Source organism: Pseudomonas sp. PB120 (assembly GCF_009761815.1).
Classification (GTDB): Bacteria; Pseudomonadota; Gammaproteobacteria; order Pseudomonadales; family Pseudomonadaceae; genus Aquipseudomonas.
Window position 1 is genome coordinate 57672 of record NZ_RWIN01000142.1, and the last position, 53528, is coordinate 111199.

Consider the following 53528-nt stretch of genomic DNA (forward strand, 5'->3'; position numbering starts at 1 on the left):
CTCGGCATCTGCCTGGGCATGCAAGTGGCCGTGATCGAGTTCGCTCGTAACGTCATGGGCTGGAAAGACGCCAACTCCACCGAGTTCGATCGTGCAAGCGGTCACCCGGTCGTGGGCCTGATCACCGAGTGGGAAGATGCCACCGGCGCCGTTGAAACCCGTACTGAAACCTCCGATCTGGGTGGCACCATGCGCCTTGGCGCTCAGGATTGCCTGCTTGAGCCGGGCTCCCTGGTGCACGATTGCTACGGCAAGGACGTGATCGTCGAGCGTCACCGTCACCGCTACGAAGTGAACAACAACCTGCTGCCGAAAATCATGGAAGCCGGCCTGAAAATCTCCGGTCGTTCCGGTGATGGCGCTCTGGTTGAAGTGGTCGAAGCACCGGATCATCCATGGTTCGTCGCTTGCCAGTTCCACCCTGAGTTCACCTCGACACCTCGCGACGGTCACCCGTTGTTCAGCGGTTTCGTCAAGGCAGCTTTGGCTCAACACCAGAAGAAGGCGTGAACCTGATGGCGCAGAAGATCATCCGCGTAGGCGATATCGAGATTGCCAACGACAAGCCAATGGTGCTGTTCGGTGGCATGAACGTACTGGAAAGCCGCGACATGGCGATGCAGGTCTGCGAAGAGTACGTGAAGGTTACCCAGAAACTGGGTATCCCTTACGTGTTCAAAGCCAGCTTCGACAAGGCCAACCGTTCCTCCGTGACCTCTTACCGTGGCCCCGGCCTGGAAGAGGGCATGCGGATCTTCCAGGACATCAAGCAAGCCTTCGGCGTGCCGATCATCACCGACGTCCACGAGCCTGAGCAGGCCGCGGTCGTCGCTGAAGTCTGCGACATCATCCAGCTGCCGGCCTTCCTGTCGCGCCAGACCGACCTCGTGGTCGCGATGGCCAAGACCGGCGCGGTGATCAACATCAAAAAGGCCCAGTTCCTCGCGCCTCAGGAAATGAAACACATCCTGAACAAGTGCGTGGAAGCGGGTAACGATCAGTTGATCCTCTGCGAGCGCGGTTCGAGCTTCGGCTACAACAACCTGGTCGTCGACATGCTGGGCTTCGGCATCATGAAGCAGTTCGAATACCCGGTATTCTTCGACGTGACCCACGCGCTGCAAATGCCCGGTGGTCGCGCAGATTCCGCCGGCGGTCGTCGTGCCCAGGTCCTCGATCTGGCGAAAGCCGGGATCAGCCAGTCGCTGGCGGGTCTGTTCCTTGAGGCGCACCCGGACCCGGACAACGCCAAATGTGATGGCCCTTGCGCCTTGCGCCTGGACAAACTGGAGCCATTCCTGGCCCAGCTCAAAGCACTGGACGAACTGGTGAAGAGTTTTCCGACGGTAGAAACCGCGTAATCCTCATTTCTCCGGTAAAGTACCGCACGAATTAATGCTCAGGCCCTCGGGTCTGAGCCTTATCGTCCGCAAGACTGCCCGCTGTACATCACTTGCCGACGGTAAAAGATTTCCTCTAGCTGCGTCGTTTTCGTCAACTTTGGAGTGTTTACAACAATGGCAAAAATCGTCGACATCAAAGGTCGTGAAGTTCTCGACTCCCGTGGCAACCCCACCGTGGAAGCGGACGTGCTTCTCGATAACGGCATCATCGGTAGCGCTTGCGCGCCGTCCGGTGCTTCCACTGGCTCGCGTGAAGCGCTCGAGCTGCGTGATGGCGACAAGAGCCGTTACCTGGGCAAAGGCGTTCTCAAAGCCGTCGCCAACATCAACGGTCCGATCCGCGACCTGTTGAAAGGTACAGACCCAAGCGACCAGAAGGCGCTGGATCACGCGATGATCAAGCTCGACGGCACTGAAAACAAAGGTTCCCTGGGCGCCAACGCGATCCTCGCCGTTTCCCTGGCCGCGGCCAAGGCTGCAGCACAGGACCAGGACCTGCCGCTGTACGCTCACATCGCCAACCTGAACGGCACTCCGGGTGTTTACTCGATGCCGGTTCCGATGATGAACATCATCAACGGTGGCGAGCACGCCGATAACAACGTCGACATCCAGGAATTCATGGTTCAGCCGGTTGGCGCCAAGTCTTTCTCGGAAGGTCTGCGCATGGGCACCGAGATTTTCCATCACCTCAAAGCTGTGCTGAAGGCCCGTGGCCTGAGCACTGCGGTCGGTGACGAAGGTGGTTTCGCACCTAACCTGGCTTCCAACGAAGACGCTTTGAAAGTGATCTCCGAAGCCGTGGCCAACGCCGGTTACAAGCTGGGCACCGACGTGACCCTGGCCCTGGACTGCGCGGCGAGCGAGTTCTACGAAGACGGTAAATACAACCTGTCCGGCGAAGGCCAGGTGTTCACCGCTGAAGGTTTCGCCGATTACCTGAAAGGCCTGACCGAGCGCTACCCGATCATCTCCATTGAAGATGGCCTGGACGAGTCTGACTGGGCTGGCTGGAAAATCCTCACCGACAAAATCGGCGAGAAGACTCAGCTGGTAGGCGACGACCTGTTTGTGACCAACACCAAGATCCTGAAAGAAGGCATCGATAAAAAGATCGCCAACTCGATCCTGATCAAGTTCAACCAGATCGGCACCCTGACCGAAACCCTGGAAGCCATCCAGATGGCCAAGGCTGCGGGCTACACCGCCGTGATCTCGCACCGCTCCGGCGAAACCGAAGATTCGACCATTGCCGACCTGGCTGTGGGCACTTCGGCTGGCCAGATCAAGACCGGCTCCCTGTGCCGTTCCGACCGCGTTTCCAAGTACAACCAACTGCTGCGTATCGAAGAGCAGTTGAATGGCAAAGCCAAGTACAACGGTCGCAGCGAATTCCGCGGTTGATCGTAAACTGAAAAAAAGTCAGCGGATTGTGTCGGAAAAATCGCAAAAGCGATGAATTTGCCACTAATCTGATGCCTTATAAGCACAAGCCTGGGTCTTCCAGGCTTCGTGCTATCAGAAGCTTCAAAGTTTTTGCATGGCTGTCTTTTTTCACTGGATACCCGATATTCGATGCGCAGTCCCAATTGGTTGTTCCTCGTCTTGCTCTTGTTGCTGGCTGGCCTGCAGTACCGCCTGTGGGTGGGTAATGGCAGTCTGGCGCAGGTGGCAGAGCTGACTCAGCAGATCGCAGATCAACATGCCGAGAACGAAGGACTGCTGGAACGCAATCGGGTCATGGACGCCGAAGTCAGTGAATTGAAAAAAGGTATGGAGACCGTTGAAGAAAGGGCTCGCCATGAGTTGGGCATGGTCAAGGACGGTGAAACCCTTTACCAGTTGGCCCAATGAATCCCTCGTTACCGGCCTTCTGGGCCGTGATTCCTGCCGCGGGCGTCGGTGCCCGTATGGCCGCGGACCGTCCCAAGCAATACTTGCAACTGGGCGGGCGCACTATTCTTGAACACAGCCTCGGCTGTTTCCTTGATCATCCTTCCCTGAAGGGGTTGGTGGTCAGTCTTGCGATTGATGATCCTTATTGGCCGAGCCTTGCGTGTGCTGGCGATTCGCGTATTCAACGCGTTGAAGGCGGTGCCGAGCGTTCCGGGTCGGTGCTCAACGCGTTGCTTCATCTGCATGCGTTGGGTGCGGATGATGAGGAATGGGTGCTGGTACACGATGCCGCACGACCTAACCTGAGCCGTGATGACCTGGACAAGTTGCTGGGTGAACTGGCTGACGATCCGGTCGGTGGCCTGCTGGCGGTGCCGGCACGCGATACCCTCAAACGCGTCGATAAACAGGGTCGTGTGCTTGAAACCGTGGATCGCAGCGTGATCTGGCAAGCCTATACGCCGCAGATGTTTCGCCTTGGCGCGTTGCATCGGGCGTTGGCGGACAGCCTGGTGGCGGATGCGTTGGTGACGGATGAGGCGTCGGCCATGGAGTGGGCAGGTTTGGCGCCGCGGCTGATTGAAGGTCGATCCGACAACCTCAAGGTCACTCGCCCCGAAGACCTTGAGTGGCTGCGTCAGCGTTGGGCTAATCGCCGCTGAGTTGTTCGTTGTCTCTACTACCGCTATCGCGAGCAGGCTCACTCCTACAGTGTTTTGCATTGCTCACGTTTTCAGCGTTCGCCACAGATCAAGTGTGGGAGTGAGCCTGCTCGCGATAGCGGCCGGGCAGACTACGCATCACTCAACTTCGGTACTCCGGCCGTTCAGCCAACCCTTCCTTCAAGTAATCCACCAATTTGCGCACCTTCGGCGACAGATGCCGCTGCTGTGGATACAGCGCCCACACCGCCGTGTTGGGGGGCTGATGCGCCTCCAGCAATGAAATCAACGCGCCGCTTTTCAGGTGCTCCAGCACGTAATAATCCGGCAGCTGACACAAACCCACGCCCTGCAGCGCCGCATCCAGCACCGCTTGCCCGCTGTTGCAGCGCCAGTTTCCCTGTACCCGCTGGGAAAACTCCCGCCCGTTCTGTTCCAGTTGCCAGAGGTCGGTGCTGCCAATGAGGCAGTTGTGACGGCTCAATTCCGACAAGCTGTGTGGGCGACCATACCGTTCGAGGTAGGAGGGCGACGCGCACAGGTACATGCGCCGTGGTGCCAGGCGTGTCGCTACCAGCCGCGAGTCTTGCAGGCGTCCGAGGCGGATGGCCAGATCCAGGCCTTCGTGGACCAGATCGAGTTGGCGGTTGCTCAGTTCGATGTCGATCCGCAGTTGCGGATAAATCCCCATGAAGCGCGTCACCAGCGGCACGATGAATCGTTCGCCGTAGGCCACGGCGCAAGTCATGCGCAGCATGCCTTTGGGTTCACTGGTCAGGTCGCCCACCGCTCGCAACGCTTCTTCGCGGCCATCCTGCAAACGTTGGCAATGTTGCAGAAACGTCTGACCCGCCTCGGTCAGCGTGACTCGACGGGTACTGCGATAAAGCAGACGGGTTTGCAGGCGCTCTTCGAGGCGTACGATTTGTCGACTGACGTGAGAGGACGACACCCCAAGTCGCTCGGCGGCGGCGGTGAATTGACTGCACTCGGCCACAGCAACGAATTCGTCGATACCTTCCCAGCGGTTATCGGACATGAAGGATTATCCCTGTACAGCAATAATATTTTGCGTTTGGCCCGATTATTCACTGTGACGCGGTGGATTACACTCGTTGTCTCGTTTTTATTCACTGGAGAACACCCATGATCAAGTCGCGCGCCGCCGTTGCCTTCGAGGCCAAGAAACCTCTCGAGATCGTTGAAGTCGATGTCGCCATGCCCAAGGCCGGTGAAGTTTTGCTGCGTGTGGTGGCTTCCGGTGTTTGCCATACCGATGCGTACACCCTGTCGGGCGCTGACCCGGAAGGCATCTTCCCGTCGATCCTCGGTCACGAAGGTGGCGCAGTGGTTGAGGCCATCGGCGAGGGCGTGACCTCCGTCGCTGTCGGCGACCATGTCATCCCGCTGTACACGCCGGAATGCGGCAAGTGCAAATTCTGCCTGTCGGGCAAAACTAACCTGTGTCAGGCGATTCGCGCGACCCAGGGTAAAGGCCTGATGCCGGATGGTACTTCGCGTTTTTCCTACAAGGGCCAGGCGATTTTCCACTACATGGGCACCTCGACGTTTTCCGAGTACACCGTGCTGCCGGAAATCTCCGTCGCCAAGATTCCTAAAGAAGCGCCGCTGGAAAAAGTCTGTCTGCTGGGTTGCGGTGTGACCACCGGCATCGGCGCGGTCATCAACACGGCCAAGGTGAAACCAGGTGACACCGTTGCCATTTTCGGCCTGGGCGGTATTGGTCTGTCCGCCATCATCGGCGCCGTAAAAGCCAAGGCTGGGCGAATCATCGCCATCGACATCAACCCGGCCAAATTCGAGATTGCCAAACAGCTGGGTGCAACCGATTGCGTGAATCCGAAAGATTTCGATCGCCCGATCCAGGAAGTCATCGTCGACATGACCGATGGCGGCGTCGACTTTTCCTTCGAGTGCATCGGCAATGTCCAGCTGATGCGAGCGGCACTGGAGTGCTGCCACAAGGGTTGGGGTGAGTCCGTCATCATCGGTGTGGCCGGTGCGGGGCAGGAAATCTCGACCCGCCCATTCCAGTTGGTGACCGGGCGCGTCTGGCGCGGTTCGGCGTTCGGCGGGGTGCGCGGTCGTACCGAATTGCCAAGCTATGTCGAAATGGCCCAGACCGGCGAAATCCCGCTGGATACGTTCATCACCCACACCATGGGCCTGGAAGATATCAACAAGGCGTTTGACCTGATGCACGAAGGCAAAAGCATCCGCAGCGTCATCCATTTCTGAGGTCGGCCATGAGCCTGGAAAATATCTCCTGCCAGAAAAGCTTCGGCGGCTGGCACAAACGTTACAGGCACCGCTCCGACGTGCTCGGCTGTGACATGGTGTTCGCCGTGTACTTGCCGCCGCAAGCGGAGCAGGGTGGCACGTTGCCGGTGCTGTATTGGTTGTCCGGCCTGACCTGCACCGATGAGAACTTCATGCAAAAGGCGGGCGCCATGCGCCTGGCCGCCGAGCTGGGGCTGATCATCGTGGCGCCGGACACCAGCCCGCGTGGTCCTGACGTGCCGGGCGATCCGGATGGCGCCTGGGACTTCGGTCTCGGTGCCGGGTTTTATCTGAATGCCACGCAGGAACCCTGGTCGCGGCACTATCGGATGCATGACTATGTCGTGCAGGAATTGCCGGCATTGGTCGAGGCGCATTTCCCTGCGTCGGACCAGCGCGGCATCAGCGGCCACTCCATGGGCGGCCATGGCGCACTGGTCTGCGCGTTGCGCAATCCGGGGCGATATCAGTCGGTGTCGGCGTTCTCGCCGATCAACAATCCGATGGATTGCCCGTGGGGTCAGAAAGCCTTTTCCCGTTACTTGGGTGAAGACCGCTCGAAATGGCGCGAATGGGATGCCTGTGCGTTGATTGCCGAGGCCGACGAGAAGCTGCCGTTGTTGGTCGATCAGGGTGATCGAGACGATTTCCTCGCTACGCAACTCAAGCCTGAAGCCTTGCAACAGGCGGCCAAACTGGCCGGTCACCCGCTGACGTTGCGCCTGCAACCGGGCTACGACCACAGCTATTTCTTCATCGCCAGCTTCATTGGCGACCACTTGCAACATCATGCGCGCGCTCTAGGCGCCTAATGTCCGCCAAAGCAGGTAGAATCACGCCCTGACAAAAATCGGGGCGTTTTTTTATGCGTATTGGCCACGGCTATGATGTGCATCGTTTCGCTGAAGGCGATTTCATTACTCTGGGCGGTGTGCGTATTGCACACGGCTTCGGGCTGCTCGCTCACTCCGACGGTGACGTCCTGCTGCACGCCTTGAGCGATGCCTTGCTCGGCGCCGCTGCGCTGGGTGATATCGGCAAGCATTTCCCGGACACCGACCCGACCTACAAGGGCGCTGACAGCCGTGTGCTGTTGCGTCACGTCGTCGCACTGATCCACGCCAAAGGCTGGAAAGTCGGCAACGTCGATAACACCATCGTCGCCCAGGCGCCAAAAATGGCCCCGCATATCGAATCGATGCGCGCGCTGATTGCCGCGGATCTTCAAGTTGAGTTGGATCAAGTGAACGTGAAAGCTACCACCACCGAAAAGCTCGGCTTTGTCGGTCGCGAAGAAGGCATCGCCGTGCATTCCGTTGCCTTGTTGCTGCGCGCATGAACGAAGCACAATTGCTAGGCCCACGTGCCTATGGTGAAGCCCTGGGCAGCGCCGTATTGAAAGCCACGGCGGAAGATTTCCAGGTTGATGAAGTCCTGAACATCCCGCTCAGCGGCGACGGCGAACACCTGTGGATCTGGGTCGAAAAACGCGGCCTGAATACTGAAGAGGCAGCACGCCGCATCGCCAAGGCGGCTGGCGTGCCGTTGCGTACGGTCAGTTATGCGGGCCTCAAGGACCGCCAGGCGCTGACGCGTCAGTGGTTCAGCGTGCAACTGCCAGGCAAGGCCGATCCGGATTTGTCGGCGGCGGAAAACGACACGCTGAAAATCCTCAAGACCGGTCGGCACAAACGCAAATTGCAACGCGGTGCCCACTCGGCAAACGGCTTTACCTTGCGGCTGACGCAATTCGCCGGTGACAAAGCCGCGATCGAAGAGCGCCTGCAACTGATCATCAAGCAGGGCATTCCCAACTACTTCGGCGCCCAGCGCTTCGGGTTCGACGGCGGGAATGTGATCGATGCGCGAGCCTGGGCGGCGCGGAAAGCGTTGCCGGAGCAGCGCAATGTGCGTTCGCGGTTGCTGTCCACCGCTCGCAGTTTTCTGTTTAACCAGGTGCTGGCCGCGCGTGTTGCCGATGGCACCTGGCAGCGTGCCCAGGTCGGAGACTTGCTGGCGTTCACCGACAGCCGCAGTTTTTTCCCGGCCGGTGAAGCCGAGTGCAGCGACCCGCGCCTGGCGATTCTTGACCTGCACCCGACCGGCCCGCAGTGGGGCGAAGGTGACTCGCCGGCGACGGGGGTTGTCCATGAACTGGAGCAGGCAATCGCCGCCCGCGAAGCCGACCTTCGCGATTGGTTGATTAACGCCGGAATGAGCCACGAACGCCGCATCCTGCGGCTGCCCATTGGTGGGTTGACGTGGCATTATCCCGAGCCTGACATTCTGCAACTGGAATTCGTCCTGCCGGCCGGATGCTTCGCCACTGTATTGGTGCGTGAACTTGTCGATCTGGTGCCGGTGGGGCAGACGGACAGCCCATGCGTATTCTGATTTCTAACGACGATGGGGTAACCGCACCCGGTCTCGCCGCGCTTTATGCTGCGCTGGCGGATTACACCGAATGCGTGGTTATCGCCCCGGACCAGGACAAAAGTGGCGCCAGCAGTTCGCTGACGCTCGACCGTCCGTTGCACCCGCAAACCCTGGCCAACGGCTTTATCAGCGTCAATGGCACACCTACCGATTGCGTGCACCTGGGCCTTAACGGCTTGTTGGAGCGCGAAGCGGACATGGTGGTTTCCGGTATCAACCTGGGCGCCAACCTGGGGGATGACGTGCTGTATTCCGGCACCGTCGCGGCAGCGCTTGAAGGCCGGTTCCTCGAGCGTCCTTCGTTCGCCTTTTCGTTGGTCTCACGGCAAGTGGAGAACCTTCCTACGGCCGCCTACTTTGCGCGCAAACTGGTTGAAGCTCACGCCGAGCTGAAGCTGCCCCCGCGCACGGTGCTGAACGTGAACATTCCCAACTTACCGCTGGACCACATCCGCGGCATCCAGCTGACCCGGCTCGGCCATCGCGCTCGTGCGGCGGCACCGATGAAAGTAGTCGACCCACGCGGGAAATCCGGTTACTGGATTGCGGCGGCGGGAGATGCCGAAGACGGCGGCCCGGGCACTGATTTCCATGCCGTGATGCAGGGCTATGTTTCCATCACCCCGCTGCAACTCGATCGCACCTTCAACGACGCGTTCAGTAGCCTCGATGGCTGGCTGGAGGGGCTGCGCTGATGGCTCGTGAACAAGACCCGATGCACCGCGGTATCGGGATGACCTCGCAACGGACCCGCGAGCGCCTTATCCAGCGGCTGTATGAAGAAGGCATTTCCAACGCCAAGGTGCTGGAAGTGATTCGCCGTACCCCGCGCCACCTGTTCGTCGATGAGGCGCTGGCACACCGCGCCTACGAAGACACGGCGTTGCCGATCGGCAACAACCAGACCATCTCCCAGCCTTACATGGTGGCTCGCATGAGCGAGCTGCTGCTGGAAGCAGGTCCTTTGGACAAGGTGATGGAAATCGGCACCGGGTCCGGCTATCAGACGGCGATTCTGTCGCAACTGGTCGAGCGGGTATTTTCTGTCGAGCGTATCAAGGTTCTTCAGGATCGGGCCAAGGAACGCCTGGTCGATCTCAACCTGCGCAACGTGGTATTCCGTTGGGGCGATGGCTGGGAAGGCTGGCCTGCATTGGCACCTTACAACGGCATCATCGTGACGGCCGTGGCGACCGATGTCCCTCAGGCGCTGCTTGATCAATTGGCGCCAGGCGGAAGGCTGGTCATCCCGGTCGGAGCGGGCGAAGTGCAACAATTGATGTTGATCGTCCGTGAAGAACACGGTTTTTCCAGGCATGTTCTGGGGGCTGTACGCTTTGTGCCATTGCTCAACGGGCCACTGGCCTGAGCATTTGTTTCAACGGGCTGAATTCTCTTCGATGGCCTGTGTCTTACAGCGGCATCGAGCCGTTAAACGGAATTCAACGTCAGGTAGCAAACGTGTGCCTCGCATCATTAAAGGTAAAGCCTGCACGGCCCGTTATACTGGCGACAACGCGTGCCAATCTTCGGCATTCCACATTTTTCAGCCACCACAAAGGGAGCGGCGGGTGAGTCTCACAGTCATTGCGCAGCGTATGGGTATAACCGGCTTTCAGCGCCTGGTGACTGGCCTTGTCTTGAGTACCTTGCTGGTGGGTTGCTCCAGCAACAAATCGAGTGACGTGCGCGTCGTCGATCGCAACAACGCGGTCGCCCAGCGTCCGGCAGTGACCACGGGGCAGTATGTCGTGCGGCCTAAAGACACGCTGTTTTCCATCGCGTTTCGCTACGGTTGGGACTACAAGGCGCTCGCTGCGCGAAACAACATCGCCGAGCCATACACCATCCACCCGGGTCAGACGATTCGCTTTGACGGCCGTAACGGTTCAACGCCGGTAGCACCGGTAGCGACGGCCAGTTCCTCTGATTCAACGCCTTCCTCGTCAATTAAGACAACGGTAATCCGGCGCCAGCCAAACGGCGCAACGACCAGTACAACCGTGGTTGCACCGTCCGTCGCCAACAAGCCGGCACCCGCTCCACTGCCTCCTGCGGGCCCGGCCCCGACCGGCTGGGGATGGCCATCTAATGGCATTCTGATTGGTAAATTCTCTTCAAACGGGAGTTTGAATAAAGGAATTGATATCGCCGGTGATTTGGGACAGCCTGTTTTAGCTGCGTCTGATGGGACGGTGGTATACGCCGGGAGTGGCTTAAGGGGCTACGGCGAATTAGTCATCATCAAACACAGCGAAACCTACGTCAGTGCCTACGGACATAACCGCAGGTTGTTGGTTCGGGAGGGGCAGCAGGTCAAGGTCGGACAGACAATTGCCGAAATGGGGTCAACGGGAACAGACCGGGTGAAACTGCATTTTGAGATTCGCCGCCAGGGGAAACCTGTAGATCCGCTGCAATTCCTGCCACGTCGTTGATTGCTTACCAGCCTGTTCCGTCACGTAGAGGGAACAGGCTCCAGCGTTGCCAAGGATAAAGGCGTCGCTTGAGCTTGAGGTCGAACTCACCAAAGGACTATAACAATGGCTCTCAGTAAAGAAGTGCCGGAGTTTGACATCGACGATGAGGTTCTCCTGATGGAGACCGGCATCGGTACGGATTCGATGTCGAATGATGAAGGGGCTGCTCCACCTTCCGTTCGTGCCAAATCCAAACACTCCGCTTCGTTAAAGCAACACAAGTACATTGATTACACGCGTGCACTCGATGCTACGCAGCTGTACCTCAATGAGATCGGTTTCTCCCCACTGCTGTCCCCCGAAGAAGAAGTTCATTTTGCGCGCCTGTCGCAAAGTGGTGATCCGGCCGGGCGCAAACGCATGATTGAAAGCAACCTGCGGCTGGTGGTGAAAATCGCCCGGCGCTACGTCAATCGTGGACTGTCGCTACTGGACCTGATCGAAGAGGGCAACCTTGGACTGATCCGGGCAGTAGAGAAATTCGACCCTGAGCGCGGCTTCCGCTTTTCGACCTACGCAACCTGGTGGATCCGTCAGACCATCGAGCGCGCGATCATGAATCAGACCCGGACCATCCGGCTGCCGATCCATGTGGTCAAAGAGCTGAACGTGTACTTGCGGGCCGCAAGGGAGCTGACACAAAAGCTCGATCACGAACCCTCACCCGAAGAAATCGCCAACCTGCTGGAAAAACCGGTGGGAGAGGTCAAGCGCATGCTGGGCTTGAACGAGCGCGTTTCTTCGGTCGACGTCTCGCTGGGTCCGGATTCGGATAAAACCCTGCTGGACACCCTTACCGATGACCGTCCAACCGATCCATGCGAACTGCTGCAGGATGACGACCTGTCCCAGAGCATCGATCAATGGCTCTCTGAGTTGACCGACAAGCAACGCGAAGTGGTGATACGTCGCTTCGGGCTGCGAGGTCATGAGAGCAGCACGCTGGAAGACGTAGGCCTGGAAATTGGCCTGACCCGGGAGCGGGTCAGACAGATCCAGGTGGAAGGACTGAAACGTCTTCGGGAAATCCTTGAGAAAAACGGCCTGTCGAGCGAGTCGCTGTTTCAATAAGCCATTCGCTGCATCGCTTTGAAAAAGCCCCGACTGGTTCGGGGTTTTTTTATGTTCAGGTCACTTCGGTAATCACCTCAGATTTGCAGACTCGCGTTGTAAGCCTTTGCTTACTCTTTTCGTAAGTGTTCGTTATTTTTACAGTATGGCAGTCGTCCCTTTGCCATGGTCGATCGACTCATCTTTTTGATTTATAAGCTTATTTTTAAAGATTAAGCAGGTATGACAGTCGATTTCGTTGATCTGGATCGATTGTCATGGCTCGGGAATTCTTTAGTATCTGAACTGTGTCGACGGACAGACACGCCCTTCAAGGAAGAGGGGAATGGACATCGCAGGAAGCGTTTCATCAGGACGATGAAAAGGAACACAGGGAATAGGGAAAAAATGTGGGCGGGTCAAACCGCCCCTTTTTTTTGCCTGCAGAAAAGCAAAAAGGCCCTTGTGGGGCCTTTTTCAGAAACGCGGGGGTGATCAGCGTTCGAGTTGCTCGATCTTGTTTGGCTTGCCATCCCAGTCAGCCGAATCGGGCAAAGGATCTTTGCGTTCGGTGATGTTCGGCCAGATTTCGGACAGCTCAAGATTCAGTGCGATGAAATTCTCCATGCCAGCAGGTACTTCATCTTCGGAGAAGATGGCTACGGCAGGGCATTCTGGTTCGCACAGTGCGCAGTCGATGCACTCATCCGGGTGAATCACCAGGAAGTTCGGGCCTTCGTAAAAGCAGTCCACCGGACAGACTTCTACGCAGTCGGTGTACTTGCACTTGATGCAGTTGTCGGTGACGACGAAGGTCATTTCTAATTTTCTCCTCAGGCGGCGGCAGCGGAGCCCCTTCACGTTGGGGTCGCCAGGTTTGGGAGCGATAGTCTGCAGGCCAGGCTATTAGCCTGCAGCATCCCAAACCGCGCGAGATTCTAACAGCTTGCAGGCAAGTGCGTTAGATCCGTGTCTTAAGTGTATAGAGCATTTCGAGCGCACGACGCGGCGTCATGTCATCCAGGTCCAGTTTGGCCAGGTCATCCAGCACCGGATGCGGCAGGCTGGCGAACATATCGCTTTGCTGCGGCGCGACCGGTTTGCCTTTGGCGGCCTTCGGTACTTCATGCGGCAGGGCAGTGGCTTCCAGTCGACCCAGATGCTCACGTGCACGAACAATCACCTCGCTCGGCACACCGGCCAGTTGCGCAACGGCCAGGCCATAGCTCTGGCTGGCAGGCCCGGGCAGTACGTGGTGCAGGAACACGATGCGCTCGTTGTGCTCGGTGGCGTTGAGGTGCACGTTGGCCACTAGCGGTTGCGCTTCCGGCAGCACGGTCAGCTCAAAGTAGTGGGTGGCGAACAATGTGTAGGCCCGCAGATGTGCCAGGCGTTCGGCGGCAGCCCAGGCCAGGGACAGACCGTCGAAGGTGCTGGTGCCGCGCCCGACTTCGTCCATCAACACCAGGCTGCGTTCGGTGGCGTTGTGCAGGATGTTGGCGGTTTCGCTCATTTCGACCATGAAGGTCGAGCGCCCACCGGCCAGGTCGTCGCTGGAACCGATCCGGGTGAAAATCCGGTCCACCAGGGACAGTTCACAACTGGCTGCCGGCACGAAGCTGCCGATGTGCGCAAGCAGCACGATCAACGCGGTTTGGCGCATGTAGGTGGATTTACCGCCCATGTTCGGACCGGTGATCACCAGCATCCGGGTGTTGTCATCGAGGCTCAGGTCGTTGGCCACGAACGGCGTGGTCAGCACTTGCTCGACCACCGGGTGGCGGCCCTGGCTGATGCGCATGCACGGTTCATCGACGAAGCGCGGGCAATTCAGGTCGAGGTTCAGCGCACGTTCAGCGAGGTTGCTCAGCACGTCCAGTTCGGCGAGTGCGGCGGCAGTGTCTTGCAGCGGTGGCAACTGGGCGATCAGGTCTTCAAGCAGCGCTTCATAGAGCATCTTCTCGCGAGCCAGGGCGCGGCTCTTGGCCGACAGCGCCTTGTCTTCGAACGCTTTCAGTTCCGGCGTGATGAAGCGCTCGGCACCTTTGAGCGTCTGGCGCCGGATGTAGTCGGCGGGTGCCGATTCGGCCTGCTTGCTCGGCAGCTCGATGAAGTAACCGTGAATCCGGTTGTACCCGACCTTCAGGTGCGACAGGCCGGTGCGCGCCTTCTCCCGTGCTTCGAGGTCGATCAGGAATTGCCCGGCGTTTTCGCTGAGCGATTGCAGGTCGTCCAGCTCGGCGTCGTAGCCGGTTTTCAACACACCACCGTCACGGATCACCGCCGGCGGGTTGTCGATGATGGCTTTTTCCAGCAGCGCCGCGAGTTCCGGGTAAGTGCTGGTGGTTTTGGCCAACTGAATGATGTGCGGCGCTTCGAGCTCGGTCATCGCAACTTGCAGCTCTGGCAGCGCGCCGAGTGCATCACGCAGGCGAGCCAGGTCGCGAGGACGGGCGTTACGCAGGCCGATCCGCGCCAGAATCCGCTCGATGTCACCGATTTCCTTGAGCTGCGGTTGCAGCTTTTCGAAACGGTATGCGTCGAGCAGGCAAGTGATCGAGGTCTGGCGCGCCAGCAATACGGTCAGATCACGTAACGGGCGATTCAGCCAACGGGTCAGCAGACGGCTGCCCATAGCGGTCTGGCAACGATCAACCACCGACTGCAGCGTGTTGTCGCGACCGCCCGCCAGGTTGGTGTCCAGTTCCAGGTTGCGCCGGCTCGCACCATCCAGCACCACGGTGTCGTCCAGGCGTTCATGGCGCAGGCTGCGTAAATGGGGCAGGGCGGTGCGCTGGGTTTCCTTGGCGTAGCTGAGCAGGCAACCGGCGGCGCCGATGGCCAGGGTCAGGTTTTCGCAGCCAAAACCTTTCAGGTCCTGGGTCGAGAATTGTTGGCAGAGACTTTTCAGCGCCGAGTCGCGTTCGAAATCCCACGGCGCACGGCGACGAACCCCACGACGTTTTTCCGCGGGCAGATCCTTGGGCCAGTCATCCGGGATCATCAGCTCCACCGGATTGACCCGCTCCAGTTCCGCCAGCAGGTTTTCCCAACCCTTGATTTCCAGCACGCTGAAGTTGCCGCTGGTGATGTCGAGCACCGCCAGACCGAACAAACGCTCGTCACCCAGCACCGCCGCGATCAGATTGTCCCGACGCTCATCCAGCAGCGCTTCATCACTCACCGTACCCGGGGTGATGATCCGCACCACTTGGCGATCGACTGGCCCTTTGCTGGTTGCCGGATCGCCAACCTGCTCACAGATCACCACCGACTCGCCGAGCTTCACCAGCTTCGCCAGGTAACCTTCGGCGGCGTGGTAAGGAATCCCGCACATAGGAATGGCCTGGCCGGCCGATTGACCACGGGCGGTCAGGGTGATGTCCAGCAACTTGGCGGCTTTCTTCGCATCTTCGTAGAAGATTTCGTAGAAATCGCCCATGCGATAGAACATCAGCTGGTCTGGGTGCTGGTTCTTCAGGCGCCAGTATTGCTGCATCATCGGCGTGTGGGAGGACAGATCGGACAGTGCTTTATTCATCGGATAATCAGGCAAATTCGTTGAAAGGTGTAGGGCAAAGGAGGGGCATCGACCCGGCTTTTCCGCGATGGGCGCAAGGTTAACATGGGCAGTCCGCCCGACGCAGGGATGAAAGCTGCGCGGTGCGCTTCTACTTGTCGGCGCGCCCGCGACCGCTAACATTTTGACCGACTCCGCGCCTTGCAAGCGCGATACGCTCGTGTACGGTAGTTCCCATTCCGCTCGATCAGGAGATGACCGTGAAAGAAATCACTCAACTGGCCGCTGAACTTGGCAGGCGCCTGCAGGTTCTCAATGCTCACGTCACTGCCGCCGAGTCCTGTACCGGCGGCGGGATCAGTGAAGCGATCACCCGGATCCCGGGCAGTTCGGCGTGGTTCGAGGCCGGTTATGTGACGTACTCCAACCGACAGAAAACCCAGCAACTGAATGTCCCGGAAGCGTTGTTTTCCACGGTAGGGGCGGTCAGCCGCGAAGTGGTCGAGGCCATGGTCCGCGGCGCGCAGGAAAAAAGCCGGGCGCATTTTGCGGTGGCGGTCAGTGGTGTGGCCGGGCCGGACGGTGGTTCGCCGAACAAGCCAGTGGGCACCGTATGGCTGGCCTGGGGTGTGGGCGAACAGGTGTTCAGCGAGGTCCAGCACTTCCCCGGCAACCGGGACGAGGTCCGCCGACAAACGGTGAAGGCCGCGCTAGAGGGGCTGCTACGTCATGCCATGGGAGAAATCTCAAATCAGGGGTAGGCGATCCTGAATCGCTGTGGAATAATACTGGCTACTTATACAGGTGTTGGCCGTCAGGCCTTATTGATTACGTGAGGACTTTAATGGACGACAACAAGAAGAAAGCCTTGGCTGCGGCCCTGGGTCAGATCGAACGTCAATTCGGCAAGGGTGCCGTAATGCGTATGGGCGATCAGGACCGTCAGGCGATCCCGGCTATCTCCACTGGCTCTCTGGGTCTGGACATCGCGCTCGGCATTGGCGGTCTGCCAAAAGGCCGTATCGTTGAAATCTACGGTCCTGAATCCTCCGGTAAAACCACGCTGACACTGTCCGTGATTGCCCAGGCTCAAAAAGCCGGCGCAACTTGCGCGTTCGTCGATGCTGAACACGCCCTCGACCCTGAGTACGCTGGCAAACTGGGCGTCAACGTCGACGACCTGCTGGTTTCCCAGCCGGACACCGGCGAGCAGGCCCTGGAAATCACCGACATGCTGGTGCGTTCCAACGCTGTTGACGTGATCATCGTCGACTCCGTGGCTGCCCTGGTTCCAAAGGCTGAAATCGAAGGCGAAATGGGTGACATGCACGTGGGCTTGCAAGCCCGTCTGATGTCCCAGGCGCTGCGTAAAATTACCGGTAACATCAAGAACGCCAACTGCCTGGTGATCTTCATCAACCAGATCCGTATGAAAATCGGCGTGATGTTCGGCAGCCCGGAAACCACCACCGGTGGTAACGCGCTGAAGTTCTACGCATCGGTTCGTCTGGACATCCGCCGTACTGGCGCGGTGAAAGAAGGTGATGAAGTCGTCGGTAGCGAAACCCGCGTCAAGGTTGTGAAGAACAAGGTTGCTTCTCCGTTCCGTCAGGCCGAGTTCCAGATTCTTTACGGCAAGGGCATCTACCTCAACGGCGAGATGATCGACCTGGGGGTTCTGCACGGTTTCGTCGAGAAATCCGGTGCCTGGTATGCCTACGAAGGCACCAAGATCGGTCAGGGCAAGGCCAACTCGGCCAAGTTCCTGGCAGACAACCCGGAAATCGCGGCGAAGCTTGAGAAGCAGTTGCGCGACAAGCTGCTGACCCCATCGCCGGACGTCAAAGCATCGCCAGTCAAAGAGACTGCTGATGATCTGGCTGATGCTGATATCTGATTGATCCGATGACCGCCGTACTCGATACACTCGTCGCGGTGCGGCGAACCGCAATGGACCTGCTCGCGCGACGCGAGCACGGTCGAGTCGAGCTGACGCGTAAACTGCGTCAGCGCGGCGCCCTCCCAGAAATGATCGACACCGCACTCGACCGCTTGACGGAAGAGGGCCTGCTGTCCGAATCCCGTTACATCGAAAGCTTCGTTTCCTACCGCGCCCGATCCGGCTATGGCCCTATGCGTATTCGCGAAGAGTTGAGTCAGCGTGGATTGCAACGCGCCGATATCGAACTCGCATTGCGCGAGAGCGGTATCAACTGGCAGGAACAGCTGGAAGACACCTGGCGGCGCAAGTTCTCCGGGCATTTACCGATAGACGCCAGGGAGCGCGCCAAGCAAGGGCGGTTCCTGGCCTATCGGGGGTATTCCATGGAGATGATCAGCCGCTTGTTCAGCGGCCGAGGGATGGACGATTGAATGAAACGGCCCGCTATTTTGATAGCGGGCCGTTTTTTTTTGCCTCACGTAACCTTTGACGGCTCCCGCGTGCGTTGTTGTGCCTGGGGTTTGGACTGAGCCCAGTTTTCCGGCAGGTTAATGTAGTCCACCAACTCCCGCAGTCGCCCATGATCACGAGCATTGAAGTTGAAGGCCAATCGCGCCAGATGGCTGAATTGCGCTTCGTCATGCTCTGCTTCGCTGTAGGCATGTTGATGGAAATGATCGCTCAGGCACAGGTCGGCAAATGCTTCCTGCATGTGCTCGAGTGCTCGGTCGCTGAGTTTGTGATTCATGCGAATGATGAACTGATGTTTGAGCCAGCGACTGGAGTGGAAGTTGCTGTAGAACTGGTTGATCTGCTCCACCGCTTCTTCAGCGCTGTACACCAGGCTGACGAGTTTCATGTCCGTTGGCAGGATGTAGCGATTTTCCTCCAGTTGGGTGCGGATGAAATCCAGGGCGCCTTGCCAGAACTTGCCGCCCGGAGCATCCAGAAGCACTACAGGCACCAGCGGGCTCTTGCCGGTCTGGATCAACGTCAGCACTTCGAGTGCTTCATCCAGCGTGCCGAAACCGCCCGGGCACAGGACCAGCGCATCGGCTTCCTTGACGAAGAACAACTTGCGGGTAAAGAAGAAGTGGAAGGGCAACAGGTTGGCTGTGCCGTTCACGGTGGGATTGGCATGTTGCTCGAAGGGCAGGGTGATATTGAATCCCAGGCTGTGGTCCCGGCCGGCCCCTTCGTGCGCCGCCGCCATGATGCCGCCACCGGCACCCGTGATCACCATCAGGTCCGAGCGCGCCAGGGCGGCGCCCAGTTCCCGGGCCAGACCGTAAAGCGGGTGTTCGATAGGCGTTCGCGCCGAACCAAACACGGTGACTTTACGCCGCCCCCTGAACTGTTCGAGCACACGGAAGGCATGCTCCAGTTCGCGAAGGGCTTGCAGGGTGATCTTGGCATTCCAGCGGTTGTGATCTTCCTGGGCCATGCGTAGCACGGTCAGGATCATGTCGCGATAAATCGGAATATTCGGGCTGTTGGGTGAAACAAGGTTGAGTTGCTCTTCGACCTTGCTGATGAGGTCGTGGCCGCTTTCTTCAAAATGACGGCTCAGGAGGTCATTCGGTTGGTAAGGCATCAACTTCTCCTTCCATACAGGCTCTGTTTTTCCCTTGGATGAAGGAAACATTCGCACAATAGAACGCGTAACGGGCAGCCCCTTTCCTGCCCTGAAAAGTGAACGGGAACACTATGAATCTAGACCCTCGAAGAGGATTGCGCTGACTTGATCATTGCGCCGTAAAGTCTTTCCTGGCAACCGCTTATTGACGATTTGCAAGGTGGTTTCACCGCTCGTCTGAACGTGAGCCAAGTGTCTGTCAGTCTGATTTACTAAGTTACAGGCGTAACGCGACAACTTTGCGTCAAAGGCAAGACGCACGGTACATGCAGTTCCAAGGATTTATCGCGCCATCAAGGGCGAAGGGCAGGGAGGCGGTAGCCATGACCAGAGTCATTCTGGAGATCGATACGCGACTGTATCGATTGTTGAAGTCTTCGGCCGAGACCAATCATTTGAGTCTCGAAGAGGAGTGCTGTCGGCGTCTGGAGGGGGCCGACCGGCGCTCGCGATACTTGCAGGCGCTGGTGGCAGAATTGCGCGCCGAAGATGAACAACGGCGCGCCAATCCTCGGTAATTACTTTTTCTTCGCGGGTGTGGCTTTCGGGCAATCTGATTCCTGGAAGCTCGCGGAACCGACTGCGCGATTGGTCTTCACCTCGGTAAAGTCGTAACGCATGACGGCGCCCTTTGCCATCAGCTTGCGGAAGCCCGGGTTGTTGCACACGGACGCGCCCAGCTGGAAATACACGGCCTTGGGGTCGGCGCGCATCTTTTGCGCGTGGCTGCTTTGCACGCTCAAGTGGTTGATCAGCGTGTTTCCTTCGACGGTGTAGCCCTGATCAAGAATGTCTTCGTTGATCGCCCGTGGCGTGCCGGCGCTGCTTTGTGCGGCGACGTTGCGCAGCTCTCTGTTGAGATTCTGCTCACTCAAGGATGCAGCCTGAGCGTTGAAGGACGACGCCAGCAGAATGGCAGCGGTGGGAACGATAAGGCGCAGCATGAAACTCTCCTGGTTCAGTGACTGGTGGTTCGACCAGCCACATGACTGTGCGTTCAGTGGCGGCGAATTATAGGGGAGCCCGTCTGGACGGTACAGGCTTGTGCCAACCGCTCTGGTAAACTGCCGGTCTTTATTGATTGCCTTGAGTGCTGTTCGTGTCGAGTTTTCCTGTCTGCCGGCGTTGCCCACGATGAACCACGCTCCCAACGCGGTAGCCCGTTTGCGCGATGAGCGCGAAGAAGAAGGCATCAAGCCGATTCAGGCCCGTGGCTGGAGGGCAACCCGTTGCCGCGCCTGCCGTGTGATCGAGAGTCATTGTCTGTGCGTCTGGCGTCCACAGGTCGAGACCCGCAGCGGCGTGTGCCTGATCATGACCAACAAGGAAGTGTTCAAACCGAGTAACACCGGTTGGCTGATCGCTGATGTCGTACGCGATAACCATGCCTTTATCTGGTCACGCACGGAAACGGACCCGAAATTGCTGGCATTGCTCAGCGACCCGCAATGGCAACCGTATCTGGTCTTTCCGGGTGAGTATGTCGAGCCTGAGCGGGTGACGAACACGGTCGACGTCGACAGCACCAAACGGCCGCTGTTTATTCTGCTGGACGCAACCTGGACCGAAGCCCGGAAGATTTTCCGTAAGAGTCCGTATTTTGATGCGCTCCCGATCCTGAGCCTGTTGCCTGAAAAGCTGTCGCGCTATCGGTTGCGCCGGTCTACCCGCAGCGAGCACCTGTGCACCGCTGAAGTGGCGGCGTTGTGTCTTGATCTGGCGGGCGATGTCGAGACGGCATCGGCACTGGACGCCTATTTTGACGTGTTCAGCCAGCATTACCTGGATGCCAAGCATCAGCTGGATATGAACGTTTCAACACCGGCACATGCGGAGCTGATGCCCTTTGTGCAGAACGGCGCCCCTGTCATCGGCTGATTGTCGCCCATACTGCAAAGAACTGTAGCCGCCCTGCATCTTGACCACCCCGGCTTCGCTGGGCATGCTTGGCGCCGATTGGGGCGCGGCCAATGTTTGATACGCCGTTTTTTTGCGTGAATAGCCACGCGATTGGCGTTGAACGTGCCCCGTTGGTGCAGCTCCGTGGCTGTACCTCGAGTTGTTTGAAAAAACAGGATCATTTGAAAAATGGCCACATACGAAATCCTGATTGCCGATGACCACCCTCTATTTCGTAGCGCCTTGCATCAAGCGTTGACACTGGGCCTTGGCCCGGATGTCCGTCTGGTGGAAGTGGCAAGCATTGCCGAACTGGAAATCCGTCTCGACGAGAAGGCCGACTGGGACCTGGTGCTGCTCGACCTGAACATGCCGGGGGCGTACGGTTTTTCCGGGCTGGTGCTGTTGCGTGGCCAGTACCCGCAGATTCCGGTGGTCATGGTCTCGGCCCAGGAAGAAGCTTCGATCATGGTGAAGTCCCGTGAATTCGGTGCCAGCGGCTTCATTCCTAAATCGAGCGATTTGAGCGTTATCCAGAAAGCCGTAAGAGCCGTATTGGACGGTGACGTTTTCTGGCCGCCCCAGGCCTTCGAGGCGGTGAGTGTTTCCGACGAAGCCAAAGCCGCCAGCGAAGGCCTCGCAAGCCTGACGCCGCAGCAGTTCCGCGTGTTGACCATGGTCTGCGAAGGGTTGTTGAACAAGCAGATTGCCTACGAATTGAGCGTCTCCGAGGCGACGATCAAGGCGCATGTTACGGCGATTTTTCGTAAGCTGAATGTGCGGACCCGAACTCAGGCAGCGTTGCTGCTGCAACAACTTGAGTCAATTTCTAGCCACTAAACAGTGGCACCTTCACGCTTTTTTGACTTTGGTTGATCTAGCTTTCCCACTCTTTCTGATCAGTTGCCTACTCTTATGTCACCTTTCAAAGGCCAGACCGGCCTAAAACGCATCCTCAATGCTTCCGGTTACTCGCTGGATGGCTTGCGCGCCGCCTTCACCGGTGAAGCGGCTTTTCGGCAACTGGTGTTGCTCAACGTTATCCTGATTCCGCTTTCATTCTTCTTGAATGTCAGCCGCGTCGAGCAGGCGCTGCTGATTGCTGTCTGCCTGCTGGCGTTGATCGTCGAGTTGCTGAATTCCGCTGTTGAAGCGGCGATCGACCGCATTTCCCTGGAACTGCACCCGCTGTCCAAAAACGCCAAGGACATGGGCAGCGCCGCACAGTTTGTGGCGTTGAGCATGATCGCGCTGGTCTGGGCGGTCATCCTGCTTTAAGCGATGGTAGGCAGCACGATCTCGTCGCTGCGCTGAACCCCGGCGGTGAAGGCGCGGCACAGGTCAAGGAACTCGCGCATCGCCGACGTCTGATATTTCTGTTTGTGCCAGATGAAATAGAACTGCCGCGCCAGGTCCAGGTCCGGGGTTTCCACCGCGACCAGGCTGCCGCGCCGGAAGGCGTCGCGCAGCGCCAGGCGCGAAATGCAGCCAATCCCCAGTCCTGATTCCACCGCCCGCTTGATCGCTTCGGTGTGTTCCAGCTCCAGGCGAATGTTCAGCGAGCTTCGATGGTGGCGCATGGCCTGATCGAACGTCAGCCGCGTGCCCGAGCCCTGCTCGCGCAGAATCCACGCCTCGTGGCTCAATTCTTCCATCGTCGCCATGCCACGTTTGGCCAGCGGATGCTGCGGTGCACAGAACACCACCAACTCATCCTCGACCCAACTTTGCACTTCGATGTCCGGATGGCTGCAATCGCCTTCAATCAGACCCAGATCAATTTCGTAATGGGCAACCTGTTGCACAATATTGGCAGTGTTCTGCACATGCAGCTTCACCTGACTTTCAGGGTGGCGCTGCATGAAGCTGCCGATCAGCAGCGTCGCCAGATAATTGCCGATGGTCAGCGTCGCGCCGACGGCGAGGGAGCCGAAACCGGACTTGCCGTTTAGCAGGTCTTCGATTTCCTTGGCCTGGTCGAGCAGCGCCACCGCTTGTGGCAGCAGTTGTTTGCCCAAGGCGTTGAGGCTTAACCGTTTGCCCGCGCGGTCGAACAGCTGGCAGCTGGACTGGCGCTCCAGTTCGGTGATCGAGGTGCTCGCCGCCGATTGCGAAAGGTTGAGCAGGCCCGCAGCACGGGATACGCTTTCCTGCTGGGCGACGGCGACGAATACTTGAAGTTGACGGAGAGTAAATCGCATATCTATATAACCGATAACCCTTATCTTAATAATCCATTTAACAGATATTGTCGCTGCCATTAGAATGCGATGCAATTGCGCACATCATCGGCGCAGGCAAAATCTCCAGGAGTCCCACGTACATGAGCAACATGAACCACGAGCGTGTCCTCAGTGTTCACCACTGGAATGACACTCTGTTCAGCTTCAAGTGCACCCGCGATCCGGGCCTGCGCTTCGAGAACGGTCAGTTCGTGATGATCGGCCTGCAACAGCCCAACGGCCGGCCGCTCATGCGCGCTTACTCGATTGCCAGCCCGAACTGGGAAGAGCATCTCGAGTTCTTCAGCATCAAGGTGCCTGATGGCCCGCTGACTTCACAGTTGCAGCATCTGAAGGAAGGCGACGAGATCATCATCAGCAAGAAGCCTACGGGCACGCTGGTACTGGACGACTTGAAGCCTGGCAAACATTTGTACCTGCTCAGCACCGGTACCGGTCTGGCGCCGTTCATGAGCGTCATCCAGGACCCGGAAACCTACGAGCGTTTCGAAAAAGTGATCCTGTGCCACGGCGTACGTTACGTCAACGAAGTCGCTTACCGGGAGTTCATCACCGAGCACCTGCCACAGAACGAGTTCTTTGGCGATGCATTGCGTGACAAGTTGATCTACTACCCGACCGTGACCCGCGAGCCGTTCGAGAACGAAGGCCGCCTGACCGACCTGATGCGCAGCGGCAAGCTGTTCAGCGACATCGGCCTGCCTCCGATCAACCCGCAGGACGACCGTGCCATGCTGTGCGGCAGCCCAAGCATGCTCGACGAGACCAGCGAAGTGTTGAACAGCTTCGGCCTGAAAGTTTCGCCGCGGATGCGCGAGCCGGGTGATTACCTGATTGAGCGCGCGTTCGTCGAGAAATAAGAACACCGCTTAACCGCTCTGCTTTACCTGTGGGAGCGAGCCGGCTCGCGATGGGGGAGTGTCAGTCGACATCAATGTTGACTGTCACACCGCAATCGTCGGAACGCCGCCCGGAGCCGGCTCGCTCCCACAGTTGTTTTTGGTGTTCAGACCTTCGCCGAGATGACTTCGAGGACTCGAATCACACCGGGCTCGGGATAATGCCAGCGCACATCCACATCCCAGAACTGCGCGCCATATTCCCGCTCTGGTGTCGGCGTCTGGTACGCCGGGCGCGGATCTTGCGCCAGGCATTGCTCGACCAGTTCCACCAAAGGTTCTTCAAGGCGCTGAGCGTGGTCGTGGGCCTGTTGCAGTGATGAGTCCGTCCACTGCACGGGAATCAGCAGCGGCGCGGCGCTGGCGATGCTGTTGGAGGCGGTGTCGATGATGTCGGCGTACGGCACGTAGGGCTTGATGTCGAGAATGGGCGTGCCATCGAGCAGGTCGATGCCGGATATCCACAGGCGATTGGCCTCAACCTTGTCCAGCTTCACCACGGATTGGCCAATGCCATTGGGTCGATGCGTCGCACGGGTGGCAAACACACCCATGGATTTATTGCCGCCCAGGCGTGGCGGGCGGACTTTGAGGCGTGGTTTTTCTTCCAGGGCCTGATGAAACAGAAACAGCAGCCAGACGTGGCTGACCTGTTCCAGCCCTTGTACCGCATCGCCCTGATCGAATGGCGCGACCAATTCCAGAACACCGCGGGCGGCCGGGGCCAGTTGCGGTTGGCGCGGGATGGCGAACTTCTCCTTGAAGCAGGAGCGCACGAAGCCGATGGGGGAAACGCTGTAGGTCATGTTTAGCGGTCGAGGCGGGGGTGGGGGCCGGCATGATAACCCATGCACACTCTGTGGCGAGGGAGCTTGCTCCCGCTGGGGTGCGAAGCGCCCCCAAAGGCACGCGGCTGCTTCGCAACCGAGCGGGAGCAAGCTCCCTCGCCACAAAAGCAGGTGTCAGAGGCTAAACCCCCCATCCAACGGAATAATATTCCCTGTCATGTACGCCCCTGCCGTACTCGCCAGGCTGATCGCCAACGCCGCCATCTCTTCCTCCCGCCCCCAGCGCTTCATCGGAATCAACGCCGTATCTTCTGCCAGCGCCTGCTCATCATTGCCGATGTGCTGCGTCATCTTGCTCGGGAAGCGCCCCGGCGCGATCACGTTGACGTTGATGTGCTGGCTCACCAGTTCGCGCGCCAGAATCCGCGACAGTTGGTGCAGGGCGGCCTTGCTCGGGCCGTAGGCATAAGCCTGTTCGCCAAAGGAAGAAATCCCCGCCACCGAGCCGATGTTGATGATGCGTGCCGGGTTCTTCTCTGAACCGGCCTTTCGCAGCAGCGGCAGGAATTGCTGGATGCAGTTGAACACCGACGTCACGTTGAGCTGCATGACCTTTTCCCAGCCCTTCACCGGGTAACTTTCCAACGGTGCACCCCAGGTGGTTCCGGCGTTGTTCACCAGGATATCGAGATGGCTGATCTGTTCGCCGAGTCGCGTGGCGAGCTGGAGCACGCCTTCTTCGGTGGCCAGGTTGGCAGCTAACGCGTGGCAACGGCCAAAAGCGCTCAACTCGTCAGCCGTTTGCTGACACGCCTCGGCATCCCGGGCGCAGACGTACACGGTAGCGCCGGCCTCGACATAAGCCTTGGCGATCATTTTGCCGATACCACGGGTGCCGCCGGTCACCAGAGCGGTGCGGCCTTGCAGGGAAAAGTACGGGTGCATGGCGAATCCTGAGAACTGAAGGTCAGTACACCCTAGTCGTCAGCCGCCGGAAGCGGAGCCACTATTTTTGCGAGGAATGAAGGGGCATTCGGACTTGTAGGAGCGAGCTGGCTCGCGATGGTCGATAACGATAACGCGTGCTTTCTGGATAAACGCGGTGTTTTCGAATCCATCGCGAGCAAGCTCGCTCCTACAGGGGCAGGCTACTGCGGGCGAACGCGTAGGGTCAGACCCTTGAGGAAGTTACGCAGCAGCTGGTCGCCGCAGGTGCGGTAGTTGGTGTGGCCGAACTTGCGGAACAGCGCGCTCAGCTCAGGCTTGGACACCGGGAACTCGGCGGCCTTGAGGATCGCGTGCATGTCGTCTTCTTTCAGCTCGAAGGCCACGCGCAGTTTTTTCAGGATGATGTTGTTGGTCACCGGCACTTCGATCGGCTGCGGCGGACGGCTTTCGTCCTTGCCGCGCTTGAAGATCACCAGGCCGTCGAGGAAGTGCGCCATGACTTCGTCCGGGCAGCGTACGAAGCCTTCCTCGTCCTCTTCTTTCTTGTCGAGGTAGGTCAGCAGGTCTTCCAGGCTCACGTCCATGCCGCCGAGCTTGATGATCTCGATGACTTTCTTGTCGCTGATGTCGAGCATGTAGCGCACGCTGCGCAGTACGTCGTTATGAATCATGGTGTGCAATCCTGATATTCGGCAGTGGGCGCCGCATAAGCCGCGGCGCCAAAAAGTAGGGCGGCGTGAAAAGTCTTAGAACTTCTCTTTGCCGGACAGGTAGCGCCATTGCCCCAACGGCACCTTGCCGATGGACACGCCGCCGATGCGAATGCGGCGGATGGCGACGACCTTCAGGCCAACGGCCTGGCAGAACAGGGCGATCACGCCCGGTTGTGGGTTCTTCATCGCGAAACGCAGGCGGTTTTCGTTCTGCCAGCTGGCTTTGACCGCAGGCAATTCCTTGCCCTTGTAAGTCAGGCCGTGATTCAGGCGGTTGAGGCCGTGAGCGACCATTTCGCCTTCAACTTCCACCACATACTCCTGCTCGATCTTCGCGGAGTCGGCGGTGAGTTTGCGCAGGATTTTCCAGTCCTGGGTGAACACCAACAGGCCACTGGCGTTGGCCTGCAGGTCGGTGCTGGCGGTCAGGCGCAGGAAGTGGCCCTTGAGCGGGCGTTTGCTGAAGCGGTGTTCTTCGCTCAGGGTGTCGGCGCTGAGGGTCGCCATGGCCGTTTCCGCATCCATGCCCACGGGCACGTTCAGCAGAATGGTTACCGGCTCCGGCGCGGTGGCCTTGGCTTCTGGGTCGAGCTCGACTTTCTGCGTGTCGACCTTGAATTGCGGCTCGTCGATGACTTCACCGTCCACGGTGACCCAGCCGCCCTCGATGAACAGCTCAGCCTCCCGACGGGAACAGCCGACGAGTTCGATGAGGCGTTTGGAGAGACGAATCGGGTCAGTCATGACAGGGCCGTAACAAAAAGGGGGTGGGCATTGTACCTGCCTGGCGCCGGTTAATCCCGGCTCCATTTCAGTGTGACTGCTTTTTGTGGTGTCAGCCGTGGCCTGATTGCTGTTGGTTTTGACGCAAGCGCATATGCAATAACGGATACGGCTGGCCCATGCCATCGACCTCCGAACGCCCGATCACCTCGAAACCCTGCTTGAAGTAAAACCCCAGGGCCTGCGGGTTCTGTTCGTTGACGTCCAGCTCATCGGCATTCAAGTGTTCCATGGCATAGCGTAGCAGCTGCTTGCCGAGCCCCTGGCCACGGTGCGCCGGGTCGATGAAGAGCATTTCGATCTTGCCCGCCGCTACGCCGGCAAACCCGGTAATGCGCTGGCGCCGGTCTTTGGTGCAAATCAGCATCACCGCGTCGAGGTAACGGGTCAGCACCAGGTTCTTCAGCAGTTCGATGTAACTCTCGGGCAGAAAATCATGGGTGGCGCGCACCGAGGCTTCCCAGACTTGCGTGAGTTCTGCGTAATCGCTCAGTTTCGGCGTGTGGATGACCGAGTGGTGGCGCATGGCCGGATGCCCCTTTTCACCGTTGAGTGTGCGAGTCCTTTCTCCCACAAAACGATAGACGTAAAAAAGCCCCGCATCTCGTCAAGAGAGCGGGGCTTTTCGTATTTTTTGCGTTTAGATCTGTTCAGCCCACAGGTCGTATTCGTCGGCGTCGGTGACTTTGCACCAGACTTTGTCGCCCGGCTTCAGGTTGCTGCCGTTGTCGATGAACACGTTGCCGTCGATTTCCGGGGCGTCGAAGAAGCAGCGGCCAACCGCGCCTTGCTCGTCGACTTCATCGACCAGCACTTCGATTTCACGGCCAACGCGCATTTGCAGGCGCGCCGAGCTGATGGCTTGTTGATGCGCCATGAAGCGGTCCCAACGGTCCTGCTTGACGTCGTCCGGCACGATGGCCGCGTCCAGCAGGTTGGCCGGGGCACCTTCGACAGGCGAGTACTGGAAGCAGCCGACGCGGTCGAGTTGGGCTTCGGTCAGCCAGTCCAGCAGGTACTGGAAGTCTTCTTCCGTTTCGCCCGGGAAGCCAACGATGAAGGTCGAACGGATGATCAGGTCCGGGCAGATTTCGCGCCAGTTCTTGATGCGAGCCAGGGTCTTGTCTTCGAAAGCCGGGCGTTTCATGGCTTTCAGGACTTTCGGGCTGGCGTGCTGGAACGGGATGTCCAGGTACGGCAGGATTTTCCCGGCGGCCATCAGCGGGATCAGCTCGTCGACGTGCGGGTACGGGTAAACGTAGTGCAGACGGACCCAGACGCCGAGGGTGCTCAAGGCTTCGCAGAGTTCGGTCATGCGGGTTTTCACCGGCGCGCCATTCCAGAAACCGGTGCGGTACTTCACGTCGACGCCGTAGGCGCTGGTGTCTTGCGAGATCACCAACAGCTCTTTGACGCCGGCCTTGACCAGGCGCTGGGCCTCGTCGAGCACATCACCGACCGGACGGCTGACCAGCTTGCCGCGCATCGACGGGATGATGCAGAAGCTGCAGCTGTGGTTGCAGCCTTCGGAAATCTTCAGGTAGGCGTAATGGCGTGGAGTCAGCTTGATGCCTTGCGGTGGCACCAGGTCGATCAGTGGGTTGTGATCCTGGCGCGGCGGCACGACGTCATGCACGGCGTTGACCACTTGCTCGTATTGCTGCGGACCGGTCACGGCCAGCACGCTCGGGTGCACGTTGCGGATGGCACCTTCTTCGACGCCCATGCAGCCGGTCACGATGACTTTGCCGTTTTCCTTGATGGCTTCGCCGATCACTTCCAGCGACTCAGCCTTGGCGGAATCGATGAAGCCGCAGGTGTTGACCACCACGACGTCCGCGTCCTGATAAGTGGACACGACGTCATAGCCTTCCATGCGCAGCTGGGTAAGGATGCGCTCGGAGTCGACCAGTGCTTTGGGGCACCCTAGCGATACAAACCCTACACGTGGATTATTACTCATATACTCATAGCCTGCAGGGTTCGCCCTGGTCGAATTTCAAGGCGCGCGATTCTAAACGCTGGTCAAAAAATGCGCAAAAACAATTATCGCGATTGGTTGGCGTTCTCATTGGGAGGAGGAAGGTATGTCTAATAGGGAAAATATCAAAGTAGGTACAGCAAAGGGCGGAAGGATTTATGTTGTGCGGAGAAACTCAAGCAAAGCAAACGGATTGTCAGGTTTGCTTGGAGCGCTATTCTCCTACGCCGCAGCGTTATCTGTTGTTTATGGCTTGCTGTCATTTAATCGCCCGGATGTCATTGAAAAAGCGTTTGAAAACAAAGTCGCGTTAGGTGCGTTAATATTCGGTGCTGGTGCGGTTTTGATTGCTTTTGCACTTTTGATGTCAACGTTGGGTACTGCTACTTTTGAAAAGGTTAGTAGTAGTCTTGATGGGCAGGTTAATATAACTTCTTCATTGTCTAAACTCGGTCGTTGGGCAATTCGCATCGCGACTGGGGTAGACTTTGCAGCGCTGGAAGCAGAGAGTAAACTTGCAAAGTCCGCATCTAATGATGATTTAGTTGGGCTGAAGGAGGATTTTTTTAGTTATGGCGCGGTGTCCAGTGATACGCCTTTTGAAATTTATATCTCGAGTATACTGAAATCTCTTTCTGCCTATGCTACAAGCTCTGAAGTCACAGCGACCAAGCTATTGGATAAGGGTGTGGCTTTCATGGCGGGCGGATTGGTTTTCTATGTCGTTGCTATTGTCATTTGGCAAATGTTTGCGAACCTAACGCACCCAGATCCAAATGTAATGTTTGTTGGGATGGCCGCCTGCTCAATGACTTTTGTTATTGTGGAGTTTCTTGCTGCCTGGTTCTTTAAGCAGTATCGATATTATGTAGAAGTTTCATTGTCCTGCCTAAGGGTTAGGTCCGTGTATGACCGTTATCTATTGAGTTACTATGCTTTGCGAGAGTTTAAAGGCGAGGCTGATGAAAGCATTCGCGATAAAATGACTGAAATTCTCAAGGAAGACGCGGGCTGGCCAACTTATAAAGGGGGGGTAGCTAACGATTTCAACTATATGATCGAGTCCATGGGGGTTGTCCATACAACTATGGAGAAGATGAGGGGTGTTTTTCAGTCGAAGAAGGAAACAGAATCGAAAGCCGATAAAGTATGAGTGCTGGTAGTGTCAAAGTATTTAGTTATCTTCGCTTTTCAGATCCTCGACAGGCTGCTGGGAGTAGTGCGGACCGCCAACTTGCCTACGCTGCAACCTGGGCGGCAAAGAACGGTATGGAGTTGGATGCGACACTCACACTCAAAGATGAGGGATTGTCTGCTTACCACCAGCGGCACGTCACTCAGGGGGCGTTAGGAGTTTTCCTCCGGGCAATCGAGGACGGGCGGATCGCCAGCGGATCAGTCCTGGTAGTTGAAGGCTTGGACCGCTTGAGTCGAGCGGAGCCTATACAGGCTCAGGCTCAGTTGGCCCAGATCATCAATGCAGGTATTACAGTCGTCACCGCTAGCGATGGGCGCGAGTACAACCGGGCGGGTTTGAAGGCGCAGCCAATGGACCTGGTCTATTCGCTCCTGGTGATGATACGGGCGCATGAAGAATCCGACACAAAGAGCAAGCGCGTTAAAGCCGCGATCCGCCGACAGTGCGAAGGGTGGCTAGCCGGCTCATTCCGTGGATTGATCCGCAATGGAAAAGACCCGCAATGGTTGCGGTGGAGCGATCAGGGTTGGGAACTGATCCCTGAGCGCGTCAGCGCCGTACGTCGAGCTCTGGAGTTGTATCAACAAGGTCTTGGTGCCGGACGAGCAGCCAACGTGATGCACCAGGAGGGATTCGAACTTTCCAGTTGGGGGATTTCTGGCCAGCAAGTTTACCGACTGATCAAGTTACCCGCGCTGCGCGGAGTCAAGCGGCTGGCTGTGGATGGCGAGGCTTACATGCTCGAGGAGTATTACCCTCGGATTCTCTCCGACACGGAGTGGGCAGAACTCCAACATCTGGCTAGCCAACGACACCGACGCCGTGGAGCTGGTGAAATACCCGGGATCATTACCGGCATCGGCCTCACCTATTGCGGTTACTGCGGTACCGCTCTGGTGGCTCAAAACATCATGCACCGTCGGCGCGAGGATGGAAGTCTCGCCGATGGCAATAGACGTCTGCACTGCACTTCATACAGCAAGAACGGCGGCTGCTCGGCAAGTGGCAGCTGCAGCGTCGTGCCAATTGAGCGTGCGCTGCTGAACTTCTGTTCTGACCAACTCAACCTGCAGCGCTTGCTGCAGGTTGGAGATGATGGCCAAGGTGTTCGCCGCCAGTTGGTCGTTGCCCGTGCAGCAGCGGAGAAAATCACCGCACAGCTCGGCAAAATCACGGAGGCGCTGCTGGATGATGAAAGTGGTTCGGCCCCCCTCGCATTTGTCCGCAAGGCTCGCGAGCTGGAAGCGCAGCAAGTCCTTGCCGAGCAGAAGGTTGTGCAGTTGGAGTACGAGCTGTCTGCAGTGTCCGGAGCTTCCAGGCCTGCACAGGCAGAGCGATGGGAGGAGCTGTCGGAATTGGTGTCCGCCGGGAATTACGACGCGAGGGAGAAAGTCCGCCAGTTGGTCATGGATACGTTCGAGCGGATTGTCATCTTTATGAGGGGGCTGGATCCAGATGGTCGAAAAGGGCGATCCATTGATGTGCAGTTGTTATCCCGCACAGGTCAGCACCGGTTGATCCAGATTGATAGACGCAGCGGGAATTGGGTGGCCAGCGAAGATTGGGATTAGAGGGCTGCTTGTGATACTGTTTGTATATACAGTAGTGGCTAGGTGCCTTATGCTTGTTCATCCCGTTGTCTTTTTCCAATCGTTCTCGCGTTACGAGCAACTCAATTCTCGAGTCCATCGCCAGGTTAACAGCCCGGCCGCGCAAGCTAAGCGACAGACGGTAATTGTCCGGCAGTCCAGTGAGCGGTTGGAGGACTGGGATAAATTGATCGAGCAACTGGACGCAGAAGAGAGCGTGCGCGTGACGCTGCTGGGGGATGGTGTCGCTCAATTAAGGTGGACGAATCAGCATTCCTGTTGAGTAGGTTGCGGCTAATAAATTCGCAGGCACAAAATAAGCCGCCGGTATTGACTATATGTTAGCCGGCGGCTAACTTGTCTCCGTCAGTTCAAGTCAGCACTTAGCGCTGCCCTGATCGCTTCGGAGGTCCCCAGTATGAATACCCTCAACCTTTCTTCTGATTCCCGGTCGCAGTTGACCTGGCAGGTCAGCCAGAACGGCACCTTCCCTCACCCCCTGCACAACGAGAACGGCGTGAGCTGTGCCACGGCCTACGTAGTCATTGAGCAGTGCGCCAGAGCCGTATCTGTGCGCGTCGAATTGGGCGATAGCGTCAACACCATCACCTTGGCCCACCGTAAAAATACTGCTGAGCGGGTTGCCCTTTATCTGGAAGAGCTGGCCAACGGTGTTTCCCTTCGCAGCGTGCCGGAGGTTGACGAGTACCTGCTAGTGAGTGGCATGGAGTCAGTGCTGCTCGCTGCGGTTCGATTGCGCAAAGGTACCTATCACCTTCCTGCTGACGGGATTGAACACCTTGACCTGTTGCTGCATCCCAGCAATAGCGATCCTTCGCGCACAGTCTTTCGCTTCGAGCTGGACAGTGTCGGGCTGACCCTGCCGCTGCTGTTGCCCAATGATCGGGTGCTAGCCTACGAACTGCTTTCTGGTTGCGTTCAAGAACTGATTGCCAACTACCGCTGCGCGGCTTAGGGGAATGGGGGCGACCATGACTATGAACATCACCCTTTCAGAACTAGACAAACGACTGCTGACCAAAGGCATCGCTGGCTGGAGAAATGCGAATGCGGACATAGACACCGCGATTGAGTCCGAAAACTGGTGTGCTATAGATGGAGCCCAGAACGCCCGGTCACTGCATGCGAATACCATCGCATTGATAGTCAACAAGTACACAGACACCACAGCAGAGCAGGGGGCACGGCCATGATCGGTATTCCCAAGACAGGCACTCTGGAACATGGCTTTATCAGCGCCAATGTCACTAGCGGTTATCAGTTCACTACCATCGACGGCCGCCCGGCGCGACTGGCGATCATCGACGACCAGGGCAACGTCGTCGAGTCTGGCGACGCTGTAGCCCGGGAAGCTTGGAACGTGTGCATCGCTGTGATTAAGAACTTCAAGATCGGACAGGGCCATATCGTGGTGCACAGCGCACCACCAGGATTAGTCAGACAGAACACACCGAAACCGCATAAGCGTGCCAGAAGAAATGTCGATCTGGATGCGATCAGCCCAGCAACACCCGCTGCCAGTGGTCTTCGCCAATGATGGCGATAGACATGCCTTCCTCGCGCAGCTCTACCGCGCGGAGGATTTTTGTGCCATAGCTGCTGTGCAACCATTGCTCATTGCCGATGCTGCCAACTACCAAATAGTCGACCTTCCTGCTAATGCCAGGACCAATGTTTGCACCACGTTCGCGCACAACTCGCTCGCATTCCTTACGTGGACCAAAGGCCATGGTACCGGTGAAGACGAACACGCGGCCGTCGCAGACGATCTCGGGTTCTGGGCGGTTGAGAGGCAGGGGGTTAGGAGCACTGTAGGCTTTGGTTGATGGGCCGGAAACGCTGAGGCCAGCGAAGCCACGCAGGGTGTCAAGCAGCTCCGCGGACTCCTCGGCATCAAGCTCACCGTCTTGGAGCATCAAACTGATACGTTGGTACAGTAAGTTGATGACCGGGTCATCCAGGTGGACCAACTGGGTGTCGATCCACTGGCGCAGGAACTTGGCCTCGTCAATGGTGACTACGCCGTCAGCGGCGATGCCAGCGGCCAGACCAGCAAGCACGTCGGCGCTACGACGATCCATGCGGTCGGCATTGAAGAAACGGCTGTTTTTGAACTCGTCGTGCAGGTCAGACATTACTCACGTTCCTTGTGGGGGATGGACTACATACCAGTGATCTTGGCATCGATTGCCCGGCCAGTGATTTCCCACGTGCCATCTAGGGTAACGGTCTGGTACTCGGGGTTGAGAGGTACCAAATAACCGACGCCAGCGTCCTGGACGTACTGCTTGAAGGTGTGTTCGCCACTGATGGTGTGGCGAGCGATGTAGAACTTACCGCTGATTAGGTCGAAACCCTCGGGGCGGATCAGGATCGGGGTACCCTCAGGGAAGCTAGGCGGCGTCTCCGCAGTCATCGACTTGCCTTTGACCTTGAGCCAGTAGCCGCGCGGGCCGGCGTTTTCGGTGGAACTTAGCCATTCGTCCGCGATGCCAGTGGGATAACAGGCAGACGATTCAAGGCGCTCGCCCGCAGCGATCCAGGTGATCAGGGGGTACTCCCTAGCTTCCCTGTGCGGCTGCAGCATGGGCGCGACGTTGGAGTGGTCTGCATCAGAGGTCATTGCAGCAATCTCAGCCGCCAAGCGCGGGCTGAAACTTTCGACAGGTTCCTCCAGCAGCCTTGCCAGTACTGACGCGAACCTAGCGTTAAGAGGGTTGACGCCATTTAGGTACTGGTTAACCGACGCAGGGGTGATTCCTGCAGTGTCTGCAATTTTCTTCTGGCTGAGTTTAAGTGCGTTCTTTTTCGACAGAAAGAGAGCGTTGGCGGCATGGCATTCTGCCAAATGCGCGTCAGATAAAGGTTTTTTCTTAGACATTTTTTGAGTATAAGCCGTTGGCTAATTATTTTGTTTAGCCGCCGGCATTGATTAATTATAAGCCGCCGGCTAATATTCTCAGAACTCGTCGTTCTGGGGTGTATGACATGGAAAAAATTTCGCTGGAGGACCTCGTCGTTCGACTCGGGCAGGCGACTGTTGCGCGAGCGCTTGGCGTCAAGCCAGCGTCTATCGCAAAAGCTATCCGGACCCGCCGAAACATCGTTGTGACGGTGGCGGAAGATGGTTCTTTCGAAGCTCAAGAAACACGCCCGTTTCCTTCCCAAGAATACGTGTCATTACCTTCGCTCTCTAATGACACCGATGGCTCTAAGTCACCGCTTGACGGGGATTTTCAGCAGCCTAAAGGCTGTCATCTGCCATGAATATGTCCAACCCAAGACAGTTAACGATTTCTCGCGATCAGGTCTTGGTTGCCCATGCCGCCGAGATGATTGCGCGCACCGGGTTCAGCCAGGATGACTTCGCCCAGGCGTTGAGCTGCAATCTGCATCGTCAGATCCCTGCCAAGGCTGTCAGTAAGGACGTGCCCGACTTCGATGCACTTGCCCTGGGCAACGACACCACGTCGTTCCTGAGAGCATCAGGCTCTTGGCTGCGCCGTGTCGGGCGCTGGCTCAGTGGTGAGGTAGATCTGCCGAGCTGGATCGAGGAGTCATGGGTAGACGCGCTGGAAGGCGACTTTAAGGACTGCTGCATCAATGAGCTGGCCCACCGTCATGGGCTGACTGGTGCGCGCGAGCTGGATGGCGATGGGAACCCATTGGGGGCGTTCGGCCAACTGGTGGCCCGCCTGGGCAATACGGTCGCCCTGGGCAGCGAGATACTGGCTGACGGACGCATCGACATCGAGGACCTGGACAAGCTGCCTGAATTTGTCGATCGGCTACGTTCGGTCGAGGCTCGTTGCAGCGAACTGCGCTCGCGCGCCGAGAGTGTTCTGCTCGAGCAGCCCCCTAAGCCCCACCTGTCCCGGGTGAACTAGCCTCTGTGACTTCCCTGGGCAAGGACATCCACTCGCGATCGGCAAGCAGCCGCAAGGGCAGCCCCAACAAGGGCCGACCTGCTGTCGTTCATCGCGACAAGAAAGATCCGCACGCCGCCTTGCGCGCACCAATTCGAGCCCCACGGTACACAGCTCCGCGTCGTCTCACTGCCCAGCAACTGAAAAACCCTTTGCTACGCATGGCATTCTCGCGACTGAGCCAGATTGGCGAACTGCGCGGGCAGTACCTGCGCGACCTGGACACCATCCATGGTGGTCGCCGCACCCGTTCCGAGAAATTCGACGCTTTGGCCAAGGCATCCGAGCAAATGCTGCTGCGCCTGGACTTGGCCACCGGCGTCCTGGGATGGCTTGATATCGAGCGAGGGCAGTACTTCCTCAACACCCAGTGCGGTGTAGCTGAAGATAGCGATATGTCCCCTGCGTCTCTCAATCGCCTCATGCACAGCCTGGATCTGGCCGGTTACGTTTACCGGCGCATTGAAAAAGTGCAGCTGGAAGAAAAGGACGAGGCAGGACTTAACCTTGTGCGGACGCGCGTCCTGGTGCGCTTCACTGAAAAGTTCTTCGCTGACCTTGGCGTGCGCTACCTTTGGTTTCGGGCCAAGAAAGCGGCGATTAAGAAGAGGGAAAAGGAGCTTCGAGAGATCAGCGGGCTTCGTGCAGCGCGTCAAGAAAAGGCCTCCTTAGAGGAACTACGGCGACAGCAGTCCCGTAGGAACTGGGAAAAGAGCGAGGCGCGCAAGGCGGCTCAGACTCACAGTCAGTCAGAAATAATGACCCCGGCCAGCGGTTCATCCGGGGGCACCAAACCTCCCCTGAAGCCCGACAAGAGCTCAGGCGACGTTGACCAATCAGTGGCACGCCTACTGCGTAGCATCCAGGTCAAGAAAGACTCCACCCTTCCGAAATAATCGCGGCTCCCGCGAGGCCAGGCCACGCCTGTCCATCGAAAAAACACCTCACTCCTGTGCCAACTCTGCCGGCATGCACCGTCCTGCAGGCAAACGGCCACGTGCGCGCCCATTTTCCCTCGTCATTTCTCTGTGCCGCCGGCGTTTGGAAAAGGCATCCAGGATCCCTTTGAATTAAATGGAATTTTAAACCCCACTCAGCATCCCCAAAGGGTATAAAAAAGAGACTTTCGAGGTGTCCACAGGGTCAGTGTGTTGGGTACAAGATGATGCCTTCGCCCAAGGGCTCAGTTCGCTGCGCTCAGCTTTTTATGAGGATCGCGGGCTACGCGCCCGCCCAGCGGCAGGGCAGTGCCCTGCACCCATGCTGGATGCCCTGCACTCCGTGCCGGGGATCCTGCGGGCTCAAAGCGGCAATTGGGCGCGCCGAGGTGAGCTGCAAGTTTCACGGGCAGCGCTCGCGGGCAGTATCGGTCGGCGCTGCTCAGATTTTTGGGTGCGAATTTGTCGGACAACCGGCCGCTGCGCGGGTTCCGCCGCGCCGAGATTGTTAGTATCAGCTCAGATTGTGCTGGCGGCTTATATGCCTGCGGTGCAGGCATTGCGATGCATGATTCGAGATCGATGTTGAGAGATGCCCATTGTGGGCACGGGAGCGGAGAGGCTTGGATGCGTCGGAGAGGTTGCGAACCTGGTCCTGTGGTCAGCCTCGTTGCGAGGAGCCGACCTGCAGGAACAGTTCTTGCTGCTGCTCCGCCGGCAAGCTTCTGATTCTCTCCAGTAGAAGTGTGTCGAAGCGTTGTCCCGGTGGCCGCAATGAGTGCTTGAAAGTCAGTTCGGATACCCATGTGTGTCCGCACTGCGCGTCCAAGCACTGGCAGTAAAGCTTCACATAGCCCCGGGTAATCTCCTCCCGTGAACTGATGCGCCCTTTGTGGTCGCAGGCCGTGCAGTAAATTCGCATGTTTCCCTCCCCAGGGTTGCAGAGCCATCATTATGCCGTCACCGATGGTGATAATCACTAAATACTGTCTATTTAGTCAGTGGTTTTTGCTTCTTCATCAGGGGTTCTCCAGCTAATTCTCCTGTCTTGTCGCAGGGTGTCGTTGACCTGGTTAAACAGCTGGCAGATCGGCCGGATCTCGTTGCTGGTGTAGACCCGATCGATCTTCTCGATATCACCAAAGCCGGCGCTGTTTTCCGGGATGATGCCGGCCAGCGCAGGGTTCATTCGCCAGGCGGCGATCACGTCGTTGCGGGTGATGTTCTTGACCTTCTCCAGCTCGTCCTTGGCCTGAAAATCCCCCACAGGAATGATCTGAATGGCGTTCTCCTTGCCGTTGGGAATGTTGACGAACATCGAGCGGAAGTTGCCCACGCCCTTGCTGGCACTGATCTGGGCACGCAGGTTTTCTTCGTCCTCTTCGGTCAGGTCCGGGTCGTTGGTGTAGAAGATGTAACCCGCGTGCGCGCCGTTGCTGTAGTAGCGCCGGCGGAACAGGGTCGCGGCTTCGTTGAGCAGTAGCGCCTGTAGGCCGCCCAGGTAATCCGGAATGCCGTAAATGGTCTGCTCGACGTCGTAATCCATGACGTGCTCGATCTCGTCCTGGTCGAAGTCCATGTACTTGTTGTCCGGCAGCAGCATCCGGAAACCGCCGTCTACCTTCACCCGCATGTTGATCGCCGGCAGGTGCTGCAGCTCCAGCACCTGGCCGAAAGCATTGGTATCGCGATAGAAGAACGCATCGCCGAACACCATGTAATCCAGACCTGCGCAGCCCATGGTCTGGGCACTGCAGCCGGCCGAGGGGATGAACTCACGCAGCAACAGGTTGCGCTTGAACTTCGGAATGGCGCCGTGGTGCGCGTTGGCGCGCAGCAGCTTGGCCAGGCCGGTGCGTGATACCGGCGGCTTGTAGATATCCCCGTCGTCGCTGGGGAACACCCCCACGTACTCGCCGATGTTCCCCGACAACACCTGCTCGGGTTCCCCGAAGGTGAATGCCCGCATGGGCTGAGGCTGTCGCACCTGCTGGTTGACCTGGCGTTTTTTGTGTCGAGGCTTGGGCATTGTTTCCACTCGTGACGTAGCGGCTGCGTCGCCGCTTGTTGGTGTTCAAGGGTTCGTTGGCCAGGGCGTGCATGACCGCCCAGGCGATGTCGGCGTGGCCGGTAGCATCGGTGCGTGAAGCGCTGTAGGTGACCTGGCCGCTGTTGGTGGTGCCGCGCTTGATGGTCAGGAATGCCTGGGCAATGTCGGTCCAGCCGGCTTCCCACTCGATGCGGCTACCCGAAATCGTGTCCTGGGCCTTGAGCACCAGGGCGTTTTTGGCTTCCAGGCTGTAGTGGATCGGCGTGGCTTTCGCGTAGAAATCGCGCACCAGGTCGAACACGCCGTAACCCACGCCTGTGACATCGATGCCGATGTGCTGGACGTTGAAACGCTCGGTGAGCTTCTTGACCTGGGCGGCCTGGTAGGTGAACGAGTGCCCCCGCCAGCTGTGTTTCTCCAGGATGCGGAACTTCGCCCCGGGTTCGAGTGGCGGCGCGATGACCACGCAGGTGGCATCGTCGCGGGTGCGGCTCGGATCGTAGCCCAGCCAGACCGGACTGTTGCCAAATGGCCGATCGTCGTCGGGCTTGTAGTCCTCCCACAGCGACAGGTCGGAGTAGCAGCGCTCCAGGTCCTTGAGGCTGAACGCGCTCTGTGTGCTGTCAATGAACTTGCAGTAGAACAGCTGCTGGAATTTGTCCTCGTCGTACTCCAGTTGCAGCTGCTCGAGGTCGAACAGATCGCAGCCGCCGTCGATCGCATCCTGGATGGTGATGGTCTTGCGCCATTGGCCGTCTGGGCATAGCGCGCCCTGGGTGTAGGCCGCTTCGATTGGCCAGCTGCCGCCGGCCTTTTTCCCGCGCTTGCTGTTGCGAAATTCCTCACCGGACCAGAAAGGATACGCCTGATGCGACACGGCGCTGGGCGTCGAGAAGTAGGTTTTGCGCCACTTCTTGTGGGTGCCCATGGCGCTGGCCACGGTGCTCAGCTTCTCGAAGTCGCGGATCCAGAAATATTCGTCGACGTAGACGTGCCCGTGGTAGCCCTGGGCGGTGCTGCTGTTGGTGCTGAGAAAGCGCAGCTCGGCGCCGTTGCTCAGGGTGATGGGGTTGCCAGTCAGCTCGATGCCGAACCACTGCTGAGCAAACTGGATGATGTAGCTGCGAAAAATCTCCGACTGCGATCGGCTGGCCGACAGGAACACCTGGTTGTCGCCGGTGAGCACCGCGTCCATGAACGCTTCGCCGGCGAAGTAGTAAGTCAGGCCCACCTGGCGACTTTTGAGGATGTTCCGGATCCGGCATGTCAGCGGGTTTTGTTTGGCCGCAAACAGCTCCTGCTGGTAGCGGTACATCTTGCTGATGAACTTATCCAGGAAGTCGACTTCGGTCAGGCCGCTGATGTCGTTCTTGGCCTTCTTCTCGCGTTTCTTGCCGCTACCTTCGCCACGGCCGGAGCGATCGCCCCGCGAACGCTGGCGAGATTCTTGGGGCTCGCCCTGGTCATCTCCGAGCGTTGCCGCTGGGGACGCCGGTTTGGCCGCTTGCTTGAGCAGCCGCTCGCGCACGCCGGTCAGTCGGTCCAGCTCGTTCAGATCGTCCTTTGACAGGCTGCCGACCTTGTCCAGGAGCAGGGTGATACGCCGACCGACAGCGGTCAGTGGTTCTTCGTCCGACAGCATGTCTTCCCAGCCGCCCTGGCGGATCCAGTAATAGACGATCCGGATGTTGGGCAGGTTGAGTTGCGCCTGAATTTCCTTGGCCTTACAGCGGCGCAGAAACAGACGTTTGGCGGCTTCTTTAACTTCGGTCGAGTAGTACATGAGCCGCAGTCTATGCGGCGAAAACGCTGGAAACGCGGGGTTAAATTCCGCGTTTCTCCTAGATCGCGAATCTAGGAGAAACGCGCAGTTGAACCGTTTGTTAGAGGGCGTTTGGCTCCATATCTTGGCGGCTCAAATCACCGATTGAGCGCAGTTATCGCCCATGCCCCGTTCCCTTGTTTCGTTCTGGAAACGTGTCGCCACCAGCGGCACCACCGCCGATGGTCGCGAGATCCTTCCCCAGGAACTGCGCGACATCGCTGAGACCTACAAGCCGTCCAAGTACACCGCTGTGATTTGGTGTGACCACGAACGCTGGTCGGGTTCCCACGGCACCGTCTATGCCTTGCGGCTGGTGGAAGAGGGCGACGATCTGGAAGAGGGGCAAATTGCTCTGGAAGCCCAGCTCAAGCCCAACGATCGACTGCTGTACCTGAATGACCAGGGCCAGAAGTTGTTCACCAGCATCGAGATCACCCCGAACTTCGCCGGCAGTGGCAAAGCCTATCTGACCGGCCTGGGCGTGACCGATGAACCCGCCAGCTTGGGCACTCAGGAACTCTACTTTTCAAAGAAAACCCACAAAGACGCCTTTTACGCCGCGTCCGTTGAGCTGGGCTCATTCGAAGAAGAACCCCAGGGCGAAGTCGGCAAGCTGATCGGCTTGCTCACCGGCCTGTTCAAGCGCTTTGCAGCGGACACCGAGCCTGCCAAACCTACCCCCCCAACCGAGAGCAAACCCCCAATGGATGAAGCTACCGCAACGGCCTTAAAAGCCCTGCTGGCGCAGCTGCTGGTTGTCGCTGCCGGCATTCAGGCTGTGATTGAGCCTGCAGCTGAAGAGGCACCAGAACCCGATCAAGCACCGATCGACGACGTCACTGCAGCAGTCGACGCGATCGTCACCACTGCCGAAGAAGAGCGCGAATTCAGTCGCAACGGCGGTGCTTCGAACAAAGCCGTGCTGGCTGCACTGGTTGGTCTGCAAAAGCAGTTCACTGCGATTCAGAACACTCCCACCGGTCGCCAGTTGCCGCGCAATGCTGGCCCGGTGACCACCGCCAAGAAGAAGGTGCTCTGACATGGCCCAGCCACTGAGCGCCAATGGCGCCAAGCAATTTTCCGCACTGCAGCTGGCAATGGCTGAGTCCTACGGCGTCGAACGTGCCAGTCGCATGTTCAGCGTCGAGCCTTCGATCGCGCAGGAACTGAACGACGCGATCACCGCCAAGGCTGACTTCCTGGAGCGCATCAACGTCATCCCGGTCAGTGAGATCAAGGGTGAAAAGGTGTTCATCGGTGTCAATGGTCCGGTCACTGGCCGCGTCAACACCAAGACCACTGACCGCGATGCCAAGGACGCGTCGGCGCTGGAACACACCACCTACGAGCTGGTGGATACCCAGTCCGATGTGGGCTTGCCGTACGCCAAGATCGATGCCTGGGCGAAATTCCCCGACTTCCAGGATCGTTATTCCGCCGCTGTGCAGAAGCGCATTGCCCAGGACCGGATTGTCATTGGCTTCAACGGCACCAGCGCGGCTACTCAGACCGACCTGGCGGCCAATCCCAAGCTGCAGGACGTGAACAAAGGCTGGTTGCAACAACTGCGTGAGCAGGCCCCGCAGCAGGTGCTCAAAGAGGGTGCCACTGCTGGCAAGGTCAAGTTGGGCGCCGGTGGCGACTACGCCAATCTTGATGCCCTGGTGCACGACACCAAACAAATGGTCGACGAGATCCTGCGCGAAGACGGTGACCTGGTCGCCATCATCGGCACCGACTTGCTCGCCGCTGACAAGGCCAAGCTGTACACCAAACAAGGTGATGCCCCGACCGAGAAAGAGCGTATCGAAAACGCCCAGGTCATCGCGACCTATGGCGGCCTGCCGGCGTTCAGCGTGCCGAACTTCCCGGTCAACGCCGTGCTGGTCACCAGCTGGGACAACCTGTCGATCTACTTCCAGGACACCAGCTGGCGCAAGCAGACGGTTGATAACCCGAAACGCTCCCGCGTCGAGGACTACAACAGCCGCAACGAAGGTTACGTGATCGAGCAGTTGGAGAAGATCGCTCTGACCGAGAACGTGGAGCTGGTGGCGTGAGTCTGGCCCTGGCGCACAAGCGCCGCACCCTGGCCTTGGGTGTAGTTGCTGTAGCTGCAGGCGTTTCGAGTGCAGCCATGGCGTACACCCCGGCTGACGCGTTGAGCAGCCCGGCCAATGCCCGCAAACACTTGCTGCTGCAGGAAGCGGCGCTGGACGTGGATCTGCAACGCCTGAGTGACCTCAAGAACCTGGCCAGCAAACAATCGCTCAAGCGCGAAGAGCTGCTGCCCAAGTACCAGGAGTACGTCCAGCGCTATTGCGAATCGGGGCTGAACTTTCCGAACCGCGTTGTGGTGCAGGTGATGGTCTGGCTGTTCGACACCGCCCAGTTTGAAGATGCCTTGGAACTGGCGGACTTCCTGATCGAGCAGGGTCAGCAGATGCCGGAGCGCTTCAAGCGCCGCGACATCCAGACCTTTGTCGCGGATGCCGTCATCGAGTGGGCTTACGCCGAATACAACGCCACCCGTAGCCCGGAACCTTATCTGTCCGACCTGTTGCCTCGTGTAGACGGCGAATGGGACCTGACAGAGCAGATCCCGAGCAAGTACCACAAGTTGATCGGCATGCGCGCCCAGGATGCTCAGCAGTGGGAAACCGCGATCAAGCATCTGGAACGTTCAACCGCGTTGCACGCGGCAGCTGGTAACAACACCCGCATCGAGAAATGCCGCAAGGCATTGGCCAAGGAACTGGCAAAAACACCGGCCACATCGGCCTCCGAATAACCGACTACCCCCCCAGCGGGGACCTGTGGAAGTGAGCAGCCCATTTATGGACCGTCCCACTGAAAACAGGCTCCCCGCCCTATTTGAGTGGCCAGCAATGAGCTTTTCCGGGAAACCCACCACCTTTGTGGAACAGGCGATCGAGAACGACGGCTTTTGGCCGAACCTCTCCGTGGCTGAGTTTCAGAAGGGTTACCGCCTGCCGGCGGAGTACCTGGTAGACATGCTGGCCACTGAGTTGACCACGGCGATGATTGAGGTCAGCGCCGATCTGGCCACCGTGAAATCCATCCTGCAGGTCTCTGGAGTGTCGAATTTGGAGGCCGCATCCGGTGCGGCAAGCCCCGCTGAGTGGGCATACGCCCACAAGGTCATGCTCTACAAACGTGCCGTGTACTGCCGCGCCAAGGCCAGCTTGCTGACTCAGTTCGCCACTGTGACGCGCCGCGAAAGTGCGGAAAACACTGGCAAGGAACTGCCGGAGCGTGGCGAGACCTTCTTGCAGTTCAGCCAGCAAGCCGTCCGGTCGCTGCAGGGCCGTGGCCGAATCACGGCGGCACTGCTATGACCAAGCTCAAGGCGCTGACCGCGTACCTGATCGAACGCCAACTCGTGGCGCCCGAGCAGCTCGACAGCTGGACTGACCAGGTCAACCTAGAGCTGATCTGGAAGCCGGGCGAGCAGGGTATGCACATGGGCGATATGAACTACACCGCGACCATTGTGCTCGAGCGCTTCGCCGATCACCCCGGCCGTCTGATGGCGCTGGTCGGAAGCTGGCTGGAAACCAATGACGACGACCGCGACGACCTGCAGCCGGCGGTATTCGACATCACCATGCTCGACGACGATCTGGCTGACGTCGACATCAAGCTGGAATTCACCGAGCCCCAGTACCTGGCCGAAGACCCCGACGGCGAAATCATCGCTTACGGAAAGACCTGGTCGTTCGTCCCGTTCGATTTGTGGGTGGCAGAGCGCGGCGAGGTGATCGGCGATGGCGCGTAGCACCTTCGAACTCGACGTGCGCGGTTACCTGGGTGTTCAGGAACAACTGGCACTGCTGAGTCTGCCGCCACAGTTGCGCCGGCGTCTGTTGAACAACGTCACCAAGCGCGTGCGCAGCATGAGCCGCCAACGGATCCGCAGCCAGCAGAACGTCGATGGCACTCCGTTCGCACCGCGCAAGGGCGACGGTAAGGGCAAAAAGAAGATGGAAGCGGGCCTCGGCAAATTGCTGATGGTCACCCGTGTGAATGCCGATGAGGCCGAGCTGGGCTGGCGCAACACGCTGACCCGCTGGGTGGCATCGCAGCAACACAACGGCGTGTCGGAACGCCGCACCGCCGCGCAGATGCGCAAATGGAACAAAACACCTCCCGGCCTCGCTGCGACGGAAAAGCAGGCCAAGCGCCTGCGTCGTCTGGGTTTCAAGGTCCGGCAGGAAGGCAAAAAGAGCCTCACACGTCCGTCTGTGGCGTGGATTCAAGAGCACGTGAACTACGCCAAGGCGGGTCTGTTGATCCGCATCCTGGACGACCAAAAAACCGAATCCACTGGTGCGCAAAGCTGGGACATCACCCTGCCAAAACGCCAGTTCCTCGGCGTGAGCACCGATCGGGACACCAGCCTGCTGGTTAACCAGGTGCTGCAACAAATCCTTAATTCTCCCCGCTAGCGAGGCACTGCATGGCACTCGGCAAAGTCAGCGTTAACAACCTCAATCTCAGCCAGGGCGCTGTGACAGCGGTTGAACGCTATTTCCTTTTCATCGGTGTCGGCGCCAAAAACGTCGGCTCGCTGATTCCCTTGAACACTGACAGCGATCTGGATGTACAGCTCGGCATCCCGGTCAGCGATCTGAAAACCCAAATCACCGCTGCGCGCCTGAATGGCGGCGATCGCTGGGCCTGCTTGTCCGCTCCCATCGCCGCTAATGGCGGGTGGCAAGACGCACTGCAGAAGGCTCAGCAGCAAGGCTACTCGGTTGAAGGTGTCGTGATCACGACACCGGTTGAAGACGGAGCTGATCTGTCGGCAATGCACGACGCTGCCGTAGAACTGAGCAATACCTTCGGTCGCCGTGTTTTTGTGATGGCGGCCACCGCCGGCATCGATCCGACGAAGACCTGGGCGGAATACCTGACCGCGCAGAAGGCAATCACGCTGAATCTGTCCGCACCGCGTGTCCTGGTCGTGCCGCAGCTGCACGGCAACGATTTGGGCGTTCTGGCTGGTCGTCTGGCCAATGCCGCTACCAGCATCGCCGACAGTCCGATGCGCGTGGCCTCTGGTTCTTTGCTGGGCTTGGGGCCTGTGCCGTCCGACAAAGATGGCGTGCCCCTGCAGTCTGCGCTGCGTGCCGAGCTGGACAAGGCGCGCTTCTCGGTCAGCCAGACGTATCCGGACTACCCAGGCGTGTACTGGGGCGACGGCAACATGCTCGATGCACCGGGCAGCGATTTCCTGGTGATCGAATACCTGCGTGTCACCGACAAGGCCGCTCGCCAGATCCGCCCGCTGCTGATCCGCCGCGTCGCCGATCGCCGCTTGAACAACTCTCCCAACAGCATGGCCGTGAACGTCAACGCCCTGATGGCGCCCCTGCGTGCCATGGCGAAGTCCACCACCTTCGCTGGCCAAGTATTCCCGGGCGAGATCGAGCAGCCCAGGGACGGCGACATCGTTCTGTCCTGGACCAGCAAAACCAGCGTCGAGGCGTACATCAAGCTGCGCCCCCTCAACTGCCCGAAAGACCTGACCGCGAACATCGCGCTGGATCTTTCCACCGACGATACGGAGTAACCCATGGCGGCAAAGATTGGCGGTAAGAACTTTGACGTGAACCTGGGCGATCTGCAGGTACACGTCGAGAGCTGCACCCTGGATATCACGGACAACACCGCCGTGGCGCAGACCAAAGGCGTGCCCAACGGCCACGTCGACGGGGATGTGGCCGCTGCCGGCGAGATCGAGCTGGACACCACTAACTTCAACCTGCTGATCGAAGCGGCCAAAACCGCCGGCAGCTTCCGGGCATTGGAACCGTTCGACGTCGTGTTCTTCGCCAAGGCCGGTGAAGAAGAGCTGCGCATCGAGGCGTTCGGTTGCAAGTTGCGCCTGTCCAGCCTGCTGAGCATCGATCCCAAAGGTGCCGAGAAGAACAAGCACAAGATCCCGTACGACGTCACCAGTCCGGACTTCGTGAAGATCAACGGCGTGCCGTACCTGGACGCGGCTGAGATCGAGGGTCTGACCTGATGGTTTGCCCGTTCGACCGTGCCCAGGCGCTTGAGCTGCGGCAGCGCGAGCAAGCCATCAAGGCACAACTGGCGTGCAAGCGGCCGAGCGGGCCAAGCCGCACCCATTGCGAGGACTGCGACAACGAGATTCCAGCTGCGCGCCAGGCGCTCGGCGGGATGACGCGTTGCGTGCCTTGCCAGTCCATTTTTGAAAGAGAGGTTCGGCGATGAGCGCGAATCAGGTTGCCCAGGACACTGCCGTTGCCTTGGCCAAGGCGTCACCCGCAATTGGTGTGGCTGCCACTGGTGTAACGGGCACCGTCGATTGGTCGGCGGTCGCCTACATGCTGACCGCGCTTTACATGGTGCTGCAGATCCTGCTGCTGGTCCCCAAGTACCGTCAGATGCTGCGCGACTGGAAGGTCAAGCTATGAGCCTGCGTAACAAGATCGTAGCCGGCGCTCTGGTGCTCTGCAGCGGCACGCTGACAGCCTTCCTCGGCACTTGGGAAGGCAACGGGCAGAACGTCGTCTATGCCGACAAACTGGCCGGGGGACTGCCGACTGTGTGCATGGGCATCACCCGTCACACCAGCCCCGTGCCGGTGATTGTGGGCGACTACTGGTCCGACGCTCGCTGCGCCGAGGTGGAAAGCCTGGTGGTTCGCAAGGGCCAGCTGCAGCTGGCTGACTGTCTGAGCAATGAGGCGATCGGCCAAAACACCTTCGACGCGCTCAGCAGCCACGGACACAACGTCGGCACCGCCAACACCTGCGCCAGTCGTGCAGTGGGCCTGATCAACGCCGGTCGCATTGCCGAAGGCTGCAAGGCCTTGGCCTGGGCGTCTGACGGCAGAACACCAGTCTGGTCGTACGTCACCAACGCCCAGGGCAAAAAAGTGTTCGTACCCGGGCTACATAACCGGCGCCGGGCCGAAGCGGAGCTGTGCGCCAAATGAACATCGGCCCTCTGCAGCTGTTACTTCGCACCTTGCTCGTCGGCTTCGTGCTCTGGACCGCATTCGATTGGGTCATGGATCAACGCGACGACGCGATACGCGAACGTGACAGCGCGGTGAGCGAACGGGACGGATTGCGCGAGGCGGCCCGGATCAGCGGCGAAATGCTCGCGGCCCGCGACCGGATTGACCAACAACGCACCCGGGAATTGAACGATGAACAGAACAAAAACCTTGCTCTGCGCCGCGCTGTTGACGATGGCGTTAAGCGGCTGCCAGTCCGTGCCACCTGCACCGTCCCCGTCGTGCCCGCCACCACCGGCGCCGGCGGCGTGGCTGATGCAGGCACCGCCGAACTCGCAGCAGACGCTAGACCGGATTATTTCACCCTCCGAGATCAGCTCGCCCTGAGCAAGCAAATGATTCTCGGCCTGCAGGACCACCTACTGCTGGTAATTCAACGTTCACCGGCGGCAACCCCCAACCCTCAAATGGATGCACCCCAATGACTGACGTAAACCGCGACATCACCCTGGAAATCGGCGACGCAGAATTCCTGTTCCACCTGACGCCGGCGGACGTGACGAAGTACTTCAACTCCACCACCAACAACAACAAGGTGGCACCGGCCAACAACCTGCTGGTGAGTACCGTGCAGCAGGAGCAGAAAGCCGCGCTCAAGACACTGCTGGCCAACCCGGTGCAAACCATGACCATCGCCGGCGCGCTCCTGGAGGAGTACGCCCCGGACGTTGAAATCATCGTAAAAAAGTCCTCGGGCACGCTGAAGGCCTGAAGGAAGACGGGTTAGGGCAGCTCGTTGCCCTGACCTCCCGCTGGCTACCTGGTGCAGAGCCCACGATTGAAAGCATGGGCACGGCCAAGTGGCTGGAAGACGAACACTGGCGCCGGATGGAGATCGCTGTTGCCAACGGCATCGCCTACGCGCTGAACGGATAGGACACCCATGGCTGATCGCGCTGCCCGCCTGGCTTTCATTCTCAGTCTGACCGACAAGGTCAGCGCCCCGTTGGGCAAGGTGAAAACCAGCTTTTCGGACCTGGCCAATCAGGGCCAGCAGAACATCATCAAGGTGGGCGCAGGCCTTGCTGGAATGGTCGGGGCCGGCGTGGCCATCACTGAATCGCTGGAGCCGGCGCTTGAGATGAACCGGGCGCTCGGTGAGGTCCGATCGCTGGGCATTGCCGAGGATGCATTGTCCTCGCTCAATCAGAAAGCGTTGGAATTCTCGGTCGATTACGCCGCCAGTGCTCAGGATTTTGTCGCGTCGGCGGCGGCCGTCGACGGTGCGATCAAAGGATTGAGCGCCAGTCAGCTGACCTCGATCACCAACACCAGCAACATCTTGGCCAAGGCTACCAAGAGTGATGCGGAAACCATGAGTGCCTATGTCGGCACCATGTACAACCTGTTCAAGGGCCAGGCCGATGCCATGGGCCGAACTGAATGGGCCGAGAAGCTCGGTGGCCAAACGGCGCTGGCGGTGAAGCTGTTCCGCACCGATGGCGCGCAGTTGAAAGACGCCTTCAAGGAAGTCGGGGCGATCGCCACCAGCTTCGGCGTTGACCTGTCCGAACAGTTCGCGGTGATCGGTAGCCTCAGCAGCACCATGGAAGGCGGCGACGCCGGCGGACGTTACAAGGCGTTCTTTGAGAACGCCGGCGCCGGTGCCGAAAAACTGGGCGTCAAGTTGACGGACGGGCAGGGCAAGATGCTGCCGATCCTTCAAGTCCTGGACACGCTCCAGGGCAAGCTGGGCGATCTCAATAGCGCCTCGGCCAGTGCGAAGTTGCTGGATGCATTCGGTGGTGAGGGTGCCCAGGTCATTGGCGCGCTGGCCAAGGATACCGACCGGCTGAAAAACGGGCTCGACCAGTTGGGCAAGGTGCGCGGACTGGAAACCGCCGAGCAGATGGCCAAAGCCATGGTGGACCCGTGGCAACAGTTCGGGGCCGCCGTGCAAGCGTTGCGCATCGCCTTCGGTCAATCGCTGATCCCCTTGCTGACGCCGTTGATGGATCGACTGGTGGGCATTGCGTCGACGCTGACGCGCTGGACGCAGCTTTTTCCCAACATCACCCGGGCCATCGGCATCGTTGTCCTGATCATCCTCGGCCTTGCCGGCGCGATGGCCACACTGACCGCGGTTGTCGGGCTGAGCAAGCTGGTGTGGCTGTCCCTGGTCACGATCTGGAAGGTGCTGACCTGGACAGGTTTTCGCAGCATCGCGATGTTCCTGGTGCACGCCGTGATGATCAGCGCCTTTGTGGTCGGCCTGGTCGGCATGTACACCTGGATGGGCATCGTCCGGGGCGCAATGCTGCTCTGGCAGGGGGCCATTTGGTTGGTCAATGCCGCCATGCTGGCCAACCCCGTATTGCTGATCATTGTGGGCATCGTGGCCTTGGTCGCAGCCGTCGTCGCGGCGGTTGCTTACTGGGACCAATGGACCTCGGCGCTGATGAACACGGCCGCGTTCAAGTGGGTGTCCGAGCAGCTGCAGGCCCTGTCGGATTGGTTCGGCTCCATGGGTGGCTGGTCGGGCATGGCCAGCGCGGCGTGGGACGGCATCGTGTCGATCTTCACCGATGCCATCAGCAGCCTTATTGACCTGCTGAACAAGATCCCGGGCGTGAACATTGAGGCGTCGTTCGGCAGCTTGCCCAAGGTACCGGACGTACCGGGGGTGTCGGTACCGGTCGACCCGCAAACGCAGGAACAACTGCGCTCCAGCACCGGCAGCATTTCCCCTTCGGGACCTACGGCCGTGCCGCAGGGTGGCTTCCTGCGCACCATCCAGAACAACAACAGCCAGACGCAAAACCAAGGCGTCCACGTTGAAAACCTGAACCTGACCAACAGCAAACCGATGAACCAACTGGAGCTGGAAAACATGATCGGCATGGCGGTACCGGGATGAGTGAATACCTGGATCTGTTGATCGTCGGCAACGACTTCGCTTTGGACGCGAGCCGCCAGCCGGTACCGGTCGAGGACCGGGCCTGCATCGCCCAGGACATCGCACACATGATCCGAGAGACCGGGCTGCTGGTGACCCTGGTGGCCGAGCGCAATCGCCTGAAACAGCGCGACTGCATCCAGCAGCTGGAACTGCTGGTCGAGGACGACGTGCGCCTGGTACCCGGTACTGCCCGGATCACCCAGCTGGAGCCCGGCCAGTACCTGGTCACGGCCAAAACCATCAAATTCGGCGATATCGAGGTAACCCTTTGAGCGACGTGGATTTCAAACAGGCGCTGGCCGACGCCGGTATTCCCACCACCGAGGCTGCATTGCGCCAGGCGTGGGAGGCCGAAGTAACCGCCCAGGGTAGCAAGCTGGCCAACACCAGCAGCTATTCGCCGTTCTGGCGTGTGGTCACCGCGCTGGTGACCAAACCGGTGCTTTGGCTGCTGACCTTCGTTAGTGACACCGTGTTGCCAAATTTCTTCGTAAAGACGGCCACCGGCACCTGGCTGGACATGCTCGCCTGGGCGGTCAACGTCACCCGCAAAAGCGCGGTGAAGTCGAAGGGCACCATTCTGTTTACCCGGGCGGTATCGGGTGGTGCGCTGCAGGTGCCGATCGGCACCCTGGTGCAATCCAGCTCGATCAACGGCCACGTCTATCAGCTGGTGACCACAGCGGTGGGCAACTTCACCGATGGACTGCTGCAGCTGCAGATTCCGGTGGAGGCGGTCGAGGAGGGCAGTGGTTTTAACCTGGCCCCGGGTTACTACGGGGTTTTGCCGGTCCCGGTACCAGGCATCGTCTCGGTCACCAACACCGACGATTGGTTGTCCTCACCAGGTGCGGACCAAGAACTGGATGATGACCTGCGTCTGCGCGTGCGCAACCAGTTCTCGGCGGTCAACCAGTGGCATACCGATGCGGTGTATCGCGCCCTTATCGCCGCGTTTCCCGGCGTGCAGCCCGACGGTGTGTACTTCGAACACGACGCACCCCGTGGCCCGGGCAGCGCGAATGCCTTTGTCCTGTTCGAGGCCGGCGTGCCCGCCGCCGAGTACCTGGTGCAGATCAACGCCAAAATCCGCGACGAGGGCAATCACGGCCACGGTGATGATCTGCTGGTGATGGTCATGCCCGAAACCCTGGCCAACATCGCCGTGGACATCTGGCCCCGATCGACACTCACGGAGGTGCAACGTACCGCGCTCAAGGCCGACGTCGAGCTGTTCATTCGGGCGGCATTCCGTGAAAGCAGCGCCAAGGACTATCAGCCGACGCTGACCTTCCCGCAGTCGCGCTTTTCGTTCAGCCGCCTCGGCGAGGAATTGCACCAGCAGTTCGCCAGCCTTGAGTCGTTGCGCTTTACCAACACCGACATTCTGTCCGAGCTGAGCATTCCCCGGATCCAGACGCTGCAGGTAACGCTCCATGATTAAGCTCGAATTGCCCTTCTGGCTCGACGGCGCAGAGCCCTCGAAGCTCAAGGCAGCGGCGCAGTCCTGGTGGGAAACGGTGGAAGGCTGGATGCGCTGGCCGCTGCTGCAGATGGACGCCGAAACCTGCCACCTGACCGTGCTCGATCTGCTCGCCTGGCAGCGCGACATCACCCGCTTCAAGGGCGAGCCCGAGCCGCTTTACCGCCTGCGCGTGAAGTACGCCTTCATCAACGCGGTGGACGCCGGCAGCACCGCCGGAATGAAACGCATTCTGCAGCGCCTGGGCGTCGGTTACGTCGAGATCGAGGAGCGCATGCCCGATCGGGATTGGGACGTGGTGCTGCTGCGTTTCTCCGACACCCAACTGGCGCAAAACCCCGAGCTGTTGCGGGTGTTGATTCAACAATACGGCCGCACCTGCCGCCGCTATGACTTCGTGACCATCACACCGGTGCCGTTTCGTATCGCCGTGGTCGACTTCAACGATGACCAGCAAACGCTGGTTGCCAGCCTTTAGGAGCCCCCATGGGAGCCAGTATTACCCTTGCGGGTGAAAGCCTGATTGCGCAGAAGCACGTCGCCCAGCAGGGCCTTGACGTGGTGCGCTTCATTTTTGCCAACGTCCCTGGGCTTGACCCCAGTGGGCCGGTCGATCGCGCAGCACCCAAACCAGCCGCTGGACAGATCGTCCACGTCTACGACATCCCGGGCGAAAATGCCGGCTATGTGAATCCCAACCAGGTCGTGTACAGCTCGCAGATCGGCTCTGACATTGGCGACTGGGATTTCAACTGGATCGGCTTGGAGACGGCTGAAGGTGTGTTGTTTGCCGTGGCCTACGTGCCGCTGCAGATCAAACGCCGCAACATCCCGCCGCTGCAGATTGGCAACAACCTGACGCGCAACTTCCTGGTGGCTTTCGACGGCGCCCAGGCGCTGACCGGCATCACCATTGATGCCAGCACCTGGCAGCACGACTTCAC

General features: G+C 58.9%; 66 protein-coding genes (2 of these 66 cut by a window edge). 49 read left to right on the forward strand and 17 right to left on the reverse strand.

The window, feature by feature from the left end; translation table 11 throughout:
• From EJA72_RS26055 to ispD, 5 genes are all read left to right on the forward strand, one after another.
• On the forward strand, positions 1-510 hold the final stretch of the coding sequence (locus EJA72_RS26055) for a CTP synthase (protein WP_157714753.1). 1122 nt of this gene lie to the left of the window's left edge; 510 of the gene's 1632 nt are visible here — the last part of the coding sequence; the start codon falls outside the window, past its left edge; it ends in the stop codon at positions 508-510.
• A 5-nt stretch (positions 511-515) separates the two neighbouring features.
• Entirely contained in the window at positions 516-1361 is an 846-nt protein-coding gene (gene kdsA, locus EJA72_RS26060; RefSeq protein ID WP_157714754.1) for a 3-deoxy-8-phosphooctulonate synthase, read from the forward strand.
• A 156-nt stretch (positions 1362-1517) separates the two neighbouring features.
• Entirely contained in the window at positions 1518-2807 is a 1290-nt protein-coding gene (eno, locus tag EJA72_RS26065; RefSeq protein WP_008039408.1) for a phosphopyruvate hydratase, read from the forward strand.
• 171 nt (positions 2808-2978) lie between these two features.
• Positions 2979-3257 (forward strand): cell division protein FtsB, encoded by a 279-nt coding sequence (ftsB, locus tag EJA72_RS26070; protein ID WP_008028992.1) that lies wholly within the window; start codon positions 2979-2981, stop codon positions 3255-3257.
• Complete coding sequence (ispD, locus tag EJA72_RS26075) at positions 3254-3961, forward strand: 2-C-methyl-D-erythritol 4-phosphate cytidylyltransferase (protein ID WP_157714755.1); 708 nt, start codon at positions 3254-3256, stop codon at positions 3959-3961. The genes ftsB and ispD overlap by 4 nt, the downstream gene beginning before the upstream one ends.
• 142 nt (positions 3962-4103) lie before the next feature.
• Here the strand turns inward: ispD and EJA72_RS26080 are convergent, their stop codons facing one another.
• The gene (locus EJA72_RS26080) at positions 4104-5000 is read right to left on the reverse strand and encodes a LysR substrate-binding domain-containing protein (protein WP_157714756.1); all 897 of its coding nucleotides are present in this window, start codon (positions 4998-5000) and stop codon (positions 4104-4106) included.
• 107 nt (positions 5001-5107) lie between these two features.
• On the opposite strand from EJA72_RS26080, the gene EJA72_RS26085 reads away from it, so the two are divergent.
• The 8 genes from EJA72_RS26085 to rpoS all read left to right on the forward strand — a co-directional run bounded on the left by EJA72_RS26085 (position 5108) and on the right by rpoS (position 12249).
• Positions 5108-6220 carry an S-(hydroxymethyl)glutathione dehydrogenase/class III alcohol dehydrogenase gene (locus tag EJA72_RS26085; protein WP_157714757.1) on the forward strand — a complete coding sequence of 371 codons (1113 nt, stop codon included), beginning with the start codon at positions 5108-5110 and terminating at the stop codon, positions 6218-6220.
• Between the two features lie 8 nt (positions 6221-6228).
• A complete protein-coding gene (fghA, locus tag EJA72_RS26090; protein WP_157714758.1) occupies positions 6229-7074 on the forward strand; it encodes an S-formylglutathione hydrolase in 846 nt (281 codons plus the stop codon).
• Between the two features lie 53 nt (positions 7075-7127).
• Positions 7128-7601 carry a 2-C-methyl-D-erythritol 2,4-cyclodiphosphate synthase gene (ispF, locus tag EJA72_RS26095; protein ID WP_008154023.1) on the forward strand — a complete coding sequence of 158 codons (474 nt, stop codon included), beginning with the start codon at positions 7128-7130 and terminating at the stop codon, positions 7599-7601.
• On the forward strand, positions 7598-8656 hold the full coding sequence (gene truD / locus EJA72_RS26100) for a tRNA pseudouridine(13) synthase TruD (RefSeq protein ID WP_157714759.1): 1059 nt from the start codon (positions 7598-7600) through the stop codon (positions 8654-8656). Before ispF ends, truD begins: the two co-directional genes overlap by 4 nt.
• Positions 8644-9393: a 5'/3'-nucleotidase SurE gene (surE, locus tag EJA72_RS26105; protein ID WP_157714760.1), complete on the forward strand. Its 750-nt coding sequence runs from the start codon at positions 8644-8646 to the stop codon at positions 9391-9393. The genes truD and surE overlap by 13 nt, the downstream gene beginning before the upstream one ends.
• A gap of 38 nt (positions 9394-9431) precedes the next feature.
• The gene (locus tag EJA72_RS26110; protein WP_178129601.1) at positions 9432-10067 is read left to right on the forward strand and encodes a protein-L-isoaspartate(D-aspartate) O-methyltransferase; all 636 of its coding nucleotides are present in this window, start codon (positions 9432-9434) and stop codon (positions 10065-10067) included.
• A gap of 202 nt (positions 10068-10269) precedes the next feature.
• On the forward strand, positions 10270-11136 hold the full coding sequence (locus EJA72_RS26115) for a peptidoglycan DD-metalloendopeptidase family protein (RefSeq protein WP_178129591.1): 867 nt from the start codon (positions 10270-10272) through the stop codon (positions 11134-11136).
• Positions 11137-11241: 105 nt separating this feature from the next.
• Positions 11242-12249, forward strand: coding sequence for an RNA polymerase sigma factor RpoS (rpoS, locus tag EJA72_RS26120; RefSeq protein WP_008154012.1), 1008 nt, complete (start codon positions 11242-11244; stop codon positions 12247-12249).
• A gap of 474 nt (positions 12250-12723) precedes the next feature.
• Here the strand turns inward: rpoS and fdxA are convergent, their stop codons facing one another.
• Both fdxA and mutS read right to left on the reverse strand, forming a co-directional pair.
• Positions 12724-13047, reverse strand: a complete 324-nt coding sequence (gene fdxA / locus EJA72_RS26125) for a ferredoxin FdxA (RefSeq protein WP_157714762.1) — start codon at positions 13045-13047, stop codon at positions 12724-12726.
• 142 nt (positions 13048-13189) lie between these two features.
• Positions 13190-15757, reverse strand: coding sequence for a DNA mismatch repair protein MutS (gene mutS, locus EJA72_RS26130; protein WP_178129602.1), 2568 nt, complete (start codon positions 15755-15757; stop codon positions 13190-13192).
• 251 nt (positions 15758-16008) lie between these two features.
• Here mutS and EJA72_RS26135 point away from each other — a divergent pair, with 251 nt between their 5' ends.
• From EJA72_RS26135 to recX, 3 genes are all read left to right on the forward strand, one after another.
• The gene (locus EJA72_RS26135) at positions 16009-16509 is read left to right on the forward strand and encodes a CinA family protein (protein WP_178129592.1); all 501 of its coding nucleotides are present in this window, start codon (positions 16009-16011) and stop codon (positions 16507-16509) included.
• Positions 16510-16592: 83 nt separating this feature from the next.
• A complete protein-coding gene (recA, locus tag EJA72_RS26140) occupies positions 16593-17645 on the forward strand; it encodes a recombinase RecA (RefSeq protein ID WP_157714765.1) in 1053 nt (350 codons plus the stop codon).
• An 8-nt stretch (positions 17646-17653) separates the two neighbouring features.
• Positions 17654-18121, forward strand: coding sequence for a recombination regulator RecX (gene recX, locus EJA72_RS26145; protein WP_157714766.1), 468 nt, complete (start codon positions 17654-17656; stop codon positions 18119-18121).
• A gap of 44 nt (positions 18122-18165) precedes the next feature.
• Here the strand turns inward: recX and EJA72_RS26150 are convergent, their stop codons facing one another.
• Complete coding sequence (locus EJA72_RS26150; RefSeq protein WP_157714767.1) at positions 18166-19284, reverse strand: TIGR00730 family Rossman fold protein; 1119 nt, start codon at positions 19282-19284, stop codon at positions 18166-18168.
• A gap of 365 nt (positions 19285-19649) precedes the next feature.
• Between EJA72_RS26150 and EJA72_RS26155 the strand changes: the two genes are divergently transcribed.
• Positions 19650-19844, forward strand: coding sequence for a hypothetical protein (locus EJA72_RS26155; protein ID WP_157714768.1), 195 nt, complete (start codon positions 19650-19652; stop codon positions 19842-19844).
• Here the strand turns inward: EJA72_RS26155 and EJA72_RS26160 are convergent, their stop codons facing one another.
• Positions 19845-20270 (reverse strand): PA3611 family quorum-sensing-regulated virulence factor, encoded by a 426-nt coding sequence (locus EJA72_RS26160; RefSeq protein ID WP_157714769.1) that lies wholly within the window; start codon positions 20268-20270, stop codon positions 19845-19847.
• 190 nt (positions 20271-20460) lie between these two features.
• Here EJA72_RS26160 and EJA72_RS26165 point away from each other — a divergent pair, with 190 nt between their 5' ends.
• From EJA72_RS26165 to EJA72_RS26175, 3 genes are all read left to right on the forward strand, one after another.
• Entirely contained in the window at positions 20461-21204 is a 744-nt protein-coding gene (locus tag EJA72_RS26165) for a tRNA-uridine aminocarboxypropyltransferase (RefSeq protein ID WP_157714770.1), read from the forward strand.
• A 210-nt stretch (positions 21205-21414) separates the two neighbouring features.
• Complete coding sequence (gene erdR / locus EJA72_RS26170) at positions 21415-22065, forward strand: response regulator transcription factor ErdR (RefSeq protein WP_157714771.1); 651 nt, start codon at positions 21415-21417, stop codon at positions 22063-22065.
• Between the two features lie 75 nt (positions 22066-22140).
• Positions 22141-22503: a diacylglycerol kinase gene (locus tag EJA72_RS26175; RefSeq protein ID WP_008010143.1), complete on the forward strand. Its 363-nt coding sequence runs from the start codon at positions 22141-22143 to the stop codon at positions 22501-22503.
• On the opposite strand, the gene EJA72_RS26180 is transcribed toward EJA72_RS26175, so the two are convergent.
• Positions 22500-23426, reverse strand: coding sequence for a LysR family transcriptional regulator (locus tag EJA72_RS26180; protein ID WP_157714772.1), 927 nt, complete (start codon positions 23424-23426; stop codon positions 22500-22502). The two genes, EJA72_RS26175 and EJA72_RS26180, sit on opposite strands and share 4 nt — an antisense overlap.
• Before the next feature lie 122 nt (positions 23427-23548).
• On the opposite strand from EJA72_RS26180, the gene fpr reads away from it, so the two are divergent.
• Entirely contained in the window at positions 23549-24328 is a 780-nt protein-coding gene (fpr, locus tag EJA72_RS26185) for a ferredoxin-NADP reductase (RefSeq protein ID WP_008054100.1), read from the forward strand.
• A 146-nt stretch (positions 24329-24474) separates the two neighbouring features.
• Here fpr and tsaA read toward each other — a convergent pair whose 3' ends face one another.
• From tsaA to rimO, 6 genes are all read right to left on the reverse strand, one after another.
• Positions 24475-25173, reverse strand: a complete 699-nt coding sequence (tsaA, locus tag EJA72_RS26190; protein ID WP_157714773.1) for a tRNA (N6-threonylcarbamoyladenosine(37)-N6)-methyltransferase TrmO — start codon at positions 25171-25173, stop codon at positions 24475-24477.
• Positions 25174-25329: 156 nt separating this feature from the next.
• Complete coding sequence (locus EJA72_RS26195) at positions 25330-26100, reverse strand: SDR family oxidoreductase (RefSeq protein WP_157714774.1); 771 nt, start codon at positions 26098-26100, stop codon at positions 25330-25332.
• Positions 26101-26303: 203 nt separating this feature from the next.
• Complete coding sequence (locus tag EJA72_RS26200; RefSeq protein ID WP_038979193.1) at positions 26304-26774, reverse strand: DUF1456 family protein; 471 nt, start codon at positions 26772-26774, stop codon at positions 26304-26306.
• Positions 26775-26849: 75 nt separating this feature from the next.
• Positions 26850-27560 carry an rRNA pseudouridine synthase gene (locus EJA72_RS26205; RefSeq protein ID WP_157714775.1) on the reverse strand — a complete coding sequence of 237 codons (711 nt, stop codon included), beginning with the start codon at positions 27558-27560 and terminating at the stop codon, positions 26850-26852.
• Between the two features lie 91 nt (positions 27561-27651).
• Entirely contained in the window at positions 27652-28125 is a 474-nt protein-coding gene (locus tag EJA72_RS26210) for a GNAT family N-acetyltransferase (protein WP_157714776.1), read from the reverse strand.
• Between the two features lie 114 nt (positions 28126-28239).
• Positions 28240-29562, reverse strand: coding sequence for a 30S ribosomal protein S12 methylthiotransferase RimO (rimO, locus tag EJA72_RS26215; protein WP_157714777.1), 1323 nt, complete (start codon positions 29560-29562; stop codon positions 28240-28242).
• A 124-nt stretch (positions 29563-29686) separates the two neighbouring features.
• Between rimO and EJA72_RS26220 the strand changes: the two genes are divergently transcribed.
• The 6 genes from EJA72_RS26220 to EJA72_RS26245 all read left to right on the forward strand — a co-directional run bounded on the left by EJA72_RS26220 (position 29687) and on the right by EJA72_RS26245 (position 33925).
• A complete protein-coding gene (locus tag EJA72_RS26220) occupies positions 29687-30733 on the forward strand; it encodes a hypothetical protein (RefSeq protein WP_157714778.1) in 1047 nt (348 codons plus the stop codon).
• Positions 30730-32349, forward strand: a complete 1620-nt coding sequence (locus EJA72_RS26225; RefSeq protein WP_157714779.1) for a recombinase family protein — start codon at positions 30730-30732, stop codon at positions 32347-32349. The genes EJA72_RS26220 and EJA72_RS26225 overlap by 4 nt, the downstream gene beginning before the upstream one ends.
• Positions 32350-32398: 49 nt before the next feature.
• The gene (locus EJA72_RS26230) at positions 32399-32650 is read left to right on the forward strand and encodes a DUF1654 domain-containing protein (protein ID WP_157714780.1); all 252 of its coding nucleotides are present in this window, start codon (positions 32399-32401) and stop codon (positions 32648-32650) included.
• Positions 32651-32785: 135 nt separating this feature from the next.
• On the forward strand, positions 32786-33343 hold the full coding sequence (locus tag EJA72_RS26235; RefSeq protein ID WP_157714781.1) for a hypothetical protein: 558 nt from the start codon (positions 32786-32788) through the stop codon (positions 33341-33343).
• 16 nt (positions 33344-33359) lie between these two features.
• Positions 33360-33581 (forward strand): hypothetical protein, encoded by a 222-nt coding sequence (locus EJA72_RS26240; RefSeq protein ID WP_157714782.1) that lies wholly within the window; start codon positions 33360-33362, stop codon positions 33579-33581.
• Positions 33578-33925, forward strand: a complete 348-nt coding sequence (locus EJA72_RS26245; RefSeq protein ID WP_256679773.1) for a hypothetical protein — start codon at positions 33578-33580, stop codon at positions 33923-33925. Before EJA72_RS26240 ends, EJA72_RS26245 begins: the two co-directional genes overlap by 4 nt.
• Here EJA72_RS26245 and EJA72_RS26250 read toward each other — a convergent pair.
• Both EJA72_RS26250 and EJA72_RS26255 read right to left on the reverse strand, forming a co-directional pair.
• Positions 33885-34523, reverse strand: a complete 639-nt coding sequence (locus EJA72_RS26250; protein WP_157714783.1) for a BRCT domain-containing protein — start codon at positions 34521-34523, stop codon at positions 33885-33887. The genes EJA72_RS26245 and EJA72_RS26250 overlap by 41 nt on opposite strands.
• A gap of 26 nt (positions 34524-34549) precedes the next feature.
• Positions 34550-35269 carry an XRE family transcriptional regulator gene (locus EJA72_RS26255; RefSeq protein WP_157714784.1) on the reverse strand — a complete coding sequence of 240 codons (720 nt, stop codon included), beginning with the start codon at positions 35267-35269 and terminating at the stop codon, positions 34550-34552.
• A gap of 107 nt (positions 35270-35376) precedes the next feature.
• Between EJA72_RS26255 and EJA72_RS26260 the strand changes: the two genes are divergently transcribed.
• From EJA72_RS26260 to EJA72_RS26270, 3 genes are all read left to right on the forward strand, one after another.
• Positions 35377-35655: a Cro/CI family transcriptional regulator gene (locus tag EJA72_RS26260; protein ID WP_157714785.1), complete on the forward strand. Its 279-nt coding sequence runs from the start codon at positions 35377-35379 to the stop codon at positions 35653-35655.
• Positions 35652-36275 carry a hypothetical protein gene (locus tag EJA72_RS26265; RefSeq protein WP_157714786.1) on the forward strand — a complete coding sequence of 208 codons (624 nt, stop codon included), beginning with the start codon at positions 35652-35654 and terminating at the stop codon, positions 36273-36275. Before EJA72_RS26260 ends, EJA72_RS26265 begins: the two co-directional genes overlap by 4 nt.
• Positions 36276-36475: 200 nt before the next feature.
• On the forward strand, positions 36476-37210 hold the full coding sequence (locus EJA72_RS26270) for a hypothetical protein (RefSeq protein ID WP_157714866.1): 735 nt from the start codon (positions 36476-36478) through the stop codon (positions 37208-37210).
• A 703-nt stretch (positions 37211-37913) separates the two neighbouring features.
• Here EJA72_RS26270 and EJA72_RS26275 read toward each other — a convergent pair.
• From EJA72_RS26275 to EJA72_RS29440, 3 genes are all read right to left on the reverse strand, one after another.
• Positions 37914-38174, reverse strand: a complete 261-nt coding sequence (locus EJA72_RS26275) for an ogr/Delta-like zinc finger family protein (RefSeq protein WP_157714787.1) — start codon at positions 38172-38174, stop codon at positions 37914-37916.
• 72 nt (positions 38175-38246) lie between these two features.
• Positions 38247-39089 carry a phage portal protein gene (locus EJA72_RS26280; protein ID WP_256679779.1) on the reverse strand — a complete coding sequence of 281 codons (843 nt, stop codon included), beginning with the start codon at positions 39087-39089 and terminating at the stop codon, positions 38247-38249.
• Positions 39028-41085, reverse strand: coding sequence for a terminase large subunit domain-containing protein (locus tag EJA72_RS29440; protein ID WP_157714789.1), 2058 nt, complete (start codon positions 41083-41085; stop codon positions 39028-39030). Before EJA72_RS29440 ends, EJA72_RS26280 begins: the two co-directional genes overlap by 62 nt.
• 163 nt (positions 41086-41248) lie before the next feature.
• On the opposite strand from EJA72_RS29440, the gene EJA72_RS26290 reads away from it, so the two are divergent.
• The 19 genes from EJA72_RS26290 to EJA72_RS26375 all read left to right on the forward strand — a co-directional run.
• Entirely contained in the window at positions 41249-42166 is a 918-nt protein-coding gene (locus EJA72_RS26290; RefSeq protein ID WP_157714790.1) for a GPO family capsid scaffolding protein, read from the forward strand.
• 1 nt (position 42167) lies between these two features.
• Positions 42168-43187 (forward strand): phage major capsid protein, P2 family, encoded by a 1020-nt coding sequence (locus EJA72_RS26295; RefSeq protein WP_157714791.1) that lies wholly within the window; start codon positions 42168-42170, stop codon positions 43185-43187.
• Positions 43184-43918, forward strand: coding sequence for a phage terminase small subunit (gene gpM / locus EJA72_RS26300; RefSeq protein WP_178129594.1), 735 nt, complete (start codon positions 43184-43186; stop codon positions 43916-43918). Before EJA72_RS26295 ends, gpM begins: the two co-directional genes overlap by 4 nt.
• 97 nt (positions 43919-44015) lie before the next feature.
• Complete coding sequence (locus tag EJA72_RS26305; protein ID WP_157714792.1) at positions 44016-44486, forward strand: head completion/stabilization protein; 471 nt, start codon at positions 44016-44018, stop codon at positions 44484-44486.
• Positions 44483-44926 carry a phage tail protein gene (locus EJA72_RS26310; RefSeq protein ID WP_157714793.1) on the forward strand — a complete coding sequence of 148 codons (444 nt, stop codon included), beginning with the start codon at positions 44483-44485 and terminating at the stop codon, positions 44924-44926. The genes EJA72_RS26305 and EJA72_RS26310 overlap by 4 nt, the downstream gene beginning before the upstream one ends.
• Positions 44916-45596: a phage virion morphogenesis protein gene (locus EJA72_RS26315; protein ID WP_157714794.1), complete on the forward strand. Its 681-nt coding sequence runs from the start codon at positions 44916-44918 to the stop codon at positions 45594-45596. The genes EJA72_RS26310 and EJA72_RS26315 overlap by 11 nt, the downstream gene beginning before the upstream one ends.
• An 11-nt stretch (positions 45597-45607) precedes the next feature.
• Positions 45608-46723 carry a DUF2586 domain-containing protein gene (locus tag EJA72_RS26320; protein ID WP_157714795.1) on the forward strand — a complete coding sequence of 372 codons (1116 nt, stop codon included), beginning with the start codon at positions 45608-45610 and terminating at the stop codon, positions 46721-46723.
• A gap of 3 nt (positions 46724-46726) precedes the next feature.
• Complete coding sequence (locus EJA72_RS26325; protein WP_157714796.1) at positions 46727-47179, forward strand: DUF2597 family protein; 453 nt, start codon at positions 46727-46729, stop codon at positions 47177-47179.
• Entirely contained in the window at positions 47179-47391 is a 213-nt protein-coding gene (locus EJA72_RS26330; protein ID WP_157714797.1) for a TraR/DksA family transcriptional regulator, read from the forward strand. Before EJA72_RS26325 ends, EJA72_RS26330 begins: the two co-directional genes overlap by 1 nt.
• On the forward strand, positions 47388-47594 hold the full coding sequence (locus EJA72_RS26335; RefSeq protein ID WP_157714798.1) for a hypothetical protein: 207 nt from the start codon (positions 47388-47390) through the stop codon (positions 47592-47594). The genes EJA72_RS26330 and EJA72_RS26335 overlap by 4 nt, the downstream gene beginning before the upstream one ends.
• Entirely contained in the window at positions 47591-48118 is a 528-nt protein-coding gene (locus EJA72_RS26340; RefSeq protein WP_157714799.1) for a lysozyme, read from the forward strand. The genes EJA72_RS26335 and EJA72_RS26340 overlap by 4 nt, the downstream gene beginning before the upstream one ends.
• Positions 48115-48627 carry a lysis system i-spanin subunit Rz gene (locus EJA72_RS26345; protein ID WP_157714800.1) on the forward strand — a complete coding sequence of 171 codons (513 nt, stop codon included), beginning with the start codon at positions 48115-48117 and terminating at the stop codon, positions 48625-48627. The genes EJA72_RS26340 and EJA72_RS26345 overlap by 4 nt, the downstream gene beginning before the upstream one ends.
• Positions 48624-48914: a putative phage tail assembly chaperone gene (locus EJA72_RS26350; protein WP_157714801.1), complete on the forward strand. Its 291-nt coding sequence runs from the start codon at positions 48624-48626 to the stop codon at positions 48912-48914. The genes EJA72_RS26345 and EJA72_RS26350 overlap by 4 nt, the downstream gene beginning before the upstream one ends.
• The gene (locus EJA72_RS29870) at positions 48911-49078 is read left to right on the forward strand and encodes a hypothetical protein (protein WP_372240752.1); all 168 of its coding nucleotides are present in this window, start codon (positions 48911-48913) and stop codon (positions 49076-49078) included. The genes EJA72_RS26350 and EJA72_RS29870 overlap by 4 nt, the downstream gene beginning before the upstream one ends.
• Before the next feature lie 7 nt (positions 49079-49085).
• Entirely contained in the window at positions 49086-51059 is a 1974-nt protein-coding gene (locus EJA72_RS26355; RefSeq protein ID WP_157714802.1) for a phage tail tape measure protein, read from the forward strand.
• Complete coding sequence (locus EJA72_RS26360) at positions 51056-51373, forward strand: DUF2590 family protein (protein WP_157714803.1); 318 nt, start codon at positions 51056-51058, stop codon at positions 51371-51373. Before EJA72_RS26355 ends, EJA72_RS26360 begins: the two co-directional genes overlap by 4 nt.
• Positions 51370-52545 carry a baseplate J/gp47 family protein gene (locus tag EJA72_RS26365; RefSeq protein ID WP_157714804.1) on the forward strand — a complete coding sequence of 392 codons (1176 nt, stop codon included), beginning with the start codon at positions 51370-51372 and terminating at the stop codon, positions 52543-52545. The genes EJA72_RS26360 and EJA72_RS26365 overlap by 4 nt, the downstream gene beginning before the upstream one ends.
• On the forward strand, positions 52538-53062 hold the full coding sequence (locus tag EJA72_RS26370) for a phage tail protein (RefSeq protein WP_157714805.1): 525 nt from the start codon (positions 52538-52540) through the stop codon (positions 53060-53062). The genes EJA72_RS26365 and EJA72_RS26370 overlap by 8 nt, the downstream gene beginning before the upstream one ends.
• A gap of 8 nt (positions 53063-53070) precedes the next feature.
• Positions 53071-53528, forward strand: partial view of a phage tail protein gene (locus tag EJA72_RS26375; protein WP_157714806.1) — the 5' portion only. 1387 nt of this gene lie beyond the right edge of the window; 458 of the gene's 1845 nt are visible here — the first part of the coding sequence; the start codon lies at positions 53071-53073; its stop codon lies off the right edge, out of view.

What these genes read in the sequence shown, in the direction of transcription:
- kdsA (WP_157714754.1), top strand. Translation starts at nt 516, where the DNA reads ATGGCGCAGAAGATCATCCGCGTAGGCGATATCGAGATTGCCAACGAC.
- eno (WP_008039408.1), top strand. Translation starts at nt 1,518, where the DNA reads ATGGCAAAAATCGTCGACATCAAAGGTCGTGAAGTTCTCGACTCCCGT.
- ftsB (WP_008028992.1), top strand. Translation starts at nt 2,979, where the DNA reads ATGCGCAGTCCCAATTGGTTGTTCCTCGTCTTGCTCTTGTTGCTGGCT.
- ispD (WP_157714755.1), top strand. Translation starts at nt 3,254, where the DNA reads ATGAATCCCTCGTTACCGGCCTTCTGGGCCGTGATTCCTGCCGCGGGC.
- EJA72_RS26080 (WP_157714756.1), bottom strand. Translation starts at nt 5,000, where the DNA reads ATGTCCGATAACCGCTGGGAAGGTATCGACGAATTCGTTGCTGTGGCC.
- EJA72_RS26085 (WP_157714757.1), top strand. Translation starts at nt 5,108, where the DNA reads ATGATCAAGTCGCGCGCCGCCGTTGCCTTCGAGGCCAAGAAACCTCTC.
- fghA (WP_157714758.1), top strand. Translation starts at nt 6,229, where the DNA reads ATGAGCCTGGAAAATATCTCCTGCCAGAAAAGCTTCGGCGGCTGGCAC.
- ispF (WP_008154023.1), top strand. Translation starts at nt 7,128, where the DNA reads ATGCGTATTGGCCACGGCTATGATGTGCATCGTTTCGCTGAAGGCGAT.
- truD (WP_157714759.1), top strand. Translation starts at nt 7,598, where the DNA reads ATGAACGAAGCACAATTGCTAGGCCCACGTGCCTATGGTGAAGCCCTG.
- surE (WP_157714760.1), top strand. Translation starts at nt 8,644, where the DNA reads ATGCGTATTCTGATTTCTAACGACGATGGGGTAACCGCACCCGGTCTC.
- EJA72_RS26110 (WP_178129601.1), top strand. Translation starts at nt 9,432, where the DNA reads ATGACCTCGCAACGGACCCGCGAGCGCCTTATCCAGCGGCTGTATGAA.
- rpoS (WP_008154012.1), top strand. Translation starts at nt 11,242, where the DNA reads ATGGCTCTCAGTAAAGAAGTGCCGGAGTTTGACATCGACGATGAGGTT.
- fdxA (WP_157714762.1), bottom strand. Translation starts at nt 13,047, where the DNA reads ATGACCTTCGTCGTCACCGACAACTGCATCAAGTGCAAGTACACCGAC.
- recA (WP_157714765.1), top strand. Translation starts at nt 16,593, where the DNA reads ATGGACGACAACAAGAAGAAAGCCTTGGCTGCGGCCCTGGGTCAGATC.
- recX (WP_157714766.1), top strand. Translation starts at nt 17,654, where the DNA reads ATGACCGCCGTACTCGATACACTCGTCGCGGTGCGGCGAACCGCAATG.
- EJA72_RS26150 (WP_157714767.1), bottom strand. Translation starts at nt 19,284, where the DNA reads ATGCCTTACCAACCGAATGACCTCCTGAGCCGTCATTTTGAAGAAAGC.
- EJA72_RS26155 (WP_157714768.1), top strand. Translation starts at nt 19,650, where the DNA reads ATGACCAGAGTCATTCTGGAGATCGATACGCGACTGTATCGATTGTTG.
- EJA72_RS26160 (WP_157714769.1), bottom strand. Translation starts at nt 20,270, where the DNA reads ATGCTGCGCCTTATCGTTCCCACCGCTGCCATTCTGCTGGCGTCGTCC.
- EJA72_RS26165 (WP_157714770.1), top strand. Translation starts at nt 20,461, where the DNA reads ATGAACCACGCTCCCAACGCGGTAGCCCGTTTGCGCGATGAGCGCGAA.
- erdR (WP_157714771.1), top strand. Translation starts at nt 21,415, where the DNA reads ATGGCCACATACGAAATCCTGATTGCCGATGACCACCCTCTATTTCGT.
- EJA72_RS26175 (WP_008010143.1), top strand. Translation starts at nt 22,141, where the DNA reads ATGTCACCTTTCAAAGGCCAGACCGGCCTAAAACGCATCCTCAATGCT.
- EJA72_RS26180 (WP_157714772.1), bottom strand. Translation starts at nt 23,426, where the DNA reads ATGCGATTTACTCTCCGTCAACTTCAAGTATTCGTCGCCGTCGCCCAG.
- fpr (WP_008054100.1), top strand. Translation starts at nt 23,549, where the DNA reads ATGAGCAACATGAACCACGAGCGTGTCCTCAGTGTTCACCACTGGAAT.
- tsaA (WP_157714773.1), bottom strand. Translation starts at nt 25,173, where the DNA reads ATGACCTACAGCGTTTCCCCCATCGGCTTCGTGCGCTCCTGCTTCAAG.
- EJA72_RS26195 (WP_157714774.1), bottom strand. Translation starts at nt 26,100, where the DNA reads ATGCACCCGTACTTTTCCCTGCAAGGCCGCACCGCTCTGGTGACCGGC.
- EJA72_RS26200 (WP_038979193.1), bottom strand. Translation starts at nt 26,774, where the DNA reads ATGATTCATAACGACGTACTGCGCAGCGTGCGCTACATGCTCGACATC.
- EJA72_RS26205 (WP_157714775.1), bottom strand. Translation starts at nt 27,560, where the DNA reads ATGACTGACCCGATTCGTCTCTCCAAACGCCTCATCGAACTCGTCGGC.
- EJA72_RS26210 (WP_157714776.1), bottom strand. Translation starts at nt 28,125, where the DNA reads ATGCGCCACCACTCGGTCATCCACACGCCGAAACTGAGCGATTACGCA.
- rimO (WP_157714777.1), bottom strand. Translation starts at nt 29,562, where the DNA reads ATGAGTAATAATCCACGTGTAGGGTTTGTATCGCTAGGGTGCCCCAAA.
- EJA72_RS26220 (WP_157714778.1), top strand. Translation starts at nt 29,687, where the DNA reads ATGTCTAATAGGGAAAATATCAAAGTAGGTACAGCAAAGGGCGGAAGG.
- EJA72_RS26225 (WP_157714779.1), top strand. Translation starts at nt 30,730, where the DNA reads ATGAGTGCTGGTAGTGTCAAAGTATTTAGTTATCTTCGCTTTTCAGAT.
- EJA72_RS26230 (WP_157714780.1), top strand. Translation starts at nt 32,399, where the DNA reads ATGCTTGTTCATCCCGTTGTCTTTTTCCAATCGTTCTCGCGTTACGAG.
- EJA72_RS26235 (WP_157714781.1), top strand. Translation starts at nt 32,786, where the DNA reads ATGAATACCCTCAACCTTTCTTCTGATTCCCGGTCGCAGTTGACCTGG.
- EJA72_RS26240 (WP_157714782.1), top strand. Translation starts at nt 33,360, where the DNA reads ATGACTATGAACATCACCCTTTCAGAACTAGACAAACGACTGCTGACC.
- EJA72_RS26245 (WP_256679773.1), top strand. Translation starts at nt 33,578, where the DNA reads ATGATCGGTATTCCCAAGACAGGCACTCTGGAACATGGCTTTATCAGC.
- EJA72_RS26250 (WP_157714783.1), bottom strand. Translation starts at nt 34,523, where the DNA reads ATGTCTGACCTGCACGACGAGTTCAAAAACAGCCGTTTCTTCAATGCC.
- EJA72_RS26255 (WP_157714784.1), bottom strand. Translation starts at nt 35,269, where the DNA reads ATGTCTAAGAAAAAACCTTTATCTGACGCGCATTTGGCAGAATGCCAT.
- EJA72_RS26260 (WP_157714785.1), top strand. Translation starts at nt 35,377, where the DNA reads ATGGAAAAAATTTCGCTGGAGGACCTCGTCGTTCGACTCGGGCAGGCG.
- EJA72_RS26265 (WP_157714786.1), top strand. Translation starts at nt 35,652, where the DNA reads ATGAATATGTCCAACCCAAGACAGTTAACGATTTCTCGCGATCAGGTC.
- EJA72_RS26270 (WP_157714866.1), top strand. Translation starts at nt 36,476, where the DNA reads ATGGCATTCTCGCGACTGAGCCAGATTGGCGAACTGCGCGGGCAGTAC.
- EJA72_RS26275 (WP_157714787.1), bottom strand. Translation starts at nt 38,174, where the DNA reads ATGCGAATTTACTGCACGGCCTGCGACCACAAAGGGCGCATCAGTTCA.
- EJA72_RS29440 (WP_157714789.1), bottom strand. Translation starts at nt 41,085, where the DNA reads ATGTACTACTCGACCGAAGTTAAAGAAGCCGCCAAACGTCTGTTTCTG.
- EJA72_RS26290 (WP_157714790.1), top strand. Translation starts at nt 41,249, where the DNA reads ATGCCCCGTTCCCTTGTTTCGTTCTGGAAACGTGTCGCCACCAGCGGC.
- EJA72_RS26295 (WP_157714791.1), top strand. Translation starts at nt 42,168, where the DNA reads ATGGCCCAGCCACTGAGCGCCAATGGCGCCAAGCAATTTTCCGCACTG.
- EJA72_RS26305 (WP_157714792.1), top strand. Translation starts at nt 44,016, where the DNA reads ATGAGCTTTTCCGGGAAACCCACCACCTTTGTGGAACAGGCGATCGAG.
- EJA72_RS26310 (WP_157714793.1), top strand. Translation starts at nt 44,483, where the DNA reads ATGACCAAGCTCAAGGCGCTGACCGCGTACCTGATCGAACGCCAACTC.
- EJA72_RS26315 (WP_157714794.1), top strand. Translation starts at nt 44,916, where the DNA reads ATGGCGCGTAGCACCTTCGAACTCGACGTGCGCGGTTACCTGGGTGTT.
- EJA72_RS26320 (WP_157714795.1), top strand. Translation starts at nt 45,608, where the DNA reads ATGGCACTCGGCAAAGTCAGCGTTAACAACCTCAATCTCAGCCAGGGC.
- EJA72_RS26325 (WP_157714796.1), top strand. Translation starts at nt 46,727, where the DNA reads ATGGCGGCAAAGATTGGCGGTAAGAACTTTGACGTGAACCTGGGCGAT.
- EJA72_RS26330 (WP_157714797.1), top strand. Translation starts at nt 47,179, where the DNA reads ATGGTTTGCCCGTTCGACCGTGCCCAGGCGCTTGAGCTGCGGCAGCGC.
- EJA72_RS26335 (WP_157714798.1), top strand. Translation starts at nt 47,388, where the DNA reads ATGAGCGCGAATCAGGTTGCCCAGGACACTGCCGTTGCCTTGGCCAAG.
- EJA72_RS26340 (WP_157714799.1), top strand. Translation starts at nt 47,591, where the DNA reads ATGAGCCTGCGTAACAAGATCGTAGCCGGCGCTCTGGTGCTCTGCAGC.
- EJA72_RS26345 (WP_157714800.1), top strand. Translation starts at nt 48,115, where the DNA reads ATGAACATCGGCCCTCTGCAGCTGTTACTTCGCACCTTGCTCGTCGGC.
- EJA72_RS26350 (WP_157714801.1), top strand. Translation starts at nt 48,624, where the DNA reads ATGACTGACGTAAACCGCGACATCACCCTGGAAATCGGCGACGCAGAA.
- EJA72_RS26355 (WP_157714802.1), top strand. Translation starts at nt 49,086, where the DNA reads ATGGCTGATCGCGCTGCCCGCCTGGCTTTCATTCTCAGTCTGACCGAC.
- EJA72_RS26360 (WP_157714803.1), top strand. Translation starts at nt 51,056, where the DNA reads ATGAGTGAATACCTGGATCTGTTGATCGTCGGCAACGACTTCGCTTTG.
- EJA72_RS26370 (WP_157714805.1), top strand. Translation starts at nt 52,538, where the DNA reads ATGATTAAGCTCGAATTGCCCTTCTGGCTCGACGGCGCAGAGCCCTCG.